This is a genomic window from Janthinobacterium sp. SUN206 (assembly GCF_030587305.1).
Classification (GTDB): Bacteria; Pseudomonadota; Gammaproteobacteria; order Burkholderiales; family Burkholderiaceae_D; genus Janthinobacterium; species Janthinobacterium kumbetense.
This window is the reverse complement of the sequence record NZ_JAPWIB010000001.1, coordinates 1,478,483-1,536,153: the sequence shown is the minus strand read 5'-3', so window position 1 is coordinate 1,536,153 and position 57,671 is coordinate 1,478,483. Positions and strand designations below refer to the sequence as shown.

At 63.8% G+C, this 57,671-nt stretch carries 48 protein-coding genes (2 of these 48 running past the window's edge); 31 read left to right on the top strand and 17 right to left on the bottom strand.

Features of this window, described 5'->3' with window-relative positions:
• Positions 1 to 220: the final stretch of a peptide chain release factor 3 gene (locus O3300_RS06860; protein WP_369811518.1), read on the top strand. The gene continues 1,469 nt to the left of window position 1, outside the view; the window shows 220 of its 1,689 coding nt (coding positions 1,470–1,689); its start codon lies beyond the left edge, outside the window; it ends in the stop codon at positions 218 to 220.
• Between the two features lie 48 nt (positions 221 to 268).
• On the opposite strand, the gene O3300_RS06855 is transcribed toward O3300_RS06860, so the two are convergent.
• Entirely contained in the window at positions 269 to 2,161 is a 1,893-nt protein-coding gene (locus tag O3300_RS06855; RefSeq protein WP_289914231.1) for a bifunctional diguanylate cyclase/phosphodiesterase, read from the bottom strand.
• 739 nt (positions 2,162 to 2,900) lie between these two features.
• Between O3300_RS06855 and rnk the strand changes: the two genes are divergently transcribed.
• Positions 2,901 to 3,308, top strand: a complete 408-nt coding sequence (rnk, locus tag O3300_RS06850) for a nucleoside diphosphate kinase regulator (RefSeq protein WP_162835757.1) — start codon at positions 2,901 to 2,903, stop codon at positions 3,306 to 3,308.
• Positions 3,309 to 3,373: 65 nt separating this feature from the next.
• On the opposite strand, the gene O3300_RS06845 is transcribed toward rnk, so the two are convergent.
• The 3 genes from O3300_RS06845 to O3300_RS06835 form a co-directional block, all read right to left on the bottom strand.
• Positions 3,374 to 4,402 carry a transporter gene (locus O3300_RS06845; RefSeq protein ID WP_251348213.1) on the bottom strand — a complete coding sequence of 343 codons (1,029 nt, stop codon included), beginning with the start codon at positions 4,400 to 4,402 and terminating at the stop codon, positions 3,374 to 3,376.
• Between the two features lie 116 nt (positions 4,403 to 4,518).
• Positions 4,519 to 5,217 (bottom strand): YXWGXW repeat-containing protein, encoded by a 699-nt coding sequence (locus O3300_RS06840; RefSeq protein ID WP_251348214.1) that lies wholly within the window; start codon positions 5,215 to 5,217, stop codon positions 4,519 to 4,521.
• Positions 5,218 to 5,416: 199 nt separating this feature from the next.
• Positions 5,417 to 5,653: a hypothetical protein gene (locus tag O3300_RS06835; RefSeq protein WP_305052534.1), complete on the bottom strand. Its 237-nt coding sequence runs from the start codon at positions 5,651 to 5,653 to the stop codon at positions 5,417 to 5,419.
• A 322-nt stretch (positions 5,654 to 5,975) separates the two neighbouring features.
• On the opposite strand from O3300_RS06835, the gene O3300_RS06830 reads away from it, so the two are divergent.
• The 5 genes from O3300_RS06830 to O3300_RS06810 all read left to right on the top strand — a co-directional run bounded on the left by O3300_RS06830 (position 5,976) and on the right by O3300_RS06810 (position 12,421).
• On the top strand, positions 5,976 to 8,297 hold the full coding sequence (locus tag O3300_RS06830; RefSeq protein ID WP_305052533.1) for a hypothetical protein: 2,322 nt from the start codon (positions 5,976 to 5,978) through the stop codon (positions 8,295 to 8,297).
• Positions 8,298 to 8,316: 19 nt separating this feature from the next.
• Complete coding sequence (locus O3300_RS06825; RefSeq protein WP_305052532.1) at positions 8,317 to 10,644, top strand: SUMF1/EgtB/PvdO family nonheme iron enzyme; 2,328 nt, start codon at positions 8,317 to 8,319, stop codon at positions 10,642 to 10,644.
• Positions 10,645 to 10,682: 38 nt separating this feature from the next.
• Positions 10,683 to 11,060, top strand: coding sequence for an SIMPL domain-containing protein (locus O3300_RS06820; RefSeq protein WP_305052531.1), 378 nt, complete (start codon positions 10,683 to 10,685; stop codon positions 11,058 to 11,060).
• Positions 11,061 to 11,138: 78 nt separating this feature from the next.
• Positions 11,139 to 11,537 (top strand): OsmC family protein, encoded by a 399-nt coding sequence (locus tag O3300_RS06815; RefSeq protein ID WP_305052530.1) that lies wholly within the window; start codon positions 11,139 to 11,141, stop codon positions 11,535 to 11,537.
• A complete protein-coding gene (locus O3300_RS06810; RefSeq protein WP_305052529.1) occupies positions 11,534 to 12,421 on the top strand; it encodes a pirin family protein in 888 nt (295 codons plus the stop codon). Before O3300_RS06815 ends, O3300_RS06810 begins: the two co-directional genes overlap by 4 nt.
• Before the next feature lie 7 nt (positions 12,422 to 12,428).
• Here the strand turns inward: O3300_RS06810 and O3300_RS06805 are convergent, their stop codons facing one another.
• From O3300_RS06805 to O3300_RS06785, 5 genes are all read right to left on the bottom strand, one after another.
• Positions 12,429 to 14,906 (bottom strand): TonB-dependent receptor, encoded by a 2,478-nt coding sequence (locus O3300_RS06805; RefSeq protein WP_305052528.1) that lies wholly within the window; start codon positions 14,904 to 14,906, stop codon positions 12,429 to 12,431.
• Between the two features lie 115 nt (positions 14,907 to 15,021).
• Positions 15,022 to 15,990: a FecR domain-containing protein gene (locus tag O3300_RS06800; RefSeq protein WP_305052527.1), complete on the bottom strand. Its 969-nt coding sequence runs from the start codon at positions 15,988 to 15,990 to the stop codon at positions 15,022 to 15,024.
• Positions 15,990 to 16,499: a sigma-70 family RNA polymerase sigma factor gene (locus O3300_RS06795; protein ID WP_305052526.1), complete on the bottom strand. Its 510-nt coding sequence runs from the start codon at positions 16,497 to 16,499 to the stop codon at positions 15,990 to 15,992. The genes O3300_RS06800 and O3300_RS06795 overlap by 1 nt, the downstream gene beginning before the upstream one ends.
• Positions 16,500 to 16,604: 105 nt before the next feature.
• The gene (locus tag O3300_RS06790; RefSeq protein WP_289904535.1) at positions 16,605 to 17,207 is read right to left on the bottom strand and encodes a metal-dependent hydrolase; all 603 of its coding nucleotides are present in this window, start codon (positions 17,205 to 17,207) and stop codon (positions 16,605 to 16,607) included.
• A gap of 486 nt (positions 17,208 to 17,693) precedes the next feature.
• Positions 17,694 to 19,292, bottom strand: coding sequence for an FHA domain-containing protein (locus O3300_RS06785; RefSeq protein ID WP_305052525.1), 1,599 nt, complete (start codon positions 19,290 to 19,292; stop codon positions 17,694 to 17,696).
• 437 nt (positions 19,293 to 19,729) lie between these two features.
• Here O3300_RS06785 and O3300_RS06780 point away from each other — a divergent pair, with 437 nt between their 5' ends.
• Positions 19,730 to 20,056 (top strand): DUF2177 family protein, encoded by a 327-nt coding sequence (locus tag O3300_RS06780; protein ID WP_305052524.1) that lies wholly within the window; start codon positions 19,730 to 19,732, stop codon positions 20,054 to 20,056.
• Here O3300_RS06780 and O3300_RS06775 read toward each other — a convergent pair.
• The 3 genes from O3300_RS06775 to O3300_RS06765 form a co-directional block, all read right to left on the bottom strand.
• Positions 20,037 to 20,987 carry a PP2C family serine/threonine-protein phosphatase gene (locus O3300_RS06775; protein ID WP_305052523.1) on the bottom strand — a complete coding sequence of 317 codons (951 nt, stop codon included), beginning with the start codon at positions 20,985 to 20,987 and terminating at the stop codon, positions 20,037 to 20,039. The genes O3300_RS06780 and O3300_RS06775 overlap by 20 nt on opposite strands.
• Before the next feature lie 149 nt (positions 20,988 to 21,136).
• The gene (locus O3300_RS06770) at positions 21,137 to 21,589 is read right to left on the bottom strand and encodes a glycine zipper domain-containing protein (RefSeq protein WP_099667421.1); all 453 of its coding nucleotides are present in this window, start codon (positions 21,587 to 21,589) and stop codon (positions 21,137 to 21,139) included.
• Between the two features lie 120 nt (positions 21,590 to 21,709).
• Complete coding sequence (locus tag O3300_RS06765) at positions 21,710 to 22,240, bottom strand: GNAT family N-acetyltransferase (protein ID WP_099378762.1); 531 nt, start codon at positions 22,238 to 22,240, stop codon at positions 21,710 to 21,712.
• Positions 22,241 to 22,413: 173 nt separating this feature from the next.
• Here O3300_RS06765 and O3300_RS06760 point away from each other — a divergent pair, with 173 nt between their 5' ends.
• On the top strand, positions 22,414 to 23,862 hold the full coding sequence (locus tag O3300_RS06760; protein ID WP_305052522.1) for a M20/M25/M40 family metallo-hydrolase: 1,449 nt from the start codon (positions 22,414 to 22,416) through the stop codon (positions 23,860 to 23,862).
• Between the two features lie 56 nt (positions 23,863 to 23,918).
• A complete protein-coding gene (locus O3300_RS06755) occupies positions 23,919 to 24,824 on the top strand; it encodes a LysR family transcriptional regulator (protein WP_305052521.1) in 906 nt (301 codons plus the stop codon).
• A gap of 110 nt (positions 24,825 to 24,934) precedes the next feature.
• Here O3300_RS06755 and O3300_RS06750 read toward each other — a convergent pair whose 3' ends face one another.
• From O3300_RS06750 to O3300_RS06735, 4 genes are all read right to left on the bottom strand, one after another.
• Positions 24,935 to 26,380, bottom strand: a complete 1,446-nt coding sequence (locus O3300_RS06750) for an MFS transporter (protein ID WP_305052520.1) — start codon at positions 26,378 to 26,380, stop codon at positions 24,935 to 24,937.
• A 161-nt stretch (positions 26,381 to 26,541) separates the two neighbouring features.
• Complete coding sequence (locus O3300_RS06745) at positions 26,542 to 27,870, bottom strand: virulence factor (RefSeq protein ID WP_305052519.1); 1,329 nt, start codon at positions 27,868 to 27,870, stop codon at positions 26,542 to 26,544.
• A gap of 147 nt (positions 27,871 to 28,017) precedes the next feature.
• On the bottom strand, positions 28,018 to 28,368 hold the full coding sequence (locus O3300_RS06740; RefSeq protein WP_305052518.1) for a hypothetical protein: 351 nt from the start codon (positions 28,366 to 28,368) through the stop codon (positions 28,018 to 28,020).
• A 139-nt stretch (positions 28,369 to 28,507) separates the two neighbouring features.
• On the bottom strand, positions 28,508 to 29,365 hold the full coding sequence (locus tag O3300_RS06735) for an MBL fold metallo-hydrolase (RefSeq protein WP_289897409.1): 858 nt from the start codon (positions 29,363 to 29,365) through the stop codon (positions 28,508 to 28,510).
• 187 nt (positions 29,366 to 29,552) lie between these two features.
• Between O3300_RS06735 and O3300_RS06730 the strand changes: the two genes are divergently transcribed.
• From O3300_RS06730 to O3300_RS06690, 9 genes are all read left to right on the top strand, one after another.
• Positions 29,553 to 29,789 (top strand): hypothetical protein, encoded by a 237-nt coding sequence (locus O3300_RS06730; protein ID WP_099667425.1) that lies wholly within the window; start codon positions 29,553 to 29,555, stop codon positions 29,787 to 29,789.
• Between the two features lie 122 nt (positions 29,790 to 29,911).
• Positions 29,912 to 30,160, top strand: coding sequence for a hypothetical protein (locus O3300_RS06725; RefSeq protein ID WP_034783948.1), 249 nt, complete (start codon positions 29,912 to 29,914; stop codon positions 30,158 to 30,160).
• A gap of 359 nt (positions 30,161 to 30,519) precedes the next feature.
• The gene (prpB, locus tag O3300_RS06720; protein WP_086136626.1) at positions 30,520 to 31,407 is read left to right on the top strand and encodes a methylisocitrate lyase; all 888 of its coding nucleotides are present in this window, start codon (positions 30,520 to 30,522) and stop codon (positions 31,405 to 31,407) included.
• A gap of 81 nt (positions 31,408 to 31,488) precedes the next feature.
• A complete protein-coding gene (prpC, locus tag O3300_RS06715; protein ID WP_251348232.1) occupies positions 31,489 to 32,643 on the top strand; it encodes a 2-methylcitrate synthase in 1,155 nt (384 codons plus the stop codon).
• Between the two features lie 11 nt (positions 32,644 to 32,654).
• The gene (acnD, locus tag O3300_RS06710) at positions 32,655 to 35,249 is read left to right on the top strand and encodes a Fe/S-dependent 2-methylisocitrate dehydratase AcnD (RefSeq protein ID WP_305052517.1); all 2,595 of its coding nucleotides are present in this window, start codon (positions 32,655 to 32,657) and stop codon (positions 35,247 to 35,249) included.
• A gap of 61 nt (positions 35,250 to 35,310) precedes the next feature.
• Positions 35,311 to 36,510: a 2-methylaconitate cis-trans isomerase PrpF gene (gene prpF, locus O3300_RS06705; protein ID WP_305052516.1), complete on the top strand. Its 1,200-nt coding sequence runs from the start codon at positions 35,311 to 35,313 to the stop codon at positions 36,508 to 36,510.
• Between the two features lie 169 nt (positions 36,511 to 36,679).
• Positions 36,680 to 38,233, top strand: coding sequence for an MBOAT family protein (locus tag O3300_RS06700; protein ID WP_305052515.1), 1,554 nt, complete (start codon positions 36,680 to 36,682; stop codon positions 38,231 to 38,233).
• Positions 38,234 to 38,245: 12 nt separating this feature from the next.
• On the top strand, positions 38,246 to 39,472 hold the full coding sequence (locus O3300_RS06695) for a hypothetical protein (protein WP_305052514.1): 1,227 nt from the start codon (positions 38,246 to 38,248) through the stop codon (positions 39,470 to 39,472).
• A 91-nt stretch (positions 39,473 to 39,563) separates the two neighbouring features.
• Positions 39,564 to 41,450, top strand: coding sequence for a propionate--CoA ligase (locus O3300_RS06690; RefSeq protein WP_305052513.1), 1,887 nt, complete (start codon positions 39,564 to 39,566; stop codon positions 41,448 to 41,450).
• Between the two features lie 44 nt (positions 41,451 to 41,494).
• Here the strand turns inward: O3300_RS06690 and O3300_RS06685 are convergent, their stop codons facing one another.
• Positions 41,495 to 42,208, bottom strand: coding sequence for a S24 family peptidase (locus O3300_RS06685; protein ID WP_099667431.1), 714 nt, complete (start codon positions 42,206 to 42,208; stop codon positions 41,495 to 41,497).
• Positions 42,209 to 42,357: 149 nt separating this feature from the next.
• Here O3300_RS06685 and O3300_RS06680 point away from each other — a divergent pair, with 149 nt between their 5' ends.
• From O3300_RS06680 to O3300_RS06625, 12 genes are all read left to right on the top strand, one after another.
• On the top strand, positions 42,358 to 42,768 hold the full coding sequence (locus O3300_RS06680; RefSeq protein ID WP_305052512.1) for a hypothetical protein: 411 nt from the start codon (positions 42,358 to 42,360) through the stop codon (positions 42,766 to 42,768).
• Positions 42,769 to 42,792: 24 nt separating this feature from the next.
• Positions 42,793 to 43,335, top strand: a complete 543-nt coding sequence (locus O3300_RS06675; protein ID WP_289897415.1) for a hypothetical protein — start codon at positions 42,793 to 42,795, stop codon at positions 43,333 to 43,335.
• Between the two features lie 336 nt (positions 43,336 to 43,671).
• Complete coding sequence (locus O3300_RS06670) at positions 43,672 to 44,877, top strand: phage tail tube protein (protein ID WP_305052511.1); 1,206 nt, start codon at positions 43,672 to 43,674, stop codon at positions 44,875 to 44,877.
• A 90-nt stretch (positions 44,878 to 44,967) separates the two neighbouring features.
• The gene (locus O3300_RS06665) at positions 44,968 to 45,405 is read left to right on the top strand and encodes a hypothetical protein (protein WP_305052510.1); all 438 of its coding nucleotides are present in this window, start codon (positions 44,968 to 44,970) and stop codon (positions 45,403 to 45,405) included.
• A gap of 8 nt (positions 45,406 to 45,413) precedes the next feature.
• Positions 45,414 to 45,749, top strand: coding sequence for a hypothetical protein (locus O3300_RS06660; RefSeq protein WP_099667436.1), 336 nt, complete (start codon positions 45,414 to 45,416; stop codon positions 45,747 to 45,749).
• A gap of 115 nt (positions 45,750 to 45,864) precedes the next feature.
• The gene (locus tag O3300_RS06655) at positions 45,865 to 50,439 is read left to right on the top strand and encodes a tape measure protein (protein ID WP_305052509.1); all 4,575 of its coding nucleotides are present in this window, start codon (positions 45,865 to 45,867) and stop codon (positions 50,437 to 50,439) included.
• Positions 50,436 to 51,905 (top strand): hypothetical protein, encoded by a 1,470-nt coding sequence (locus tag O3300_RS06650; protein ID WP_305052508.1) that lies wholly within the window; start codon positions 50,436 to 50,438, stop codon positions 51,903 to 51,905. Before O3300_RS06655 ends, O3300_RS06650 begins: the two co-directional genes overlap by 4 nt.
• The gene (locus tag O3300_RS06645) at positions 51,902 to 53,830 is read left to right on the top strand and encodes a hypothetical protein (protein ID WP_305052507.1); all 1,929 of its coding nucleotides are present in this window, start codon (positions 51,902 to 51,904) and stop codon (positions 53,828 to 53,830) included. The genes O3300_RS06650 and O3300_RS06645 overlap by 4 nt, the downstream gene beginning before the upstream one ends.
• Positions 53,830 to 54,318, top strand: a complete 489-nt coding sequence (locus O3300_RS06640) for a DUF4376 domain-containing protein (protein WP_305052506.1) — start codon at positions 53,830 to 53,832, stop codon at positions 54,316 to 54,318. Before O3300_RS06645 ends, O3300_RS06640 begins: the two co-directional genes overlap by 1 nt.
• The gene (locus tag O3300_RS06635; protein ID WP_305052505.1) at positions 54,315 to 55,145 is read left to right on the top strand and encodes a hypothetical protein; all 831 of its coding nucleotides are present in this window, start codon (positions 54,315 to 54,317) and stop codon (positions 55,143 to 55,145) included. Before O3300_RS06640 ends, O3300_RS06635 begins: the two co-directional genes overlap by 4 nt.
• Positions 55,145 to 56,977, top strand: a complete 1,833-nt coding sequence (locus O3300_RS06630; RefSeq protein ID WP_305052504.1) for a hypothetical protein — start codon at positions 55,145 to 55,147, stop codon at positions 56,975 to 56,977. Before O3300_RS06635 ends, O3300_RS06630 begins: the two co-directional genes overlap by 1 nt.
• 183 nt (positions 56,978 to 57,160) lie before the next feature.
• A protein-coding gene (locus O3300_RS06625; protein WP_305052503.1) for a hypothetical protein crosses the window boundary here: on the top strand, positions 57,161 to 57,671 show its 5' portion. 344 nt of this gene lie beyond the right edge of the window; the window shows 511 of its 855 coding nt (coding positions 1–511); the start codon lies at positions 57,161 to 57,163; its stop codon lies off the right edge, out of view.

Sequence of the window (57,671 nt, the reverse complement as noted above, 5' to 3'; positions counted from 1 at the left end):
GTTCGAGGGCACCAGCATCAGCAGCGCCCGCTGGGTCAGCTGCGACGACAAGCGCATCCTGCAGGATTTCGAAAATGCGCTGGGCCACAACGTGGCCTACGATGCGGCCGGCAACATGGCCTATCTGGCGACATCCGGCGTGAACCTGCGCCTGACGGAAGAGCGCTGGCCGAAGCTGACATTCCACGCCACGCGCGAGCATTCGGCCAAGCTGGCCTGATGACTCTGAGGTAGCGACGAGGGGCAGAACCACTGGTTCTGCCTTTTTTTACGCCGGCAGGATCGTGCGCGTACTCCAGTCGCGCCGTTCCAGCAGCAATGCCGTCAATTGCGCCGCCGTCATCGGACGCGCGAAGAAGAAGCCCTGCACGTTGTCGCAGCCCGCTTTGCGCAAGAACTCCACCTGCTGCAGCGTTTCCACCCCTTCGGCCACCACTTTCAGGTGCAGGCTGTGCGCCATGGCGATGATGGCCGTGACGATGGCTTCGCCCTCGCCGGGCAGGTCGTGCACGAAGCTGCGGTCGATCTTCAGCTGGTCGATGGGCAGGCGTTTCAAGTACGACATCGAGGAATAGCCGGTGCCGAAATCGTCGATCGACAGGTGGATGCCCGTTTCCTGCAGGCGCCGCATCAATTCCACGTTGGCGTGGACATTGTCCATCAGGACGCCTTCCGTGATTTCCAGCTCCAGCAAGCCATGCGGCAGCTGCGTTTCGTCCAGGATGGCGCGGATATCGTCCATCAGGCCCGGATCGCGCGCCTGGCAAGCCGACAGGTTGACGGCCACGTGTTCCAGTGAATCGAGCAGACCCGCCTTGCACCAGGCGGCTGCCTGGCGGCAGGCGCTTTGCAGCACCCAGCGTCCCAGGTCGACGATGATGCCGCTTTCCTCGGCCACGGGGATGAATTCGGCGGGACTCAGCTGGCCCATGTCGCGGCAATGCCAGCGTATCAGCGCTTCCACGCCGACGATGCGCCCGCTGCGCAAGTCGATCTGCGGCTGGTAGTGCAAATACAGTTCCTCGTTCTGCAGGGCGCGGCGCAGGTTCGCTTCCATGCGCAGGCGGCGCTGGGCGCGCAATTCCATTTCGGCCTTGAACACGGCGTAGCGGTTCTTGCCCTGGTGCTTGGCGTGGTACATGGCCGTATCGGCGTTGCGCGTCAGGGTGGCCACGTCCTGCGCGTCGAACGGATACAGGCTCACGCCGATGCTGGCGCTGACGTACAGCTGGTGGCCTTCGAGGGCGAACGGCGCGGCCAGCACGGCGAGGATCTTGCGCGCCACGCTGGCCATCTCCGAGGCGTCGTCGGCCGGTTCCACGATGACGACGAATTCGTCGCCGCCGATGCGGCAGATGATGTCGGTGCCGCGCAGGATGGCCACCAGGCGCTCGGACACGAGCTTGAGCAGCTGGTCGCCGCAGTGGTGGCCCAGCGTGTCGTTGACGATCTTGAAGTTGTCCAGGTCCAGCAGCAGCAGGCCCACGCTGCTGTCCTGGCGGTCGGCGCGCGCCAGCGCATAGGCCAGCGCATCGTTGAATTCATGGCGGTTCGGCAGCTGCGTGACGGGGTCGACGTGGGCCAGGTAGTGCAAATGGCGCTCCGCATGCAGGGCGGCGGTGCGCGTGCGGCGCACCATCAGGAAGGTCAGGCCGAACGCGCACAGGCAGACCAGCAGGGTGAAGGCGGCAAATTGCGCCAGGCTGGCGTACAGCGGCGCCAGGCTGGCGCGCAGGTACAGCGCGCCGCCGCCGGGCAAGGCCGTCAGGATGGCAGCGCTGCCGTCCAGGTAATCGATCTGCAGGCCGTTGCGCGGCGCCGTGGGCGCGGTATCGCTGCCGCTGCGCGCGTAGCGGGCAAACGGCGTGCCATAGGGGCTGTAAAGCAGTGCTTGCCGGATATGCGGGGCGGCGGCGAGGGGAGCGAGGAGTTGTTGCGCTGCAAGACGATTATCCTGGCGCATGGCCTGCGTGGCGGCAGGCGCCAGCATGTCGGCCTGGATGCGCAGCGTGCGCTGGAAGGATGCCTGGAGGGAAAACAACTGGAAGAGGATCAACAGCAGGCTGGCCATGGCTAGCATGGCCGCCGCGGCCAGCAAGTTCAGCCTGGCTATGCGGTCGCCGCGCAATTGCGCCGACGGCAGCATCAATGGCGCCATCATGACGCTTTCTCCTGCCGGCCCCGCTTGCCGCCGCCCCGTGTGATCCCGCCTCGCCCTGCCATACTTTACGTTCCAGTCTGATGAAAACCGAAGTGAGCCGGAACTCTCGACGTGTTGTTAAGGCCGACATATTGTCATTTTGCAGCGTGAAAGTACAGGGCGCGCGGCAATTTTGTCTGCATGCCACAGGCCGGTGGCAGCAGGCTAAGTAGGTCGTAATAAATTATTGTGATTTCTGAGTTCCATAACCGGCGCTCTGCGGCGTTACCCGCTGCTGGCAGTGCCTGCACTGCGTCGCAACGGGCGCCTTGCAGCGCATCCGGTTCTGTTCGTCATAACTTCACAATAATTTCCCGCGACCTACTTAGGCGACAAGTCAGGCGGAAAAGGTGGGGCGTGTCTTTCTAATAATAATCCAAGCTGAATTTTAATCCTTTTTTTGCCGGCTGTTTTTTTCCTTTAAAAACATGCTGACAATAAACAAAATGCCATCAAGAATAACTTCAATGGCCCCGGCATCGCGGCGCGGATTAACTTTTTGTCCGCATAAGCCATTGCAAGTCATTGATTTTAATAATTTTTAATGAAGAATGCGAGAACGCTATGGCCTTGCTCCGCGAGTTCGTCCATAATCCGCAGATGATGGACGTCCTGATGCTGTTTGTTTTGTCTGCCGCGGCCAAGCAAGCTGCCGCCAGCAAACCCGGACGTCGCCCTAATGATCAATAGTGAGGATATCTTGGAAAAAAAACCAAAAATTATTTTGTCGTCACAAGACCTGGAACGACTGGAAGCGTTGTTGTATGCCTTGGGTAATAATCTGTCGCCGGACAAGGCCGCCTTGCTCGACGAACTGGGCCGCGCCGAGGTGCTCGAACCGCAAGAGATTCCCCCGACCGTCGTGACCATGAATTCCACCGTGCGCTTCACGGTGGAAAACAAGGAGGAATTCTGCCTGACGCTCGTGTATCCGAAGGATGTGGAAGGCCAGGCCGACCGCATTTCCGTGCTGGCGCCCGTCGGCAGCGCGCTGCTGGGCCTATCCGTGGGCGACAGCATCGCCTGGCCCATGCCGGGCGGCGTGGTGAAGGTCAAGATCGAGGAAATCGTTTACCAGCCTGAACGGGCTGGCGAATACCACCGCTAAGCGTAGCCAGCAGTAATGGCGGACGGCGCCCGCCGTTCGCTTGCCAGGCCGTGCCGGGAGCGGAGCTAACTGTTCCTCTGCACGCGCACCACCAGCCATCCCGCCACCACCGTGAACGTGACGATGATGGCGACGATGATCCAGAATCCCTGCGGATGCTGGGCCAGCGGAATTCCCCCCACATTCATGCCCAGCATGCCGGCGATGATATTGATCGGCAGGGCCAGCACGGTGACGATGGTCAGCACGAACAGGCTGCGGCTGTTTTCCTCGTTGACGCTGGCGGCGATCTCTTCCTGCAGCAGCTTGATGCGTTCTTGTAGCGAAGACATATCGCTGAGGACCACCGAAAACTCCTCCGTCGACTGGCGCAATTCCAGGCTGTCCAGCTCCGACACCCACGCGGGCGGGCGTTGCAGCAGGCGGAACAGGGCAGCCGGTTCCGGCGCCAGCAGGCGCTGCAGCCGCACCAGCACGCGCCGCATGGCGCCCAGGTCTTCGCGTTTCGGCACCAGGCGCCCGGCCAGCAAGTGATCTTCGATATCGTCGACCCGCGCCACGGCGTCGCGCACGATGTTGACCAGCACGTCCGCCTGGTCGCGCAACAGGTGGATCAGCAGCTCCACCGACGAGCGGATCGGCTCGTGGTTCTTGATGACGGCCTGGCGCAGGCGTTCGATCGACTGCAGCGGCGCGCGGCGCGCCGTGATGACGAGGTTTTGCGCCACGCTGGCCCACATGGTGGAAATGTCGGACGCCTCGAACGAAAAATTGTGCACCACATCGTTGACCACGGCGATCAGGGTGTTTTCCGCCTGTTCGATACGCGTCGAGCGGGAACCCTGGTGCAGGGTTTCATAGAATTCGTCGGCCAGCTGCGTGTGCGTCATCAGCCATTTTTCGCTGGCCGCATGCGACAGGTTGAAATGCAGCCAGACGAATTCCTGCGCCGGGCGCGCCGTGCCATCGGCCAGCCAGGCCAGCGCGGCCGTCGAATCGAGCGCCAGCGGCTGCGCCTCGCGGCCAAACAGGAAGCCCCAGACCAGGCCCGAGGTGTCCGAGCCGTAGGTGAAACCGGCAGTTTCCATCGCCATCGTGAATCTTTCTCGTGCAGTGTGATTGATCGTCGCGCGATTTTAATACACGGATGTGTCGGGAAAATGACAAGGCCACCGCGAGCGGTAGCCTTGGTGCTGACTACAGCCGAGTATTAGCTGCGGTTCGGGTTGTCCGGACGCCGGTCGTCGCGGTTCGGCACGCCGTCATGGTCGCGGTCGTGGCGGTTGCCATTGTCGCGGTCATAGCGGTTGGGGATGCCGTCGCGGTCGCGGTCGCCGTTCGGGCCCCGTGGCGACCAGCGGCCTTGCTCCATCTGCCAGCGGCCGTCGCGCTGGTTCCAGGCGGGCGGCGCATACGCATAGCCGGGGCGTTCGGCGATCCATACGCCTGGCGTCCAGGCGTAGCGCTGGCTGCGCCATTCCCAGTGGCCGGGCGCCCAGATGTAGCCGTGGCGGGCGCGCGGGATGGCTTCGCGGCGCGGTGGCGGCGGGGCGATGCGGATCTCGTCGTAGCGCACGGGCTGCACTTGCGCGGCGACCCAGCCGCCACGGTCCAGGCGCCAGCGGTTGTTTTCCTGTATCCAGGCGGCGCGGCGGTACTGATTGCCGCCCCGTTCGCGCAGCCATTCGCCATTGTTCCAGACGTGGCGCTGGCCATCCCAGTTCCAGTAGCCGGGCGCCCAGACATAGCCGGCGCGTGGCGCTGGCACGCTTTCAAACCGTGGCGGAGGCGGGGCGTTGCCGACGACAATGCTGACGCCGAGCTGATTCTGGGCCATGGCCTGCGCGGGCAGGAAGGCCGCGGCGCTGATGGCAAGCATGGCTGCTGCGTAGAGTGTGATGGGTTTCATGGGGTGCTCCATTTCGGTGATTGCGTGAAATGGACTATAGGCGCTTGCCGGCGATTTTTCGCCTTTGATTCAACTTATTACAATTGACACAATGCTGTGTGTCCGTGTATCCGTGGCGGATACAAATCAGATGCCTATGGCGGCCTGGCGCGGCGACTGTCCGCAGTGCGCCAGGCGGCGTGGTGTCAGCATCGGCGGCTCACAGGGTGCTGGCGGTGGCGTTGCCCAGCAAGGCTTGCCGTTCCTCGATCAGCGAGATTTTCTTTTCCTGTTCCGTCATGCGCTTGGCACTGACCACGACGACGGGGATGGCGCCCGCTTGCGCCACGTCGGCAGCCTTGGCGGCCGATGGCTGCATGAAGCTGGCATAGCTGGCACCGCAGGCGATGGCGACGGCGACGGTGAAGATGGCTTCCATGTTTTTCAAGGCTTTCATGATGTTTCCTTTCGGGTGGCGGGTGGGTATGCATGCACTGTAGCCAGGCGCGGGCCGCTGCGCCATGCGGATGCGACCAGCCGTGGTTTTGGCGGGATGGCCTGCAAAAAAACGGCGCTGAAATGCCTGCGCACGGGGCTGGCAAGCCGACCGCTTGAATTGAGGCCTAAATTGCCCTGTATCCGGGCATATGAATGTAATTGCCGCGTGGCATTATTTGATGCTGCACACTGCCGCGCGCGGCAAGTGCAGGGCCAGCTGTCCTGCTAGAATCGGCATGGCGGTCCCGTCGCGTGGATAAAAATATCATCAGGAGTCACACATGTTCCAATTGTTTGGTTTTGGCGGCGCCCGCTGCCCGCGCTGCGAGCACAAGAACGGCGCTGCCGCCGGCTATTGCGCGCAATGCGGCTTGTCGCTGGGGGCACCCGACAGCGACGCGGTGCTGCATGCCAATCAATGGCATCTTGCTGATGGGCAACTTGCCCTGTTCTTCGGCGTGCGCGAACTGTCCTCGCTGTTCGGCAGCGCGGCGCGCCGCCTGCGGGTACCGGCCGAGTCGCGCGCCTGGATCGTGCAATCGGACGCTTTCACCTTGATACCGGCCGGCGACTACGACAGCGCCGCCTTCTTCGCGCGCCTGCCCGCGCTGCTGCCGGCGCGTCCGGCCGAAGTGCTGATCGCGCGCGCCGACGCCGTCAGCCTGGAATTCGACTTGCCCGGCCTGGCCAGCACGGAGTTGCTGAACGTCGCCGCGTCTCTGCGCGTGGATATCGCCCTGGGCCAGCCCGACGCGTTCGCGCGCCAGTTCATGCGCGCGCCGGGCGCCGTCACGCGCGCCCACCTGCACGCCTTGCTGCTGCCATCCGTGCGCCAGATCGCGCTGGAATTCATCGGCAGCCGCGCGCTGGGCGAGATGGACGCGAATGCGGACCTGCGCCCGGAATTGAACGAGCGCCTGCAATCGGCCCTGACGCAGCGCCTGGCGCCCAGCGGCTTGGCCGTGGCGCGCGTGGAAACCCTGGCGCTGCGCCACGACAAGCGCGAAGGCGACGCTGGCGCCAGCATCGGCACCCTGTGGCTGGGCGGCTTGCCGGCGCAGGAACTCGAGCAGCACAGCCTGGAGCGCATGAAGCAGCTCGACCAGCTGTATGACGAGGAAGAGTGGCAGCGCATCCGCCGCGAGGAACTGGCGGCGCGCCATGCGCACCGCCGCGCCGAACTGACGCAGGACGCGACGGTGGAAAAGGCGGAACTGAACCACCAGGAAGCGGAGCGCCTGCAAGCGCTGCGCGGCCGCCAGATCGACCTGTACGGCCGCATCCTGGAAGCGAAGTCGCGGCGCCAGGCGCTCGACCATGGCGCCGCGCTGGCGCTGGGCGAGCTGGAACAGGAACTGGCGCAGAAGGGCGCGCAGCGCGCCGACGAAACGGCCAGCTGGGAACACGTGCGGGCGCTGGCCGCCATCAAGATGCGCAGCGAGCTGGAACTGTCGCAGCTGCATGGGCGCGAACAGATCCAGCTGGCGCAGCAGCGCTTTACGCATCAGGTGCACTTGCAGTCGATTGCGCAGCAAGTGGAAAGCGCGCTGCTGATCGATGACGAGACGGGCCGCCGCACCCAGTTGGCGCGCCTGCGCCAGGCGGAAGCGGATGCGGCCCAGCGCGAGGCGCAGCTGGAGGCGGAGCAGCACCAGGCCGCCTGGCAGGGCCTGATGCTGGCGAATGCGGCGCGCAAGCGCGAGGCGGAGCGGGTGCAGGAGTGGGAAGAGCAGATGCAGCTGGCGCGCCAGCGCGAATTGCTGCGCGCCGAGGCGCACAAGGATGAAGCGGCGCAGGTGCAGGCGGCGGAAATCGCGGAAAAAGTGGCGGCGCTGCGGCGCGGCGGCGCGCGCGAAGACGCCATCGCGCAGCAGGAAAAGCTGCTGCGCACCATCGAAGCCGACGGCGTGCACGCGCGCCAGCTGCAGCAGCAAGCGCAGCTGGCCCAGCTCGACGCGCTGGCCATCGAGGAACAGCGCCAGCAACTGCGCCAGCTGGAACAGGAAGCGCAATGGCAGCGCGACTTGCTGGCCATGGCGCAGCAGCGCGAAAGCGATTACGCGCGCTGGAAGGGCGAGTACGAAGCCCTGCTGGCGCAGCAGGCGCATGCGGCCGAACTGGCGCGCATCGACATCGACCGCATCGAGAAAATCGGCTCCCTGAGCGACACGGGCAAGGTGGCCATGGCCGCGGGACAGAACGCGGCCGCGCTGGCGCAGGTGCTGAAGGTGCAGCTGCAGGCGGGCATGAGCGCCGAACAGATCCACGCGCTGGCGGCGCTGGCGGCGGCCGAGAACAGCGTTTCTCCCGCCGAGGCGCTGCGCATGGCGCAGGACAGCGCGGCGCAGGAGCGCAGCTACCTGGAAGGCCAGGCGGAACGCGAACGGCGCCAGCGGCTGGACTTGATCAACCTGCAGAACGCGGCGCACGCGCATGGCCTGTCGGCGCAGGCGCAGCTGGGCGTGGCCGTGGCGCAGGCGCTGCAGCCAGGCGCGGCGTCTGCTGCCGGCGCGCCGCTGCGCTGCAAGAACGGCCATGCGCAGCGCGCGGGCCATCCGGAAGATAAATTCTGCGCCGCCTGCGGCGTCGCCTTGCAGCCTTGATGGAAGCGTTTTACCCCAGATGATGCAAAAAGCACGAGACAAACTGCGGGAACTGCGCGCCCTCCACGACGACGGGCTGCTCAGCGAGCAGGAATTTGAACGCCGCAAGAACGCCATCCTCGACGCCGAGTACGCGCCGCCAGGCGCCGCACCCGTGGCCGCGCCGCTGCCTGTGCGGCAGGGCACGGAGCTGGGCTTCATGACGGGCCAGGAAATCGGCCCGCAAAACCGCCGCTACCGGCTCGAACGCCTGATCGGCACGGGCGGCATGGGACAGGTGTGGCAAGCCACCGACCTGGCCACGCACGCGGAGCTGGGCAGCAGCGAAATGGTGGCGCTGAAGATCTTGCCGCCGCAGCTGACGCAAAGCGCCACGCACGCAAAGCTCTTGATCGAGGAAGCCACGCAGGCGCGCAAGCTCGCGCATGAAAACATCGTGCGCGTCTACGAGTGGGCGCAGGACCCGGCCACGGCCAGCTATTTCATCATCATGGAATGCCTCGATGGCGAAGACCTCGAACACTATCTGGGCCGCCAGGGCGCGCTGCCGCTGGCCGCCGTGCAGCAACTGCTGCACCCGGTGGCCGAAGCCCTGGCGTATGCGTGGGAGAAGCACAAGCTGGTGCACCGCGATATCAAGCCGGGCAATGTCTTCCTGACGGCGAAGGGCGACGTCAAATTGCTCGATTACGGTATCGCGTCGCGCGTGCGCAATGCGGACAGCAGCCTGGCGCTGGAGATGCCGAATGCGGGCACGCACGGCTACCGGGCGCCCGAGGCCGGCGCCAACCAGCGCCAGCCCAGCCCGCGCCTGGACGTGTATGCCGTGGCCGTGATGATCTATCAGATGCTGGAAGGGCGCATGCCGTTCGACGATACGCGCAGCGCCAGCCACCTGCCGTCCGCGCCGCAGGCGCTCAACGCGCAGCAGTGGCAAGTGCTGCAGAACGGTTTTTCGCTGACGGCGGAATTGCGGCCGCTATCCGTGCAAGCCTTGCTCGAAGGGCTGGAGCGGGCAGCTGGGCCGTCGCCCGAAGAACTGGCGGAACAGGCGCGCCAGCAGCAGGCGCGCCTGGCAGAGCAACAGCAGCAGGCGGCGCTGGCTGCGGAACAGGCCCGCGAGGCGGCGCTCAAGGAGGCGCGTGCGCGCCAGGAAGAGCTGGATCAGCGCCGCAAGGCGGAAATCCAGGCGGCCGCGCTGGAAAAGCAGCGGCAGGATAAGCTGCGCCGCGAGCAGGAGGCGCAGCGCCATTTCGAAGCGGAAGAGGCGCGCAAGCTGCGCAAGGAAGCGCTGCGCGGCCAGTTGCGCGCGCGCCGCGAAGCCGATGCCGCCACGGCCTTGCAGGAACACCAGGAATTGCAGCGCAAGGCCATCGTCGCCAAGGCGGAGGCGGCGTATCGGGCCGAGCAGGAACGCGCGCGCCGCGAAGAGGCCAGCCGCGCCGCGACCGCGGCCGTCCCGGCGCCGGCATCCGCGCCGGCACCGGAACCGGAGCCGGAACACGCGGAACCGGTGGCCAATGCCGAAGGCATCTTGCGCGATGATTGGCTCGATGGCTCGGGACAGGGGCCGGAACTGGTGCTCATTCCCAGCGGCCGCTTCCAGATGGGCGCGCACGAGACGGAGCACAAGGCGGCCATCCAGGCCGGTTCGCAGCAGTCATGGCTGGACCGCGAAACGCCGCAGCACTGGGTCGGCATCGAGCGTCCGTTCGCGCTGGCCCGGCACCCCGTCAGCGTGGGCGAATGGCGCGCCTTCGTCAAGGCGACGGGATGGGCGGGCGGGTCGGAAACGGACTGGGATAATCCCGGCTTCGTGCAGAACGACCAGCACCCGGTGGTCGGCGTGAGCTGGAATGACGCGCAGCTGTACCTGGCGTGGCTGTGCGAGCGCACGGGCCGGCAGTACCGCCTGCCCAGCGAGGCGGAATGGGAATACGCGTGCCGCGCCGGCACGCGCACGGCGTTCAACGTGGGCGACACCATCAGCACCGAGCAAGCCAATTACGACGGCTTGTACGTGTACAACGGCGGCCCGCGCGGCGTGTACCGGGGCGGCACCACGCCGCTGGGCACGTTCGCGCCGAATTCCTGGGGCCTGTTCGACATGCACGGCAATGTGTGGGAATGGGTGCAGGACGTGGTGCACGACAATTACGAGGGCGCGCCCGTCGACGGCAGCGCGTGGGAAGAGGGCAGCGACAGCAGCCGGCGCATCCTGCGCGGCGGCTCCTGGCTATACCATCCGCGCTATTTGCGCTCGGCCCTGCGCAACGGTTTTTCCACCGTGCTGTCGAACGACATCGTGGGCTTCCGGGTGGCGCGCACGCTGGACCAGGCCGGGTAGGCCGGGATTGCCATATTGACCATCTTGACGGATACTTCATGCACCTTGACCGTGCCGGAGTGTCGAAATGGCCTGCCGTCATGCGTCCGCTGCTGGCCATGCCCAACCTCGATGCGTTTGCCGTCACCTTCGGCGCCACGCAGCGCATCCGCCTGGAAGAGGAACTGATGGGCGAAGCCGTCAAGGATGCGCAGCGCAAGGCCGATGCCATGGCGCGCGGCTTCGGCAAGCGCGCGGGCGCCGTGGCCGGCATCTCGTCGGACCAGCTGAAAAACCTGGGCAGTGCCGTGGGCCTGGTGCCGTCCGACCGCTACAACCGCGCGAACAGCCGCCAGCGGCAAAATCCCGACGACATGCTGATGGTCACCAGCCTCAAAATGGCGCAGACGGTCGACGCCCTGTTCCGTATCAAATGACCAGGTAGCAGGGGCACAGGCTGCGCAAAGCGGGCAAACGGTGTAAATTGTGGCTTTCCAAACGCACCAAGGAACGCCATGACCATCAAAGCCATCCGCGACCAGTCGCAACCCATGCGCCACATCGTGCACGTGCGCGACCACATCATTTCCGCCGACGCTTCGGTGGCGGAAGGGGGCGGCGATGCCGGTCCGTCGCCGCACGACCTGTACGACGCGGCCCTGTCGGCCTGCAAGGCGCTCACCGTCGTCTGGTACGCCAAACACAAGGGCATCCCGGTGGAACACGTGGAAGTGAGCACGGAGCGCGATGCCAGCGAAGAGCGCAAGGGCGTGTACCGCCTGGCCGCCACCCTGCACCTGACGGGCGAGCTGACGGATGCGCAGCGCGAGGAATTGCTGGCCGCGGCCGGCAAATGCCCGCTGCATAAATTGATGACGGCCGTGACCACCGAAGTGACGACGGTGCTGGCATGAGCGCGGCCATCCTGAAAAGCCACGAGAAGGACCTGGGCGGCGGCTTCGTCGTACGGCGCCTGCTGCCTTCGGCAGTAAAACAGGCCGTCGGCCCCTTCATTTTCTTTGATCATTTCGGCCCCATCGACGTGGCGCCCGACGCCAACCACGACGTGCGCCCCCATCCGCACATCGGCCTGGCCACCGTCACCTACCTGTTCGAGGGCGCGATCGACCACCGCGACAGCATCGGTTCGTACCAGCGCATCGAGCCGGGCGCCATCAACTGGATGACGGCCGGGCGCGGCATCGTGCATTCGGAGCGCACGCCGCACGACCTGGCGGGCCAGCCGCACCGCACGCACGGCTTGCAGCTGTGGGCTGCGCTGCCGAAGGCGCACGAGGAAGACGAACCGAGTTTCACGCACACGCCGCAGGCCGACATTCCCGTCGTGCCGCTCGATGGCGCCGTCGTGAAAGTGTTGATCGGCACGGCGTTTGACCGGACCTCGCCCGTGCGCACCTACATGCAGACGCTGTACCTGGACGTGGCGCTGGAGGCAGGCAAGGAGCTGCGGCTGGAAGGCTTGCCGGCGGAAGCGGCCATTTACCCGATCAGCGGGGAAGTGCTGGTCGATGGCGTGGCGCTGGTGCCGCACACCATGGCCTTGCTGGAAGCGGGCGCCGTGCCTGTCGTGACGGCGGGCAGCGGCCCGGTGCAGTTCGTCGTCATCGGCGGCGAGCCGCTGGACGGCCACCGCTTCCTGTTCTGGAATTTCGTCTCGTCGAGCAAGGAACGCCTGTCGCAGGCGGCCGACGACTGGAGCGCCCAGCGCATGGGGCAGGTGCCGGGCGAGACGGAATTCATCCCGTTGCCGAAGGCGCCCCTGCGCCCGGCGACCTGAGTCCCCCTTAGAAACGCGCGCGCAAGGTCAGTTGCGCCTTGCGCGGTTCGCCGTAGAAATTGCCCCACGCAGGTGCGCTCACCGTCTGGTAGTAGCGTTTGTCGAGCAAGTTCGTCACGGACAGCGACGCCGTCCAGTTGCGGTCGATCTGGTAGGCGGCGCGCGCGCTCCACAAGGCGTACGCGCCTTGCGCCACCTTCACGTCGCGCGTGGTGCGCGAACTCTCCGTCTGGAAGTTCACGCCGCCGCCCACGCTCCACTTCTGCAGGGCGCCGGGCAGGCGGTAGTCGCTCCACGCGCGCAGCATGTGGCGCGGCGAGTAGGTGCTGGCGAACATCACGCCCGCATTCGACGTCTGCTCCAGGTACTTGAAGTTGTTCAGGGTATAGCCGGCGAACAGCTGCCAGCCCGGCGCCACTTCGCCGCTGATTTCCGCATCGACGCCTTCGCTGCGCACCTTGCCCGCCGAGAAATAGCACTCCGTGCCGGACGAGCAGGTATTCACCAGGTCGAGTTCCGCGCGGTTGCGCTGCTCGATGCGGAACAGCGCCAGCGAGGTATTGACCTTGCCGTCGAACAGTTCACCTTTCACGCCCACTTCCAGGTTGCGGCCTTTCAGCGGGTCGAGCAGGGCGCCGTCGGCCGTGCGCTGGTTTTGCGGCTGGAAGATGTCGGAGACGCTGGCATAGCCTGACCAGCGCTTGTCGAACGCGTAAATGACGCCGCCATACGGCGTGACGACGCCGTTTTCGCGATACGGGTCGATATACACCTCGCCTGTGTCGCGGTACACGCTGCTCGCTTTGTAGTTCGACACGCGGGCACCCGCCACCACGGTGAGCGGGTCGCTGACGCTGAAACGCGCCACGCCATACGCGCCCGTCTGCGTCATGCTCGTCAGGCTGTGGGCACCGCCATACTTTTCCTTGCGTATCCAGGCATCGCTCGGTTCCGCCACGCCGTGATTGGGGTGCAGCGCGCTATTGGGCAGCTTCATCATGGCCAGGCTGTAATCGCTGTCGCTTTCCAGCCGGTTCGTGCTGATGCCGGCGCTGAAGCCGTGGCGGCGGCCGAAGGCGTTGAATTTGCCATCGAGCGACAGGTCGACACCCTTGTTGGTGGTGCCGTAGTCGAACACGCCGGTATACATCATCATGCCGGCCAGGGTGGCGGGATGGAGCGCACCCAGGCTGAACATGTATTTCACGTCATGCTGTTCGCGCGTGTAGTTGGCGCTGGCCTTGAGCGACCAGTCGGCATCGAAGCGGTGTTCGAATTCGGCGAAGGCGGCCGTCTGGCGGCTGTCCCAGCGATTCCAGTCCGCGCCCAGGAAGGTCGAGCGGGGCAGCTTCGGGTCGCTGCCATCGAGGTAGCGGGGCATGCCGGAGAAAAACGGCGTCGACTTCAGCTTTTCGTAGCTGGCGCCCGTCGTCAGCTTGCTGCCCGGCGCCAGGTCGAATTCCAGCACGCCGTACAGGACGTCCGTGCGGCTGTCGGCCACGTCATAAAAATAATCGCGCTGGTCATGCGCGGCCACGGCGCGGCCGCGGATGCTGCCCGACTCGTTCAAGGGGCCGGTGACGTCGACTTCGCCGCGCACGTCATTCCAGCGTCCCGCGCTGAGCGCCAGCTGCACCTGCTTTTCCGCCAGCGGGCGCTTGCGCACCATATTGATGGCGGCGCCCGGCGAACCCGTGCCCTGCAGCAGTCCCGTGGCGCCGCGCACGATTTCCACCCGGTCCAGCATGGCCGTATTGCTGGTAAAGCTGTTCGCCTGGGGGTAAAACATGGCGCGGTTGACGCCGTCGAACTGGTACGTTTCGACCATGAAGCCGCGCGAATACACATAGCGCCCGCCCATGGGGCTGTCGTACATGGTGATGCCGGTGGTATTGGCCAGCACGGCGTCGATGGTATTGAGGTTCTGGTCGTCCATCTTTTGCCGCGTGACGACGCTGACGGATTGCGGAATCTCGCGCAGGGTTTGCACGCCCTTGCCGACGGTGACGGCGCGCGCCGCGTACGAGTTGCTGTGTTCACTGACGGGATCGCGCTCCATGCTGGCGCTGACCGTCACGGGCGCCATGGTCTTTTCCGCGCCGCTCGCCGAGGCGGAAGGCACGGCCGCCAGGCGCAGCACATAGGCGCCGTTCGGCAGCTGCACGGCTTCCATGCCGCTGCCGGCCAGCACCTGGGCGAACCCCTGCGTGACGTTGAAGCTGCCGCGCACGCCGGGCGAGCGCAGGCCCCGCGTCTGCGCGGGATCCGTCGACAGGCTGACGCCGGCGGCGACGGCGAAGTCGTTCAGGGCAGTGGCCAGCGGGCCGGCCGGCACGGCGTAGGCTTGCGGCGCCGTGGCGGCGGTCTGGCCTTGCGCCAGGGCGGGCGCGGCGATGAAGGCGGCGGGGGCGGCGCAAGCCATGGCGAGGACGGCCAGGCGGATGGCGCGCGCGGCGGGATGGAGGACGGGGGTGGTCAGCTGCATGCTCGGTCTTTCTGCTCAGAGGGATAAGAAAATGGCCAATGAATCGGCTTCTTACTTGTCAAGCCGAAGCAGCGCATCGAAACACCAACCCCAAACGCAAAAAAACTGAAAATAATTATGCCGGCCGGGCCGATACCGTGGCCCAGTAGCGCGTGAAGTACGTCACTTGCAGCCCGTGCGAGGCGCACAGGCTTTCCAGCACGGCGTCGATATCGTCGAGGCGGTAGGTGCCCGTGACGGGGCGCCGCGCCACGGCGGCATCGCAGGCGAGACGCCCGCGCCGGTAGCGCGCCAGCTCCGCCACCAGCTGTTGCAGCGGCCAGTCGGCGGCCACCAGCATGCTGCGCAGCCAGCTGTCCTGGTGCGCGGGCATGCTCAATACCTCATCCGCGCCGGTGGCGCCGAAGCGCAGCTGCTGCCCCGCTTCCAGGCGGCGCACGGCGTCCGGGCGCGCCGCGCAGCGCACTTCCACGGCGTGCTCGAAGACGCTGACGGTGCTGCCATCGTCGTCGCAGCGTATGCCGAAGCGCGTACCCAGCGCGCGGATCACGCCGTGCGGCGTATCGACGAGGAAGGGGCGCGGGTCGGGCGCCGTCGTGATCATGATTTCGCCACGGTGCAGGCGGATGCGGCGGTGCGTGGCGCTGTAAGCGACATCCAGGGCGCTGGCCGTATTCATCTCCAGGCGCCCGCCATCGGCCAGCGTGACGTGGCGGCGCTGGCCCGGCGCCGTGCGCAAGGACGCCGTCAGGGCTTGCCATGGGCCGGATTGCCAGCCCGCCTGGCCCAGCGCGATGCCGCCGCCGGCCGCCACCAGCAGGGCAAGTATCTTGGCGGCCGCGCGCCGGCGCTGCTGCGCCGCCTGCAGCGCCGGCATCGCCAGTGCTGCCGGTATCGCGCCCAGCTGGCCGTCCATGCGCCGCAGCAGGTCCCAGGCCCGTTCATGCTCGGCGCTGGCGTCGCGCCATGCCTGCACGTCGGCCGGGTCGGCGCTGCCGCACTGGAGCTCCACATGCCAGTGGGCGGCGGCGGCCAGCACCTTGCGGGCGATGGGGGCGGAAGGTGAGGTCGCGGGGCCGAACATCAGGCGGCCGCCAGCATCAGGCATTCCGTGTAGGCGCGCACCAGGTGTTTTTTCACGGTCGGTAGCGAGATGCCGAGGCGCCGGCTGATGTCCACGTAGCTGAGTTCTTCGATTTGGGCCAGCAGGAAGATGGTCCGCGTGCGCGCCCCCAGGCCGTCGAGCAGGCGGTCGACGGCGAGCAGGGTTTCGATGATGATGGCGTGCGTTTCGGCGCACATCGATGCTGGCTCGGCTTGCTGCGCCAGCGCTTCCAGGTAGGCCTGCTCCAGCGCCTGGCGGCGGTAGCGGTCGATCAGCAAGCCGCGCGCGATCGTCGCCAGGTAGCCGCGCGGCTCGCGCAGCGGTGCCGCCTCGCGCTTGCCCAGCAGGCGCAAAAAGGTGTCCTGCGCCAGGTCGGCCGCCTCGGCGCGGTTGCCCAGCTTGCCGCGCAGCCAGCCATACAGCCAGCCGTGGTGCTCGCTGTACAGGGTGCTCAGGTGGCAGGTATGGACGGGACTGACGGTGCTCACTGCGTTCTCCAGGCAAGGGAAGGGCTGGGCTGACGGAACGCGCGGTGCCGGCTGGCTGGGCTGTTTGAGAATGATACTCATTATCACATTGCCACGCCGCCGGCGTCAATTGGCGTCGCCGCCCAGGCGCCAGCGTAGCTGCCATTGTTGCAGATTTGCCCAGGCTGTCTGCAGTGCCCCAGCGGACCAGTGCAGCAGGCCCTCAAGCGCCAGCACGGTGCGGCGCAGGTGGATGCCGTCAAAAAACACGTGATCCGCCACGACGGTGGCGGCCAGCCAGGCGGCGATGATGACGATGATGTCGTGGCGGCCGCTTTTCCACCAGCGCAGCGAGTGGCGTCGGAAGATCCACGGCACGCCCAGCGGATTGGGCCAGTCGGCCAGCAAATGCATGATGCCGCCGGCCGCAAAGCCGAACAGGGGCGGCGCCCACAGGTGGTGCGGCAATTGCATCCAGGTATAGACGAGCAGGGCGATCCACGCCAGTCCCCAGTGCGTCCACGTGCGGTGCGTGATCCACAGCCGGTGCGTGCGCGCCCACCAGGCCACTTCCAGCCAGTCCGGCGCCGTGCCGCCCAGCGCGCCCATGACAAAGGCGAGCATGCTCAGCACTTGATAGGGGCCGCCGGCGCCAGCGTGCGCGACCAGGGCCGCGGCGATCACGCCGGCAGCCCAACCGGTCGCGTGATGCGCTTTGTTGGAAGCCATAGGAAATGTAAAACGCCGTGCGGGCGCTGTGTGAAGTGCAGGGAAATATTAACTGGATGAATATACAGTATGCAAGGGCGGGAAGGGGTGCTATTTGCAGAATATCTGCGATTGAATTGTTAAATTGTGTGTCGGAATAGCCTGGCCAGCGAACTCGGCAACTCATGCCGGCCGGTCAAGTGTGTTGTGTAGAGGATAATGCAATCGGCGCCGGGCGCGCTATGCTGAAAGCAGTGCTGCGTTTTGAAGAGGTTTCGCCATGAAAATCCCACGCGAATTACAGATTCCCGCCATCGTGTTCACGCTGGAAGCGGTATTTATACTCGGCCTGTCGATGATTTTTCTCGTGCTCGTGCCGCGCTAGCGTCCGAAAAAAGGCCATAGCTGCGTTGCACTGCCTTGCCGTACATTCGTACTGTCTTCGGCAGCGCGCCTTGCTCTGACCATTTTTCAGACGCTAGCGGTCAGGTGGCGGGAGGCGTTGTATCAGGCAGTTTGCATGGTGCTATCGCACAGGGCTGCGCCTTCGGTGCGGATGATCCAGCATTCCGGATACGGTTCGCTGGCGAAGCGGTTGTGCCGCGCGAAGCCGCTGAGCTTGTCGAGCGCGGTGGCGGGCGCCAGCGCGGTTTCCTTGCCGCTGGCCGTGTCCAGGTGCCAGAAACCGCCATTGCGGTGGAATAGCACGGGCAGGCAGCTGGCTTGCGGCGTGGCAAGGTGGCTGGCCGGCGCAGGCTGGGCTTCCGGCAGCAGCAGGTAAAAACACTCGGCACGGGCGCCGTGGTCGATGCGGTGCAGGATCACGCCGTGCGCGAGCAGGGCCGTGACGCTGAGTACGACGATGCCCTTGATGCTGGCAGATAATTCGATGCGCATGCCCAGGCGCAGGGCCACGGGCTTGTGCTTGCCGGGCCACACGCCATCGAGCAGCACGCCGTAACGCGACACGTCCTCGATTTCAAAGCCTTGCTGGCCGCGCCGGATGATGGCGTGGCGGCCCGACAGGCGGCGCGTCAAGCCATTGTTGTCCTGGCCGTCGGGGCTGAAATGGCTGAGCAGCACATCGGCTTCCGGGTCCACCAGCTCAAAACGCCCCAGCATGCACTCCTCCAGCGCGAACAGGCGGATCTGGCGCTGTTCGCCCGCTTCCGGCGCCGCATTGACGAGGCAGGCGGCCTGGCTCGGGTGCGGATGGCAGTGGCTGGCGGCGGGCAGGTCGACTTCGATCAATTCCTCGTCCCAGGCGATGGTGGTAAAACCCATGTCGATCTTGCCCTGCGGCGCAGACAGATCCACATGGGCGATGCCGGCATTGCGCGCCGTCACGTCGAGGTTGCAGCCGTCGCCGCCCGTCACGCGGGCGATCGAGGCGTCGTCGGCCATCACGCGCACATTCTTGTGCGTGCTGAGGAAGATCTGGTGGATTTCCGTCAGGGTCGCGTCGCGTCGCGGCACGAGGATGACGAAGGTGCACACCCATTTCTGCGCCACGGCGCCATCGACGTGGCTGTGCACTTCGACTTCGATCTGGTATTGCCCGTGTTCCTTGTTGCGTGAGGAAAACTCGACAAACACGGGACGCCAGTCGCCGCGCGTGGTGCGCACGAAATCATGCTGGACGGCACCACGCGGGATCAGGTCCGAGCGCAGGCGCAAGGTCAGCTGCGGCGCGCAGGCGGCGCTCATGCCGCGCAATTCCATTTTCAGGGTTTGCCGTCCGCCTGCCGCGCGGGGATCGAAGCCGCTGATGTGCAGGTGGGCTTGCACGGGCTGGTAGGCGGCGTGGGCGGCGGCGGTAACGACGGCAGGCGAGGCCGCTGGCGTGGAAGCCGGCATAGTCGCAGGAATGCGGGTGGGCAGCGCTGGCGCGGTTGTGCCCGTCAGCGGTGCGGTAACAGCGTCAGCAGCAGGGGCGTGCGGAAGCGCCGTTGCCGATGGCTCGGAACGGGCGCTGCGCAGTGCGGTCAACAGGTCGTAGCTGCTGGAGGCGGTCGTCGCTTGCGGGTGGTTGCCCGCGCAGACTGTTTCCCCAGGCAAGACCCAGAACGTACAGTGCGGGTGCTCCGGGTTGCTGCATTTTTTCATGACATTCTGACTCGAATCGAGCGGGGACATTTTGCCCTCTGTTATACATGAGAGCTTACGCGCTTTTGCGCTTGCTTGGCAACTTTCACGGCAGCGGAATGCGCTCTTTTTGTCCAAATTCATGTCCCTGGTCACACCTCGCAATACATGTCATGGAAACTATTGCTCAAAAACATATTTTATGTCTTTCTGGATATGTTATTTTGATATTGTATGAAACAGGTTTTCAGCCATGCGCGTGGACGCCGGTCGCGCATGGTGATGCCCGCGGCAAGAGCTGGAAGGCGTTTTGTATTATGCTGGCACAGCCGTTCCCCCGATGCCGCCCGACTTCGAAAGACGACCATGCCTGCCCAACGCCCGCTCCAGCTTGCCATAGCCTATGGCGCCACCTTGTGCGTATTCCTGGCCATCGATGCGCTGTGGCGGCGGTGCTGATGAAACCGGTGTACGCCGCGGCGCTGGGGCCGCTGCTGGCGGAGTCTCCCCGCTGGGCGCCGGCGACGCTGTTTTATCTGCTGTATGTGGCGGGATTGCTGGTTTTCGCCATTTTGCCGGGCTTGCGCGCGCGCCGCGGGCGCACGGCGGCAGTGCTGGGCGCGCTGCTGGGCCTGCTTGCCTATGGCACCTATGATTTGAGCAACTATGCGACCTTGCGCGACTGGCCGCTGGCCTTGACGGTGATCGACATGGCCTGGGGCGCCGTGCTGTCGTCCGTGTCGGCGACGGCCGGCTACCTGGCAGCTAGCCGGCTGGGGCGGTGAATTCCGCATCGAAGCGCAGCGCCAGCACGGTAATGTTGTCGCTATGCAAGCCTTTGGGCGGATGCGAGAGGAAGTCGTCGAACAGGGCGCTGACGGCCTGTGCCGCAGTCTTGCCGGCGCACAAGGCGGGCCAGCGGGCCGTGAGGGCCAGCGGGTCCTCGCAGGCCCAGAAGCCGTCACTGGCCAGCAGATAGTGGGCGCCGGGGCGCACGCGCAGCACGCGGCGGTCGCCCAGGTGCGCGAGGAAGGGCGGCAAGATGGCCGCATCGAGGCCGCGCAAGGGCTTGTCGAGCTGCAAGCTGTCGCCGATGGCATTGCCTAAAATGAATGCCTGCGAGATTTGCGGGTGGTGTTCGCCGTGCACGGCGGCCCGCCAGCGCGCCTCGTCGAGCGCGCCGCGCATGGCGTATACGGTGGCCGGCACGTGGTCCACGGTGAGGATGCTGGCTGTCCCGTCGGCAATTTCGTACAGGCGCGAATCGCCCACGTGATACAGCAGCGGCGCTTCGCCGGGCGGCACCTCCAGCAGGGTCAGGGTGGTGCCGGGCGGACGCGCCTGGGCTGGCGCGGCCTCGGCAAAACTGTCCTGCAGCCGCGTGTGCAGCGCGTCGAGCCTGGCCGCCAGGCTGGCCGTGTCAAGGCAGGCGGGCATGGCCAGCAAGCCTTGCACGGCCGCTTCCGCCGCTTCGCGCCCGTGGCCGTGGCCGCCCATGCCGTCGAGCACGGCAGCGCGCACATGGCCGCGCGGCCAGCCTGGCACCTGGCAGTGGAACGGCGCCTGCCGCGACAGGCAGACGGCGTGGCCGCCGGCATCGATCAGCAGGAAATTGTCCTGGTTTTCGCGGCGCGGCAGGGGGCCGGCGCCCACGCTGGTGCCGGCGGCGGCGTCGAGCCAGGGGCCGAAATCGAGCTCGTCTTTGATTAAATGCATCGGTTGGTGCGGTCCAGGCGGCCAGCAATGTTGATCATAGGACACAGCTTAGCCGATATTGTGCAGGGGCGATACCTTGCCTTTCACGCAAAAAAACCTGCGTCAGCAGGCTGGCGCAGGTTTTTCATGGAGCAAGTACAGGGCGCTGCTTAACGGCGATGGCCCCAGCCACGGCCATGGTCATGGTAGTCTCCGCGGTCATAGTAGTCGCGGCGGCCATGGTCGCGGTAGTAGCCGCGGCCCGGTTGCACGTAGACGACAGCCGGCGGGCCGTAGTAGCGTGGTGGCGGCGCGTAATACACGGGTTGCGGGGCGGGGGCGTAGTACACGGGCTGCGGCGCCGGCGCATAATAGGTTTCGCGGTAACCGCCGCGATAGCCGCCACGGTCGTAATAACGGTCATTCGTGCTGATGCTGTTGCCGACGGCCGCGCCCAGCACGCCACCGACGATCGCGCCATTGCGGCCGCCGGTGCTGTTGCCAATGGCCGCTCCGACAACGGCGCCTGCAACGGTATTGAAGTCGCGGTCACCGGCGACTGCGGCCGAAGACACAGCCACTGCCGCTACCATTACCGCACCCAGGAGTTTCTTGTTCAACATGGCATTTCCTTCCATTCCGGCGAGATCACAATGATCTGCATGGACTGGACTATATCTGCTGTCGCAACCGTGTTCCATGTCTAATACAACTTATTACAATCCTGCCCCGGCCGTAACAAGTCAGCGCAGGCGCGCCTGCCATTCCGGACGCAGCAGGCTGTACATTTTGACATCGCGCATCACGCCATTGATAAAGAAGGCCTGGCGCAGCAAGCCTTCCTGGGTAAAGCCGTTCTTTTGCGCGATGCGCTCGGAACCGATGTTCAGCGGGTCCATCAGCAGCTCCAGCCGGTGATACGGATAGGCGTTGAACAGGTAGTCGACCAGCAGGCGCGTCGCTTCGCTGATGTAGCCGCGTCCATCCCGCTGCCGGTCGAACAGGCGGTAGCCGATCTCGCGCGAGGCTGGCGTGCGGCTCTTGAAGTGCGTGATCGTGCCGATGATGTGCTGGGCGTGATCTTCGATGAGGAACAATTCGCTGTCCTCGGTCACGAAGCCCGATTGCAGGAAGTCGCGCCGCATGGCTTCGGGCGACTTGAATTGCATCGAGAAAAACTCGCCGCGCGAGGGCAGGTCGTTGACGAGGGAAATATAGGTATTCAGGTCGGCGGCCTGCAGATGCCGGACGGTACAGAGTGTTCCCTTGAGCATGGCGGTTTCCGGTAGCGATCACGATTCTGATGGTAATCGACTCTGGGGGGCGAGGCAATCGATCCCGTAAAAGTTGCTGCAATGACAGAATAAATACGCTATCGTAGAAAAAGTCGCGCCTTGCCCATGGCCACGGCGTACCCGCTTCGACCTCGTAGACTGGATTTGAACACATGCATAGCATCCTGACTGGCGCGCCACTGCGCCGTTCCGCCGTATCCCTTGCCCTCGGCTGCATCATCAGCGCCGGCGCCTTTGCCGCCGCGCCGGGCAATGCGCCGCAAGCGCTGGCGCAGGTGCGCGACACCGCGCTGCAAAGCGACTGGGCGTACGCCCGCCTGGCCGACATGACGGATCTGATCGGCCCGCGCCTGTCCGGTTCCGCCGGCGCGGCGGCCGCCGTGCAGCAGGTGGCCGACACCATGCGCCGGCTGGGCGCCACCGTCACCTTGCAGCCCGTGAAAGTGCCGCACTGGGTGCGCGGCGTGGAAACGGCGGAAATCGTCGATTACGCGGGCCGTCCGCAGGGCGTGTCGCAGCGCGTGGTGCTCACCGCCCTGGGCGGCTCCGGCGCCACGCCGGCCGCCGGCCTGACGGCGCCCGTGATCATCGTCAAGAGCCTGGATGAACTCAAGGCGCGCGCGTCGGAAGTGAAGGGCGCCATCGTGCTGATCGACACGCCGTTCGACCAGGAGATGGCCGAGCGCGGACTGGCCGGCGTCACCTATGGCCAGGGTTCGCGCGCGCGCTTCCTCGGGCCGAAGGCGGCGGCCGACCTGGGCGCGGCCGCCGCGCTGGTGCGCTCGGTGGGCGGCGCCGATTTCCGCATCCCGCACGCGGGCGCCACGGGCCTGGACGAGAATAAACGCATTCCCGCCGCCGCCGTCACCGTGGAAGACGCCTTGCTGATGGGCCGCCTGGCCGCGCGCGGCCCCCTGAAAATGCACCTGACCCTGACGCCGCAAAACCTGCCGGAAGCGGACAGCTACAACGTCATCGCCGACTGGCCGGGCACGGACAAGGCCGACGAAGTGGTGGTGGTTTCGGGCCACCTCGATTCCTGGGACCTGGCGACGGGCGCGCACGACGACGGCGCCGGCGTCGTGGCAGCCATGGGCGTGGTGGAAACCCTGAAAAAGCTCGACTACCGTCCGCGCCGCACCATCCGCGTAATCGCCTGGATGAACGAGGAAAACGGCGGGCGCGGCGGCCAGGCCTATTTCGAGGCCCACAAGCAGGCGCTCGGCAAGCAGTACGCGGCCATCGAGATGGATAGCGGCGCCGGCCGCCCGTTCGGCATCCTCGCCAGCGTGGGGCCGAAGTCGGAAAAACTGTTCGCGCCCCTGCGCGCGGCCCTGCTGCCGATGGGCGCGCATGCCTTCACGCGCCGCGACGCGCTGGGTACGGGCGACTTGCACCGCCTGGAAACGGGCGGCGTACCGAGTTTCGAGCCGCTGGTGGACAGCCACAGTTACTTCCACTACCACCACACGGCGGCCGACACGCTGGACAAGGTCGACCCGGAAAACCTGAAGCGCAACGTGGCGCTGATGTCGTCGCTGGCCTGGTTCCTGGCCAATATCGACGGCGAGATCGGCCGCGCGCCGGAGCAGGCCGAGTAAGCGCCAGTGCTGGCGCCGGCAACTTGGCGCCAGCAATGCATGCCAAGGTAAACACCATGTCGCTACCCGATCTGAATCTGTTGATCACCCTCGATGTCCTGCTGGCCGAAGGCAGCGTCACGCGCGCGGCGCGGCGCTTGCGTTTGAGTCCATCGGCCATGAGCCGCGCCCTGGCGCGCCTGCGCGAGACGACGGGCGATCCGCTGCTGGTGCGCGCCGGGCGTGAACTGGTGCCCACGCCGCGCGCGCTGGAGCTGCGCGCAAGAGTCGCCCCCCTGCTGGGCGAAGTGCTGGCCGTGCTGGGGCCGGCGCAGCAGCTGGATCCGCGCCAGCTGGCGCAAACGTTTACGCTGCGTTCGAGCGACGGTTTCGTGGAAAATTTCGGCCCGGCGCTGCTCGCGCATATCGGCGCGCAAGCGCCAGGCGTGCGTCTGCGCTTCGTGCAAAAGCTCGACCGCGAAAGCGTGCAGCTGCGCGAGGGCAGCATCGACCTGGAAACGGGCGTGATCGGCAGCCTCACCAGCCCGGAAGTGCGCACGCGCAGGCTGTTCGGCGACCGTTTCGTGGGCGTGGTGCGCAGCGGCCATCCGCTGGCGCAGGGCGACATCAGCGCCGAGCGCTATGCGGCCGGCCGGCACGTGCTGGTGGCGCGGCGCGACCAGGAGACGGGGCCGATGGACGACGCGCTGGCGGCGCTGGGATTGCAGCGCACGATCGCCAGCATCGTCGGCGGCTTCACGGCGGCGCTGGCGCTGGCCGCCGGCTCCGACCTGATCGCCACCGTGCCTGAACGGCATACGGGCAATCTGCGCGCCGGTATGTTCAGTTTTGCGCTGCCGCTGCGCATGCCCGACCTGACCGTGTCGCTGATGTGGCATCCGCGCATGGATGCCGACCCTGCCCACCGCTGGCTGCGCGGCTGCGTGGTCGACGCTTGCGCGGCCCGGATCAATGCCGGCTGACGCCGCCGGCGCGCCAGCTCAGGGCCAGCAGCAGCCGGACAGGGTGGCGCCGCAGGCCAGGGCCAGCAGCAACAGAGGGACAGGCAGGGATGGGATTGCACGGGTGCGTATCATGCGGAGTCTCCAGTTTTGCTCAGGGTGCGGCCAAGCACGAAAATGACCAGCGCGGCGAGTATCAGCGCGCTGGCCACGCCAAAGGTGGCGTGCATGCCGCCGATCATGGCGGCTGGCCGGGCGCTGGCGATATCGCCGGCGCCGGCAGCGAAGACGGCGCCCATCACGGAGGCGCCCGTGACGAGTCCCAGATTGCGCGACAGATTGAGCATGCCGGAAATGACGCCGCGCTGCTCGGCAACGATATCGCCCATGACGGCCGTATTGTTGGCTGCCTGGAACAGCGCATAGCTGGCCGTGAGCAGCATGATGGGCGCGACGTAGCCGGGAATGCCCAGGCTGGCGGGCAGCAGGGCCAGCGCCAGGCAGGCGGCGGCCGCGCCGCACAGGCCCGCGCCGCCCATGCGCTGCGCGCCGTAGCGGTCCACCAGCCAGCCGGACGGCACGCCGCAGAACGCCGCCACCAGCGGCCCCGCCGCCAGCACCATGCCGGTAACGGCTGTGCCCAGGCCCAGGCCGCGCGCCAGGTAGAAGGGGCCGACCACCAGCGTGGACATCATCACCGTCGCGACCAGCATGCTGGTCGCCAGGCCGGCGCCGAGCGCGGGCGCGCGCAGCATGGCCAGGCGTATCAGCGGCGCCGGCGCCTTCAGCTCGACCCGGACGAACAGGATGGCGCCGACGCAGGCGGCCAGCAGCAGCGCCGCGTTGCGCACGCCGAAATGGCCGCGGCCCAGGGTCATGGCCAGCGCATAGGCACCCAGGGTCAGCGCCAGCAGCGCAGTGCCGCGGTGGTCGAAGACGGGCCGTTTGGCGTGCGCGTCGCGCTGATCCGCCGGCAGGCAGCGCCAGGCCAGCAGCAGCGCCAGGCCAGCCAGCGGCACGTTGACGAGGAAAATGGCTTGCCAGCCGAAGCGCGCGATCAGCAGGCCGCCCAGCGCGGGGCCCAGCGTGGTGCCGACTGCGGACATGGTGCCGAGCAGGCCCATGGCGCTGCCCGTCCTGGCCTTGGGGACGGTGCTGCCGACCATGGCCATGGTCAGCGCCATCATGACGGACGCGCCCAGGCCTTGTAGGGCGCGCGCGGCAACCAGCAGCCACAAGGTGGGCGCCAGCGCGCACAGGATGGAAGCTAGGGCAAACAGCGCGATGCCGGCCAGCAGCAGGCGGCGCCGGCCGACCATGTCGCCGAGGCGGCCCACGCTGACGATCAGCGCAGTGATGGCCAGCAGATAGGCGAGCACGATCCATTGCACATCCTGGAACGGTGCCTGCAGGGCCCTGGCCATGTCGGGCAGGCCGACGTTGGCGATGCTGGTGCCCAGCGCGGGCAGCAGCATCGCCAGGGACAGGCTGGCAAGCGCGCCGCGCACGGGCATCGTGGCGCTGCCGGCCTGGGACGCCTGCTGGTTGGGTGGAGCGGGTTTTGACGGTGCATGCATGGCGTGGCTGATCCTCGAATGGGGTCATTACATGGTATCGAGGGATCTGGCATGGCGGAAGGCGCATCATTTGCATTGTGTTATTGCGTTTGACGCCATATGTGCGGCGCGGCCGGGCCGCCTGGAAGCTCGCTGCGCGCCGGCGGCCAGTACTTCGGACCTTATTTCGAGTAACCCTGCAAATTGTCCGCCGTGTCATGCCGGATGCCCCACCACGGCAAATACGCATTGTTTTCGCCGCGCGCGCGGAACCACGGTTTGTCGTGGGCGATGGGCCGTACCGTGGCGGGCGGCAAGACCAGCACGCCCGTGACGCCGTCAGGATCGCTGGTGCCCGCCACCAGCACGGGCTGGCCCACATGGTTCGCATGGGCGATACCCAGGGCGACATTGGTCAGCGCCGTGCCGGCGCCCATTTCGTCCAGCAGGGCCGGCGTATTGAAAGTCTGCGGCAGGAAGTCGAATCCTGGGACTTCCAGACTCAAGGCCTGCGCCAGCCGTGCCAGCCGGTCGGATGACGTGGGCAGGGTTTTATTGGCATCGTGGATGACGTAGCCGATGTCTTCCGCCGTCTTGCCGCCATGGCGCGCCGCCTCGGCAAATACCGCCTGCCACGCCTGGACGGTGCGCGGCGGCTTGTCCTTGCCCGCTTCAAAATCGGCTACCTTGCGCGTGGCCGGATAAGCTATCCACGCCAGCGCCGCGCGCTCCGTCTTGCAATCGGGGCCGGCCAGCACCAGCAGCACCAGGTTTTCATTGATCTGCATGGTCTTCGGCCGGCTCGGCGCATCCCAGTTCATCACCCACACGGTTTCCTTCGGATGCGTTTCCAGGTAGGCCAGCGCGGCTTGCAGGGAGGTAAAACCCGCGTTGTTGCCGCCCAGGGTGATGCGCACGTCGGGTGGGGTGGCGCGGGTCCAGAGGGTCGGGAAATTGACATTGCCGATGCTGAAGGTGTCGATAATGCGTTCGCGTGTAGTGTTTCTTGCCTCTTCTGGGTCCAACTTGCCCGCAGGCAGGGCATATTCGACGCGGATGCCTGCCAGTTCGCGCCAGTTCTGTTTTTGATCTTTGGGATAGACTCGATAAAAGTAGGTGGGGCTGGAGTAGTAAATGTCATGAAATGGGCTGGTTAATTTCCGCACATATTTATAGTGATAGCCCTTGAACGTTTCCGTGCCATCGATATCGTGGGCAATGGGGGCGACTGGCTGCAAGGTGCTGAAACCCCTGTGATACGTCCTGACCATATCGTCATTCTTGTTGGGTTTGGCCAGGCCGAGCGTCCAGAGCAGCTGCCACTCGGTGGGATAGTCGAGCCGCTGCAGCGGATTGAGCCACTGCAGACCCACCACTTGTGCCCGGAAGGGAACGTGAGCCGTGGTTTTTGGGAGGCCTTCTTCTTTCTGCGCCGGCTTCACGGCGCAGGCTGTCAATAGCGCAAACATGGAGCTGGCGGCCAGCATGGGCAGCGCGAGGAACTGTTTCATGAAGTCTCCAGGTGAATGGACATGCTGGTGATCGGCATAGCCCGACCAGATGGACCAACATGCCAGGAAAATGACGCAGAGAAACGTGGCGATGGCCCAGGTCAGTCGCTGGCGCGGCGTGGCAATGAATTTATGCACCGTCAGTCCTCAGCGCAAAGTTGGTGGATGCCGGAAGGTAGTGGCGTTGCGCTTGGGATTGAGGAAGCCGTCATCCGTCAATTCGCGCGCGTAGGTGGCGGACTGCATCTGTCCGGCTGCCGGGCCCGGGATCGCCAGATCTTCGTCGCGGCGTCTCAGGCGCGCATTCAGGCCGGCGCACAGCCCTTGTTCGGCTTGCTCATACCATTCGCCATCGGAATTGACGCCATGCACGAAGATGACGATGCCGGGACGGGGCAGGCGCGTGACGGCCTGGAGCAGCGCATGGCTGAACAAGGTCGTGCCTTCGGCTTCGGCGAGCAGGATGCAATTGCCAGCTAGCGTAGGGTCGGGCGACATGCGGGCGCTCCGTCAACGTTAAAGATGAAAAGCGGCGCCCAAGCGAACTCAGGCAATCTGCACTGTATGCGGATTGCCTGAGGTGGGACTTGCTTGGTGTCAAGAAAGGAAGCGCGGCGGGCGGGGAATGCCGGGGGAATCAGATCGCGTTCAGCGGTATTTTGAGGTAGCGCACGCCATTGTCTTCCGGCTCGGGCAGCTTGCCCGCGTTGATGTTGACCTGGATGGCGGGCAGGATCAATGTCGGCATGTCCAGGGTGGCGTCGCGGCTGGTGCGCATGGCCACGAATTGTTCTTCCGTGATGCCGTCGCGCAAGTGGATGTTGCCGGCGCGCTGTTCGGCCACCGTCACTTCCCAGCGCGGCGCGCGGCCGTTGGGCGGGTAGTCGTGGCACATGAACAGCCGCGTCTGCGGCGGCAGCGACAGCAGGCGCTGCGCGGAGCGGTACAGCAGCGCAGCGGAGCCGCCGGGAAAGTCGCAGCGGGCCGAGCCCACGTCCGGCATGAACAGGGTGTCGCCGACAAACACGGCGTCGCCGATCTGGTACGCCAGGTCGGCCGGCGTGTGGCCGGGCACATGCAGCGCGCGCACTTCCAATGCGCCGATATGGAATACCTGGTCGGGCGCGAACAGCTGGTCGAACTGCGAGCCGTCGGCCTTGGCCGCACCCTGGTGGTAGACGGCGGCGAAGGCCTGCTGCACCGTCTGGATGGCGGCGCCGATGGCCACGTCGCCGCCCAGCTGCTGCTGCAGGTAGGGCGCGGCGGACAGGTGATCCGCATGCGCATGGGTTTCCAGCAGCCAGCGGCACTGCAAGCCGTGCTCGCGCACGAAGGCGATCACCTTGTCGGCCGAGGCGGTGGATGTGCGGCCCGCCTTGGGATCGTAGTCGAGCACGGAATCGATGATGGCGCAGTCCCGCCCATCGGCCTCATACACGATATAGGTGACGGTGGCGGTGGCGGGATCGAAGAAAGCTTGGATTTGTGGAGTCATCACGGCGGCAAGGGAGGGCAATGGGCGGACAGGGAATGGCATTATATCGCCAGAGTTCGCTAAAAAAATGTTGCAAATTAACATTTAACATGCGAAAAACAGATAAGGAAGCAGGCATGCGGCCGTCACAGCCGTGCGCACCCCGGCGCTTGCAGCATGGTAACCTCATTCTTCCAAGGAGGAATTCATGAACGATATCACTGCACGCAGCGAACAGTACCGCGGTTTTACGATTTCCGTGACCCCGCAAAAGGATAACGACGATTTATGGGATTTTACCTACCGCCTGCAGCGCGAAGGCGAGCCGGAAGCGCAGGCGATCACGCGCAGCCGCACCCTGGGCGGCTACGCGGCCCCCGAAACGGCTTGCACGGCGGGCCTGCAAGTGGCCAGGACGGAAGTCGATAATCTGCTGCGCCCTTGAGCCAGCGTAAATCGTTTAGCCCGAAAGTGAGCCTGACCACGGCTGGCGCGTGAAACACGTCGCTGCCAGCCGCGCTTCATGCTACGATTTCCACTATTGAGTCAGTCACGAAGGAGGCACCCATGGATAGCAGTTCTAAAATTCACTATAAAGGCTGGGAAATCGTTCCCTTGGCCGTGCCCACCACCGACGGCAAATGGTCGGCCAGTTGCGACATCGAGCGCGCCACGGCCGAAGGCCTGGAAGTATTCGAAGGCTCGACCATGCAATTCGTGCGCGACGACGAGGAGGGCGCCATTGCCGCCGCCTGCGAAGAAGCCGTGCGCCAGATCGACAACATCATCGCCAACCCGCTGGTGCGGCTGGCCTAGTTCTTTACTCTTTCAGTGTTCCCGCAGCCGGCATCCGCCGGCTGTTTTTTTTGCGCGCGACCGGCGGCGCCTGTGCCTGCCCCCATCTTTTCAGTCAGCGGTGTTGCATGTTTCAATGCTATGTTTCAAAATGAAATTATGAAGCGATAATGAAACATCGCACAGGACAAACGTGACATCGTTGTTCCCTGGCGTGACAGTCCCGGAGCAGCGCTGGCTGGCCCCTTGTCGCCTGTTTTCACTCTGCCGTCACGTGTTTTTCGCCAGGCCGCGTCGGCCTGGCACGGCATTTGCAATACTGATGTTCATAGCCACTCCGTGAAACATTCGGGACCATCCGAAACCCATAAGGTGAACACATGACTCAATACTCCGCAGGTGCCGCATTCCGCAAGGCCGTCCAGGAAGAATCCCCGTTGCAAGTCGTCGGCGCCATCAACGCCAACCACGCCTTGCTGGCCAAGCGCGCCGGCTATAAAGCCATCTACCTGTCCGGCGGCGGCGTCGCGGCCGGCTCGCTGGGCTTGCCCGACCTGGGTATTTCCAGCCTGGACGACGTGCTGACCGACATCCGCCGCATCACCGACGTGTGCGACCTGCCGCTGCTGGTCGACGCCGACACGGGCTTCGGTTCTTCCGCCTTCAACGTGGCGCGCACGGTGAAATCGATGATCAAGTTCGGCGCGGCCGGCCTGCACATCGAAGACCAGGTGGGTGCCAAGCGCTGCGGCCACCGTCCGGGCAAGGAAATCGTGAGCAAGGAAGAAATGGTCGACCGCATCAAGGCGGCTGTCGATGCGCGCACGGACCCGAACTTCGTCATCATGGCGCGCACCGATGCGCTGGCCGTCGATGGCCTGGAAGCGGCGCTGGAACGCGCCGTCGCCTGCGTCGAAGCGGGCGCCGACATGATCTTCCCGGAAGCCATCACGGACCTGGACATGTACGCCACGTTCGCCAAGGCCGTCAACGTACCGATTTTGGCCAATATCACGGAATTCGGTGCCACGCCGCTGTTCACCCTGGACGAACTGCGCAGCGCCCACGTGGGCCTGGCCCTGTATCCGCTGTCGGCCTTCCGCGCCATGAACAAGGCGGCGGAAAACGTCTACCAGGCGCTGCGCCGCGACGGCACGCAAAAGAACGTCGTCGACACCATGCAGACGCGCATGGAGCTGTATGAATCGATCAATTATCACGATTTCGAGCAAAAGCTCGATGCGCTGTTCGCCGCGCAAAAGAAATAAGTAAAGAAAAGTAAAGAAGCAGGGGCCGCATGCCGGCCCCGCAGTGATGCAACCGAGACTAGTCAATTTTTGGAGAAATCAATGAACGCACCGCAAGCCGCCACTTTCAAGCCTAAAAAATCCGTCGCCCTGTCCGGCGTCACCGCCGGCAATACGGCGCTGTGCTCGGTCGGCAAGACCGGCAACGATTTGCATTACCGCGGCTATGACATCCTGGACGTGGCCGACAGCTGCGAGTTCGAGGAAATCGCCTACCTGCTGGTGCACGGCAAGCTGCCGACAGCCGCTGAACTGAAAGGCTACAAGGCCAAGTTGAAATCGCTGCGCGGCTTGCCGTCGGCAGTGAAACTGGCGCTGGAAGCGCTGCCGGCCGCCGCCCACCCGATGGACGTGATGCGCACGGGCGTGTCCGTGCTGGGCTGCACCCTGCCGGAAAAAGACGACCATAACGCCCCGGGCGCGCGCGACATCGCCGACCGTCTGATGGCGTCGTTCGGCTCCATGCTGCTGTACTGGTACCACTACAGCCATAACGGCAAGCGCATCGAAGTGGAAACGGACGACGACTCGATCGGCGGCCACTTCCTGCACCTGCTGCACGGCGAAAAACCATCGGCGTCGTGGGAAAAAGCCATGCACACCTCGCTGATCCTGTACGCGGAACACGAATTCAACGCCTCGACCTTCACCAGCCGGGTCATCGCCGGCACGGGCTCGGACATCCACTCGGCCATCACGGGCGCCATCGGCGCGCTGCGCGGCCCGAAACACGGCGGCGCGAACGAAGTGGCGCTGGATATCCAGAAACGCTACGACAACGCCGATGAAGCGGAAGCGGACATTCGCGAACGCGTGGCCAACAAGGAAGTGGTGATCGGCTTCGGTCACCCCGTCTACACGATTTCCGATCCGCGCAATAAAGTCATCAAGGAAGTGGCCCGTTCGCTGTCGCAGGAAGCCGGTTCCACGAAAATGTTCGACATCGCCGAGCGCCTGGAGACGGTCATGTGGGAAATCAAGAACATGTTCCCGAACCTGGACTGGTTCTCGGCCGTGTCGTACCACATGATGGGCGTGCCGACGGCGATGTTTACGCCGCTGTTCGTCATCTCGCGCACGTCGGGCTGGGCTGCCCACATCATCGAGCAGCGCATCGACAACAAGATCATCCGCCCGAGCGCCAACTACGTGGGTCCGGAAGACCTGGAATTCGTGCCGATCAAGGACCGCAAATAATGAGCACCAACATGAACACCTTGCACCGCAAATCCTTGCCGGGCACCCAGCTAGACTACTTCGACACGCGTGCCGCCGTCGATGCGATCCAGCCAGGCGCCTACGCCACCTTGCCCTACACCTCGCGCGTGCTGGCGGAAAACCTCGTGCGCCGCTGCGACCCGGCGACCCTGAACGCTTCGCTGAGCCAATTTATCGAACGCCGCCGCGACCTGGACTTCCCGTGGTTCCCCGCGCGCGTCGTCTGCCATGACATCCTGGGCCAGACGGCCCTGGTCGACCTGGCCGGCTTGCGCGACGCCATCGCGGCCCAGGGCGGCGACCCGGCCCTCGTCAACCCCGTCGTGCCGACGCAGCTGGTGGTGGACCACTCGCTGGCCGTCGAATGCGGCGGTTTCGACCCCGACGCCTTCGCCAAGAACCGCGCCATCGAAGACCGCCGCAACGAAGACCGTTTCGACTTCATCGACTGGACCAAGAAGGCTTTTAAAAACGTCGATGTGATTCCGCCGGGCAACGGCATCTTGCACCAGATCAATCTTGAGCGCATGTCGCCCGTGATCCAGGTACAAAATGGTGTAGCCTATCCCGATACGCTGGTGGGCACGGATTCGCACACGCCGATGGTCGATGCGCTGGGCGTGATCGCCATCGGCGTGGGCGGCCTGGAAGCGGAAAGCGTGATGCTGGGCCGCGCCTCGTGGATGCGCCTGCCGGACATCATCGGCGTCAAGCTGACGGGTAAACCGCAGCCGGGCATCACGGCCACCGACACGGTGCTGGCGCTGACGGAATTCTTGCGCAAGCAGAAGGTCGTCTCGTCCTATCTGGAATTCTTTGGCGAAGGCGCTGCGCACCTGACCCTGGGCGACCGCGCCACGATTTCCAATATGGCGCCGGAGTTCGGCGCCACGGCCGCCATGTTCTACATCGACGCGCAAACCATCAAGTATTTGAAACTGACGGGCCGCGACGACGAACTGGTGAAACTGGTGGAGCTGTACGCCAAAGAGACGGGCCTGTGGGCCGACAGCCTGGTGGACGCGCAGTATGAGCGCGTCTTGAGCTTCGACCTGTCGTCCGTCGTGCGCAATATCGCCGGCCCGTCGAATCCGCACAACCGCGTGCCGACGTCGGAACTGGCCGCGCGCGGGATTTCCGGCGTGGTGGAAAACGAACCGGGCAAGATGCCGGACGGCGCCGTCATCATCGCGGCCATCACCAGCTGCACCAACACGAACAACCCGCGCAACATGATCGCCGCCGGTTTGATCGCGCGCAATGCGAACCGCCTCGGTTTGACCCGCAAGCCATGGGTGAAATCGTCGCTGGCGCCCGGCTCGAAAACCGTGGAGCTGTACCTGCAGGAAGCGGGCCTGATGCCGGAGCTTGAAAACTTGGGCTTTGGCGTCGTGGCGTTTGCCTGCACCTCGTGCAACGGCATGTCGGGCGCGCTCGACCCCGTGATCCAGGATGAAGTGGTGTCGCGCGACCTGTACGCCACGGCCGTCTTGTCGGGCAACCGCAACTTCGACGGCCGCATCCACCCGTACGCGAAACAGGCGTTCCTCGCCTCGCCGCCGCTGGTGGTGGCTTACGCGATCGCCGGCACCATCCGCTTCGATATCGAGAAGGATGTGCTGGGCCATGATGCGGATGGCAAGCCGATTCTGCTCAAGGATATCTGGCCGTCGGACGAGGAAATCGACGCCATCGTCGCTTCCAGCGTCAAGCCGGAGCAGTTCCGCAAGGTGTACATTCCGATGTTCGCCGCGCAGGCGGACGACGGCATCAAGGTCAGCCCCCTGTACGACTGGCGTCCGCAGACGACATACATCCGCCGTCCGCCGTACTGGGAAGGCGCGCTGGCTGGCGCGCGCCCCTTGAAAGGCATGCGTCCGCTGGCCGTCCTGGGCGACAACATCACCACCGACCACCTGTCGCCGTCGAACGCCATCATGCTCGATAGCGCGGCCGGCGAATACCTGGCGAAAATGGGCTTGCCCGAGGAAGACTTCAATTCCTACGCCACGCACCGGGGCGACCATCTGACGGCGCAGCGCGCCACGTTTGCCAACCCGACCCTGAAGAACGAGATGGTCATCGAGGACGGCAAAGTGAAAGCCGGTTCGCTCACGCGCATCGAGCCGGAAGGCAAAATCTCGCGCATGTGGGAAGCCATCGAGGTGTATATGGAGCGCAAGCAGCCATTGATCATCATCGCCGGCGCCGACTATGGCCAGGGCTCCTCGCGCGACTGGGCAGCCAAGGGCGTGCGCCTGGCCGGCGTGGAAGCCATCGTGGCCGAAGGTTTCGAACGCATCCACCGCACCAATCTGGTGGGCATGGGCGTGTTGCCGCTGGAATTTTTGGCTGGCGTGAACCGCAAGACCCTGGGCCTGGACGGCAGCGAAACCTATGACGTCGTCGGCGAGCGCACGCCGCGTTCCACCTTGACCTTGCTGATCCACCGCAAGAACGGCGAAACGGTCGAAGTGCCCGTCACCTGCCGTCTCGATACGGCGGAAGAGGTGTCGATCTACGAGGCGGGCGGCGTTCTTCAGCGCTTCGCGCAGGATTTCCTCGAGTCGTCGAAGGCAGCGTAAGCAGTTCGTCATTCACCGGGTGGCGCGCAGGCGCGCGCTGCCCGGCTTTCCAGGAAACCCTATGACCCACGTACCCCAAATCAAAATCCCCGCCACCTACATGCGCGGCGGCACCAGCAAGGGCGTGTTCTTCCGCCTGCAGGATTTGCCGGCCAGTGCGCAAGTGCCGGGCGCCGCGCGCGATGCGCTGCTGCTGCGCGTGATCGGCAGCCCCGACCCCTACGGCAAGCAGATCGACGGCATGGGCGGCGCCACCTCCAGCACCAGCAAGACGGTGATCCTGGCAAAAAGCGCCAAGCTTGACCACGACGTCGACTACCTGTTCGGCCAGGTCTCCATCGACAAGCCATTCGTCGACTGGAGCGGCAATTGCGGCAACCTGTCGGCCGCCGTCGGCTCGTTTGCCATCGCCAGCGGCCTGGTGGACGCCGCCCGCGTGCCGCAAAACGGCATCGCCACGGTGCGCATCTGGCAAGCCAATATCGGCAAGACCATCATTGCCCACGTGCCCATGACGCATGGCGAAGTGCAGGAAACGGGCGACTTCGAACTCGATGGCGTGACTTTCCCGGCCGCCGAAGTGAAACTGGAATTCCTCGATCCGGCGGCAGACGAGGAGGGCGGCGATGGGGCCAGCTCGGCTATGTTCCCTACCGGCAACCTCGTCGACGACCTGGAAGTACCCGGCATCGGTGTTTTAAAGGTCACGATGATCAACGCCGGCATCCCGACGATTTTTTTCGATGCGGACGCCATCGGCTACACGGGCACGGAACTGCAGGACGCCATCAATGGCGATCCGGTGGCGCTGGCCCGCTTCGAAACCATCCGCGCGTATGGCGCCTTGCGCATGGGACTCATCGCGCATGTCGATGAAGCGGCGAAACGCCAGCACACGCCGAAAGTGGCATTTGTCGCCAGGCCTGCCGGCTATGTCTCATCCAGCGGCAAGCAGGTGGCAGCGGGCGAGATCGACTTGCTGGTGCGCGCCATGTCGATGGGTAAATTACATCATGCCATGATGGGCACGGCCGCTGTCGCCATCGGCACGGCGGCAGCCATTCCCGGCACCCTGGTCAACCTGGCGGCCGGTGGCGGTCCCCGCAACTCGGTGCGCTTCGGCCACCCGTCCGGCACCCTGATGGTGGGGGCGGAAGCGGCGCTCGTCGATGGCGTGTGGAGCGTCACCAAGGCCATCATGAGCCGCAGCGCGCGCGTGCTGATGGAAGGGGCCGTGCGCGTTCCCGGCGACGCATTCTAGTCTGCGCAGCACGCACCTGGACTCGGCCTGTCCGTGCACCTGCCGATAGATAGATACTTTTGCTGGTAAAAAAACTGAGCGGCAAGGAAAATGGCAGGGCGCCAGCCGCGATGCGCGTTAGCGTGTCGCGGATGTTGGCGGCCTCCCATGCTTCCTGACCGGTGAACAGATGTTATTTAACTCCTACGTCTTCCTTTTTGCTTTTCTACCCATCACGGTGGCGGGATTCTTCATCCTGGGCAGACGCAGCCAACTGGGGGCCGCCGCGTGGCTGGCGGGAGCATCGCTGTTCTTCTACGGCTATTGGGATTACCGCTACCTGCCGCTGCTGCTGGGCTCCATCCTCTTCAACTACGGTTGTGCGGCCTTGCTCGGCGCCAGTCCGCCATCGGGCCGAAAATGGCTCGTCACCGCCGCCATCGGCGCCAACCTGGGCTTGCTCGCTTATTACAAGTACGCGGGATTCTTTGTCTCCAGCCTGGCGGAATTGACGGCGCAACCGATGCCCGTCCTGCACGTGGTGCTGCCTATCGGGATATCGTTTTTCACGTTTACCCAGATCGCTTTTCTGGTCGACACCTATCAGGGCAAGGCGCAGGAAAACCGCTTTGTCCACTATCTGCTGTTTGTCACGTATTTCCCCCATCTGATCGCCGGCCCCGTATTGCACCACAAGGAGATGATGCCGCAGTTTGCGGACAAGCGAATTTTCCGTCTCTCGGCCAGGAACGTCGCTATCGGCTCGACGATTTTCTTCATCGGCCTGGCCAAGAAAGTACTGATCGCCGACAGCATCGCCCCGTATGCGGCGCCGTTGTTCGACAACCCGGCCGCGCCCTCGCTGCTGGTCGCCTGGGGCGGGGTATTGGCGTATGCCTTCCAACTGTACTTCGATTTTTCCGGCTATTCCGACATGGCCATTGGCTTGTCGCGCCTGTTCGGCGTGCGCCTTCCCCTGAATTTCGACTCGCCCTATAAATCGCGCAATATCGCGCAATTCTGGCGCCGCTGGCACATGACGCTATCGCGCTTCCTGCGCGATTACCTGTATATCCCGCTGGGCGGCAACCGCTGCGGGCCCGCGCGGCGCTACCTGAACCTGATGATCACGATGGTGCTGGGCGGCTTGTGGCATGGCGCTGGCTGGAATTTTATCGTCTGGGGCTTTTTGCACGGCGCCTACCTGGCCATCCACAAGGCCTGGAGCGCGGTGGCGCAGCGCTTGCGCCTGCCGCTCGATAGCCGCGTCTGGAAAGTCGTGGCCACCCTCGTCACTTTTGCCTCCGTCTGCATTGCCTGGGTCTTTTTTCGCGCGTCGGACATGGCAACGTCGTGGCAGATACTGCAGGGCATGGCGGGCGCCCATGGCGTCGCGGCACCCGACGTGCTGGCCAGCCGTGTGCCGCCGCTGCAGCACCTGCTGGAGGCGACGGGGATGACGTTTTATCTGGGCGGTGGACGCCTGTTCGTCGAAACCTGGACGTGGATCGCCATCGCGGCGCTGCTGGCCTTTGCTTTCCCGAATACGCAGCAGATCATGCGTCGCTGTGGGCCTGCGCTGGACTTCCAGCGTGCCCACCCTGCAGGAATAACAGGCCCTGGCATGACGAGGCTGCTGACCTGGCGCGCTTCACCGGCGTGGGCTGCCGCCATCGCGCTGCTGGCACTGGCGAGCATCCTGGCCCTGAACCGGCCCGCCGAATTCTTGTATTTTCAGTTCTAGTGGAGAAGGAAAATGACAAGAGCATCCTATAGGCGCTATCTGTCCACCCTGGTGCTGGTGCTGCTTTCCTGCGCATGCCTGGTCTGCGCCTTCGTGTACATTGTCGACCCCTATAATCTGTATGGCGCGGTCAGGCGCGAAAACTTTAACGCCGTCAAGCCTGGCCTGAGCCGCTACCAGAGCCAGATCAAGCACGCACACGCGCTGCGTCTGCAGCCAAGCTTCATCATCCTGGGTAACTCGCGCGCCGAGATGGGTTTCGATCCGCGTGCCGCCGCATTTGGCGCAATGCAGGGTGATGGCTATAACATGGGGATACCAGGCACTGCGATGGCCATGGCCATCAGCCAGTTCGCCCAACTGACCCAGGCCGGTATCAAGCCGGGGACGGTGATCGTGGGAATTGAGTTCATTGATTTTCTGAAGCCGGCTGTCGCACCTCCGGTGCGCACAGAGGCGTCATCAGGCCATGTTCCGGGATTCTGGCGTTTCGATGCCTTGTTTTCTCTGGCTTCGGTGAAAGACGCCGTGAAGACTCCGTTCATCCAACATGACAGGGCGGCATTCACTATCGCGCCGAGCGGCCTCAATCCCGCGCTCGACTATGGCGCCCATGCGGTCCGCGATGGGTATTACAAGGTATTCAAGCATCGGGCGCAGAAAAGTGCCGCCAGATTTGTGAAAATGTCGAAGGCCGATTTTGCTGACGGCGATTTTCAGGCGATGCATGATTTTTTGGTGGCGATGTCGGCCACGCAAGCCGATATCAAGCTGGTGATCTATCCGTATCACGCACAGATGCTTACCCTGTTCGAAGGGGCTGGCCTGTGGCCCCTGTTCGAGGAGTGGAAACAGCAGGTCGTGCTGGAAGTGGCCTCCGTCAAGAAACAATATCCATCGGCCCGCATCAGCGTGACCGATTTCAGCGGCTTTGGCCCTTACAACTGCGAGCCGATTCCTACCCAACAACAACGCCATGCCAGTACGCGCTGGTACTGGGAAGCAGGACACTTCAAGAGGGCACTGGGCGACATCGTCATGCAGCGTGTGATGACGCAAAAGGATGGGGCGCCGGTGGACGGCCAGTTCGGCATGCTCCTGACCGGTGCCACGCTGGCGGCGAACCGCGACAGGATCGCAGCCGAGCGCAGCGCCTGCGTGGCAGCGCAGCCGGACATGTTCCTTTTCTCCCAAAAACTGTTCGCAAGACCTTTGGAGGATGCACCAACAGATAACTAATAGTCAGCAGTACGCAAGCAGATAGTCCACATATCACGGCCGGGCCAGTTCGCCCAAGCCGGAGACAGATTGCACGCACACCGGAGGAGACATGAATTTCGCAGCATTTTATCAACGCTCGATCGACACGCCTGACGCTTTCTGGCGCGAGGAAGCTGGCAAGATAGCCTGGCATACCCCGTTTTCGCAAGTGCTCGATTATTCCCGCCCGCCGTTCGCCAAGTGGTTTGTCGGCGGCACCACCAATTTGTGCCACAACGCCGTTGACCGCTGGGTGGAAAGCCAGGGCGATGCCGCTGCGCTGATCGCTATTTCCACCGAAACGAATACCGAGCGCAGCTACAGCTTTCGCGAGCTGCAGCGCGAAGTGGAACGCTGCGCCGCGATCCTGCTGTCGCTGGGCGTCGTCAAGGGAGACCGCGTCCTGATCTACATGCCGATGATCGCCGAGGCGGTGTTCGCCATGCTCGCGTGCGCGCGCATCGGCGCCGTGCATTCCGTGGTGTTCGGCGGCTTTGCCGCCAACAGCCTGGCCAGCCGCATCGACGATGCGCAGCCAAAACTGGTGTTTTCCGCCGATGCCGGTTCGCGCAACGGCAAGGCGATTGCCTACAAGCCGCTGCTCGACGAAGCCATCCGCATCGCCGCGCACAAGCCGCAGCGGGTGCTGCTGGTCGACCGCCAGCTGGTGCCGATGGAACTGACGCCGGGCCGCGACGTCGATTACGCTGTCCTGCGCGAGCAGCACCTGGATGCGCAGGTGCCCGTCACCTGGCTCGAGTCGAACGAACCTTCGTACGTGCTGTACACCTCGGGTACGACGGGCAAGCCGAAGGGCGTGCAGCGCGACGTGGGCGGCTATGCGGTGGCGCTGGCGTCGTCGATGCAGTACACATTTTGCGGCAAGCCTGGCGAAACCTTCTTTGCCACCTCGGATATCGGCTGGGTGGTGGGCCATTCCTACATCGTGTATGGCCCGCTGATCGCCGGCATGGCCACCATCCTGTACGAGGGCTTGCCCATCTGTCCCGATGCGGGCATCTGGTGGAGCATCGTTGAAAAATACAAGGTCACGCGCATGTTCTCGGCGCCGACGGCCATCCGCGTGCTGCGCAAGCACCCGGTGGAACTGATGCGCAAATACGACCTGTCGTCACTGAAGGCGCTGTACCTGGCGGGCGAGCCGCTCGATGAAACCACCTCGCAATGGATCGCCGATGAACTGAAGGTCGACATCATCGACAATTACTGGCAGACGGAGACGGGCTGGCCTATCCTCTCGGTGGCCAAGGGCGTGGCCGACACGCCGACGCGCCTGGGCAGCCCCGGCCTGGCCATGTACGGTTACCAGGTCAAGCTGCTCAACGAGGCGACGGGCGAGGAGTGCGGCGCCAACGAGAAGGGCGTGCTGGTACTGGAAGGCCCGCTGCCGCCCGGCTGCATGCAGACGGTCTACGGCGACGATGCGCGCTTCGTCGACACCTACTGGTCCACCTTCAGCGAACGGCAAGTGTATTCCACCTTCGACTGGGGCGTGCGCGACGCGGATGGCTATTACTTTATCCTGGGCCGCACCGACGACGTGATCAACGTGGCCGGCCACCGCCTCGGCACGCGCGAAATCGAGGAAAGCATCACCAGTCACCCGAACGTGTCGGAAGTGGCGGTGGTGGGCGTGGAAGACAAGCTCAAAGGCCAGGTGGCGATGGCTTTCGTGATCCTGAAGGACCCGCGGGGCTTCGACAGCGTCGAGGCGAAAGCGGTGCTGGAGCGCGAAGTGATGGCCGTCGTCGACCGCCAGCTGGGCGCCGTGGCGCGACCGGCGCGCGTGCTGTTCGTGCAGCAGTTGCCGAAGACGCGCTCGGGCAAGCTGCTGCGCCGCTCGATCCAGGCCATCTGCGAAGGCCGCAGCCCGGGCGACCTGACGTCGATGGACGATCCGGCATCGCTGCAGCAGATCCAGGCGGCGCTGGCGTAAGCGCCATGAGGTGAACGAAGTTTATCAATCGATAAACTTCGTTTTCAGATACGGTCGCTTTCCTTGCGCACGACCCTGCCCACGATCAGGCATTCATTGCCGCGGCACAGCTTGCGGTGGTATTTGCGCTGGTCCGGGTTGTCCGACGTCAGCCACCATTCGCCGATATCGCGCGCCATGCGCTTGACCACCGGTTCGCCTTCGTAATTGATGGCAAACACGATGCCATCGGCCGGCCGGTTGTCGGCCGTATTGATGATCACCACGTCGTCCTCGTATAGGGCCGGTTCCATGCTCTCGCCCTTGACCTTGATCGCCACCAGTTTTTCCGGGTGGTAGCCATTGCGCTCGACCCAGCTGCGCGGCACGCTGATGGTGCTGCCGTCGTGCGTTTCCGGTTCGATGGCGAAGCCCGTGATGCCCGCCGACAGGCGCAGTTTCACCTTGCGGATCGGATAAAAGCGTTCATCTTCGCCATCTTCCACGACCACCGGCTGCACGCCGGCCAGCGCGCGTGCCGTCAGTGCCGCCTGATCGGGCGCCGCGCCCTGGTCGAAATACATGCCGTCCAGTTGCAGATCCGCTTCCAGCTTGCGCGCGATCTTTTCGCTGAAAGCGCGCCCCTCGCGGTAGGTGGGCGAGAGGATTTGCGAGATGCGCGCCTCGCTCCAGCCGCTGACGTCGGAAATTTTCTTGCGCGTGTTGTCGTAGTGCTCGCGGATCAGGGCCAGCAGGCGGTCGCGTCTGTATTGATACATATTCATCTCCACATTAAACCTGAAATTTACCGTTTGATAAATTACCAAATGCTTGACTTTAACATTAGCGATTGATAAAGTCCACTCGTTGCCTGTCGCAAACGCACTACAGCGTTTGCCGGCGGGCAGCACCACGGGAGGTCAGGCAGATGTTGAACAGCAGTCAATTGGTGGAAAGCAGGGTGGCGCCACGGCAGGGGCGCCAGTTACAGGGACGCAGCAAGAAGTCGCAGCTGCATATTGCCCGCATCGCGCAGTACATCCGCGAGCAGGGTCAGGCCAGCGCGGCGCAGTTGTCCGCCTTGCTGGGACTCGATGCGGGCACCATGAGCCGCTATCTGCGCCATATGTGCGGCCTGGGACAGATCCACCTGGCGCAGCGCCATTGCACGGAACCGGGGCGCCAGCGGCCCGCCCTGTACGCGCTGGGGGAGCAGGACGACGACGTCGATGGCTGGGCCGAATTGCCACCGCAAGTGCGCCGCACGGCCAGCTGGGCGCGCGGCGCGGCGCGCCGCGATCCGCTGGTGGCGGCTCTGTTTGGCCCGGCGGGTAACTGAAACAAGAATCAACGAGGAGAAATCATGGGGTTTGCAGAAAAATTCATCGCATCGCTGTCATCGCAGAACCTGCGCGACGATGCCGTCCACCACGACTTGGACGTGATCGCGGCCGCCGCGCTGGCCGGCGACATGGGTGCCTTGCTGTGCCGCGTCAAATACGCGGACGGCACCGTCAGCCGTCTGTTCGAGGGCAATGCGGGCAACCTGGCCCAATTGTTACGCGCCTGGACGGCGGCCGTGACGCAGAAGGGCCGCGCGCGGCGCTGGGTCAAGGCGCAGACGGCCTGGGATGCGCAGGCGGCCAACACCTTGTATCGCCGCGTGGCCGAAGCGTCGCTCGCGCATTGGCTCGACAGCAAATGCAAGGTCTGCCACGGCACTGGCGTCGTCGCTGCCATGCAGGCTGGCGCGCCGCTCGTCTGCCAGGCGTGCCGCGGTGCCGGCGAAGCGGCCATCAGCTGCTCCGGCGGCTTCGAGCTCGAACGCATCAAGGATATGGTCAGCGAACTGGAAGCCATCTTCCAGTCGCACGGCGCCCGCGCCATGCGCCGCCTCGGCCACTGAAATTTTTTTTGCAATATGCCTGGCGCTGAAAAAAATGCCCCTACAATAGAGTCTCGATCACGCAGCAACGGCAACACAGCTAACACCCGCAGTACACCACATGCTTCTCCACTCGTAATAGACGCGCTTTCGGCGCGACACCGATAGGGGAAATCAGCGCAGCGAACGGCCTTCATGGCCCCTTCGCCCACCTTCCGTCCGGCATGGCCCCGCGCCATCCGGACGCCAGCCCGCCGCCTCACCGCGTGCGGGCCTTTTCGTTTCCTGGTTATCGGCAGTTCCCCCCTCAAGACCGCAGATGCGGTCTTTTTTTTCATCCCACGAAAGGTATTACTTATGGCATCGACAGCAAACGGCATCGACAGCTTGATCGTTATCAGCAAACAAAGCGCCGAAGGCAGCAAGGCTGCCGCCGGCGGCGGCCAGATTTATCCCCGCGTCACGGCCACTTTCGACACGGAAGCAGACAAGTACGCAAGCGCCGAAATCGACGCCAGCCAGCAGCAGGGCGATACCCGCCTGGGCAACTTCCGCACCACGGGCGCCATCAAGGCCGAAGCGGCGTGCGGCACGTATGCGCCGCTGATGGCTGCGCTGCTGCGCCGCGACTTCACGGCAGGCGGTGTGGCTGCCGCGCAAACGACCATCGCCGCCGTCGCCACCGGCCTGACGCGCAGCGCCGGCTCCTGGCTGGCGGAAGGTTTCCGTGCCGGCAGCGTGGTGCGCATCACGGGCATGACGGCGCCGGCAGCTGCCAACAACGCGAAGAATTTCTTCGTCACGTCGGTGACGGCCACCAACCTGAATGGCCAGTTCATGGACGGCTCGGCGATGATCGTCAAGGCGGCCGGCGACTCGGTCGGCGTGGCGGCGGTCGGCAAGCGCAGTTTCACCCCGTTGACGGGCCACACCACCGACTGGTTCACGGCCGAAGTGCAGGACCCGAAGATCGGCGTGCACCGCAGCTTCGTCGACCAGCTGGTGAGCAAGATGGATATCGCCGTGCAGCCGAATGGCATCACCAGCCTGGACTTCACCCTGATGGGCAAGGCGGAAGGCCCGACCACGGCCGTGCCGTACTTCCCCACGCCGCTGGCCGCGCCGGGCACCGGTAAATTCTCGGGCGCCACGGCGATGCTGTCCGTGAACGGCATCCCGTCGCAGATCTGCACCGGCATGTCCGTCTCGCTGGACGGCCAGGTCAAGGTCGACCCGGTGATCGGCTCGAAGTACGCCACGGCCGCCTCGCGCGGCAAGGTGATGGGTTCGGGCCAGTTCACGGTGCTGCTGCAGGACGCCACCTACCTCGACTACTTCAAGTCCGAGACGGAAATCCCGCTGGCCTACGCCATGGCGTCGGGCACGGCGCCGACCGCCGACGTGCTGGCGCTGGCCATGGGCCGCATCAAGATCACCTCGGCCAAGATCGACGACGGCGAGAAGAACAAGATCGTCACCTGCGCCTTCGACGTCCTGCGCTACAAGGGCGCCGACGCGCAGCACGAAGCGACCACCTTGAGCATCCAGGACAGCGCGCTGTAAGCGGCTGACGCCTGCACCGGGGCCGCCATCGTGGCGGCCCTTTTACTTTTACCCCAATCAAGAAAGCAAATACATATGAACAACGCACAAATGATCGCCTCGGCTGGTTTCGATATCTCCCTGTTGAATGATGGCAACAAGGCTGTGGACCAGGTTCACCTGGTGTCGGTGTTGTTTGACGAAGACGGCGCGCACAAGGCGGGCTTTGACATCGTCAGCAAAAATTCTGACCAGTATCGTGCCGTGATTCGCGAAACGTCGGTGGTGGCGATCAAGCGCTCGGTGCAAAAAAGCAAGCAGATCGATGCGAAGACCGATGAAGGCGCGGCGGAACTGTATGACCTGGCGGAAAACCGCAACATGAAGATCGCCATCGCGGTGGTGGTGGGCATGCCTGGTTTCGTCGACAAAGGCGTCCCGGTACAGCCTTCCCCGGCTTTGCTGAAGGCGATTTTTGAAAAAATGCCGTCCTGGCAGGAAAAAGTGCTGGCTGCACTCGAGGCGGACGGCAATTTTTTGACGGTCTAGCCGCCGCCTTGCTGCTCTTTGCCGACGAACAGTTCGAGCGTTCGGCAAAGGCGGCCGATGGCAATGCGAAAGGCGAGCACCTGGATGCCGCGAAGCGCCATCCACTCTACCGGGAGCCGCAGGCTCCCGTTCGCGCGCAACTGCCGTTTGAACTGGCGCATGTGTGGCAGTTTTTCGTGCAGATGAGTCGCAAGCGGCAAAACGGCATGGCGGTCAATCCCTTGAGCAGCCTGGATATCCTGGCATGGCAACTGCGGCATCGTGTCCGTCTGACGGCATGGGAAGAGGAGCTGGTCGATCAGCTCGACGCTGCCTATATCTCCCATCAAAACAGTTCGCTTTAGCCCTGGTTTTGCCCTGATTTTTACAGCAGAGGTGACACGGAAAACACAACAGCCGTCGCGAAGGTGGCCTCGATTGCATGGTCACCTTTGCGGTGGCTTTTTTTATGGGTAAATTATGACCGTTGAAATTGAAACATTACAGATACGCATCGATACGCTCAATGTGCGTATCGCGGCAGATGACCTGGAACGCATGCGCGAGGCCAGCGAGCGGGCTGCCAAGTCGACTTTCAAACTCGAAGATGTCACGAAAAAATACACGGAGATACTCTCCAACCTGGGTATTTCCAACAATATCGGCCAGATCGTCAAACTGTCTGATGAATATACGAAACTGACAGCGCAACTGCGCATGTCGACCAGCACCACACAGGAATATGGCGAGGCGTACGACAATGTCAAGCGCATTGCCGCCTCGGGGCAGACGGACCTTGCCGCCACGGCAGGGTTGTATGCCCAAATGAACGATGCGACCAAGAAACTGGGTATCAACCAGGCCGAAGTGGCCGGCATCACCGAGGCGCTCAATCTTGGCGTCAAGATCAGCGGCGCCTCGGCGGCCGATTCCGCCACCGCCTTCAAGGGGCTGTCCAGCGCCTTCGCCGATGGCGCATTGAGCAGCCAGCAATTTAACGATATCAGCCAGGCTGCCCCCGAAGTCATGGCGGCCATGGCCGCCGGCCTGGGCGTGTCGAAGGAAGCGCTCGCCGGGCTTGCCGGCGCAGGATTGATCACTGCCGACGTGATGGCCGTCGCACTGCCGAACGCGCTGGGCGAGTTGCGCAAGGAAGCTGTGCAGTTCGAAACCATCGGTGGCAGCTTTACAGTCCTGAGCAATAACGTGATGGAGTTCACGGCGAGACAGGCGGAGTCGACCGGCGCCGTGCGCCTGATGACGAGCGGCCTCGAATTTCTGTCGAATAACCTGACCCTGGTCGTTGGCGTGCTCGAAACGCTGACCACCGCGAAATTTGGTTCCTGGGCTGCCGGCGTCGTCATGGCTACGTATAGCAAGGTCACGGCCAACCGGGCCTTGCTGGCATCCACCCTGGCGGCGGCGAATGCCGACGTGACGGCGACCGCCGCCACCTCCGCACTGGCGACCGCACGTGTTGCTGAATTACAAGCGACGATACGCGCCAGCCAGGCCGACGTGGCGCTGGCGCTGACCACCAATGGTCTGATCCCAGCCCAGGCCCGTGCCACAGTTGCCGCCGAAGCCCATGCCGCTGCATTGGTGGCGCAAACGGCAGCAACGCGCGCCGCATCGGTCGCTGCAGGGGTACTGAAAGGGGCCCTGGCATTCATGGGTGGGTATATCGGTTTGCTGGTGACTGTCGTAGGGTTAGGTGTTACTGCCTGGAATATGTGGGGGAGTTCGTCGAAGGACAATGCGGAGAAAGCCGTAGAACCCATGCGCAAGAGCACCAAGGAAATCGTTGCTGAACTCGACAAGCAGATGGTCCAGCTTGCAAAGCGCAATGAGCTGGCAAAGCTGGGCGTTTCGGAGAAAGGACTGAATACCCCGGCTGGCGAACGCATGCTGGAGATTTCGACGGAAATGGATGCCGTGCGCAATCGCACGGGAAAATACCAGTCCCTGGACAAGGCCGGGGTGGACAGCAACCTGGCAAGGCTGCAGGGCGAACTGGATATGGTGCACGGCAAGCTCAAGCAGCTTGAGCAGCAAGAAGCGCCCGGCAAACCGAAGAACGGGTCCGCTACAGGCATGCCGGCGCTTCCCGCTCCGCCCACGCCTTTCGAATCCATGATGAAAGAGATGCACGGCAAGGCCCGCGACCTGAAGCGCGAAGCTGCCGGTTATGCCGAGATGAACGAGGCGCAAAAGTTCGATTTTCAGTTGAAGGAACTCCGCGAGAGTCAGACGAAAAAACTGACTGCGTCGGAGCAGGCGGGATTCGAGGTTGCGCGTAAGGTGCTTCAGGCCCGCGTCGATGAGATCGAGGTGGGCAAGCAAGCCAAGGCTGTGACCGAGCAGGCGCTGGCAGACGCGAAAGCGCTGTCCGATACACGGACGCAGGCCGTCGCCGATGCCGTCAAGGAAGCCGAGGCTGGCGAAAAGCTGGTGGCGGTGTATGGCATGAGCAAGACCGCCATCGCGCAAAACGAAATGGCGCTGCTGAAGGAACAGCGCGCCGCGCTGGCGGTGGGCAAGGAAAATGCGGCGCAGATCGAGTATTTGAATGCCTTGATCGATGCCAAGCAGCGCAGCATGACGGCGACGGAAGAATTGGCCGCCAAGGAGGCGTCTGCCGCGGCGGCCAAGAAGGCTTCCGATGACTGGGCCGCCAGCGCCAAGGACATCGAAAAGTCGCTGACTGACGCCTTCATGAACGGCTTCGAAGGCGGCAAGAACCTGGCGACCATGTTCAGGGACAAGTTGAAGAGCATGTTCAACAACCTCGTGCTGCAACCGATCATGTCGCCCATCGCAGCCGGCTTTGCCTCGTTCCTGAATCCGGGCGCGGCGCAGGCGCAGGGCAGTTTGGCCAACGGTGGCGGCATCCAGTCGCTCCTGAGTTCGGCGAAGGGCATCTACGATTCGCTGTCCAGCGGACTTTCCGGTATTGGGAACTCGGTGGCCGATGGCGTGCAGCGCGGTATCAACATGCTGCAAGGTAATTCTTATTCTCCGTTTGTCAGTGCCAATGGGTCTCTCGCCACCGGTGTGGGCGCGGCGGCAAGCGTCGCCGCCGGCGTCATGGGCGGAGTATATGGCGGCAAGATGATTTCGGGCGAATATGGCCGCAATGGTGTGGTCAATACCGGTACGGCCGTTGGCGCAGCACTGGGAACCGTCGTCTTTCCCTTGGTGGGTACGGCGATGGGCGCGCTGGTGGGCGGCTTGCTGGGCGGAGCAGCGAACCGCCTGTTCGGCATGGGCGAGAAAAAGGTCAGCAGTGCCGGTATTTCGGGCAACCTCGGTGCCGATGGCTTTACGGGCGAGAGCTATTCGAACTGGACCCAGAAAGGCGGCCTTTTCCGCAAGAATAAGAAAGGTACGGACCGCTCTGAAGTCGATGCCGAGCTGGCGGCATCGCTAGGCGATACGTATGCGCAGATGAAGGCGGTGACGGGCGCCTTCGCCAGCACCTTGGGCGTCAACACGGATAGCCTGGCCACGCGCACGCAGTCGCTCAATATCGTCATGACCAAGGACGACGCGGCGAACCAGAAAGCGATTGCCGATTTCTTTACGGGCGTCGGTGATGCCATGGCAAAGGAACTGGTGCCATCGCTGTCGCAACTGAGCATGAAGGGCGAGTCGGCGAGCGCTGCGCTGCAGCGCCTGGCAGGCCACTACGCTGTCGTTGATGGCGTGCTGGCTACCCTGGGCAGCACCTCGCAGCAGGCATTCGGCGCCGTTGGCGTGGCCTCCCTGGCGGCACGTGAACAGTTGGTCAAGGCTGCCGGTGGCGTTGAAGCACTGGGCAATCGGTCTGCATTCTTTGCCGAAAACTACCTGACCGAAGCCGAGCGCCTGGCGCCCGTGCAAAAACACGTGACGGAACAGATGGCGGCCCTTGGCTATGCGAGCGTGACCACGCGCGCGCAGTTCAAGGATACGGTATTGCAACTGGTCAATTCCGGCGCATTGGCCACCAAGACGGGGGCCGACCAGTATGCGGGCCTGATGGCATTGGCCGATGCGTTTGCGAAGACGCATGCGGCGACGGAAGACTTGACCAAATCGGAGCAGGGCATTGCCGACGAGCGCAAGGGCATCCAGGAAAAGCTCGACCAGATGACGATGACTTCGGCGCAATTGCGTGCCAAGGAGCGTACTGCCGTCGATGCCACCAACCTGGCCTTGTATGACCAGTTGCAGGCGCGGCAGGACATTGCCAGTGCCTATGAAACGGAGTCTTCGGCCCTCAAGTCCACCATCGATCGCCTGAAATCGTTTGGCGACGGCATCCGCTCGTTCAAGGATTCTCTGTTGTTGGGCAGCCTGTCGACCTTGACGCCGATGCAGAAGATGGCCGAGGCGCAGCGTCAGTATGAAGAGACGCTGGCGAAGGCGAAGACGGGCGATGCTGCGGCACAGTCGGCGCTGACAGGTACGGCCACTGCGTATTTGACGGCGAGCCAGGTCGTGAACGCTGCAAGCGCGAGCTATGCGGCCGATGCGGCCAGGGTCCAGGCCGAACTGGCTGCGCTGGCGGCGATCACGGGCACGCAGTTGAATGACGCGCAAAAGCAGCTGACGGCACTCGATACGCAGGTGGGGCAGTTGATTAACCTGAACAAGACGGCGGTCGGTATCGAGCAAGCGGTCGCTGCGCTGGGTGCGGCGTTGCGGGCAGGCGGGCAGACCGATATCACGGGCGGCATGCGGTTTGCGCCTGCTGCCGGCATGTCTGTCGCCACCTCTTTCGGAGAAGCCGCGGTGGAAGCGCCGGCCGTCTTCGACCCCGTGCGCTACTCGTCGGCCGCGAACGTCGGTTCCGACGTCCTGGTCGCCGAAATCCGCGGCCTGCGCGAAGACAACCAGGCCATGCGAGCCGAATTGGAAGGCTTGCGCGCCGACCAGCGGGCGCAGACGGGCGCCACCATCCAGGCTACCTTTGAATCGAACGCCAACGCCGCCAGGACGGTGGTCGATGGCGTGGATAAATCGTCCAGGGCATCCGCCTGGGCCAATGCAGTGAAAGGAGAATACGCATGACCGATGCGCAATTTCAGGAATGGCTGCAAAGCTCGTCGGCCATCCGCATGGTGCTGATCGAGGCGCAGGTGAATGTGGACGGCAGCGAGGTGACGCGGTATATCTCCTCCCGGCCCTACGTCACCGGGCCGGTTGAGGTGCCGGCAAATACTGCGTACCAGCCGCTGGCCAAGGGCGGTCTGGCCTTCACGGAACAGGTCAGCCTGTCCGGCGAGGCGGGCCTGTCGGGCGGCGACATCGAACTCGATAACGCCGACGGGACTCTCGATGGCTGGCTGGATGACGTCTGGATGAACCGGCCGATCAAGGCCTGGGCCGGCGATGCATCGTGGCCGCGCGCCGATTTCCAGCTGGTCTTCGACGGCATCATCGCCGACGTGGCCAGTGCGGGGCGCGAGTCGGTCAACCTGGTACTGCGCGATAAGCTGCAGCGCCTGAATACGCCGATCTCCGAAGCCAAGCTGGGGGGGGCGACGTCGAACAAGGACAGCATCCTGCCGATACCGTTTGGCGAGTGCCACAACGTGGCGCCCTTGCTGACCAATCCGGCCACCCTGGAGTACGGTTTTCTCGGCGCGGTCGAATCGACTTTCGAGGTGCGCACCAACGGCAAGCCGATCGCCGTGGCCTTGAATGACCAGGCGGGCCGCTTCAACCTGACCACCGATCCGTTTTCCACGACGATCACGGCCAGCGTGCAGGGTGACAAGGGCGGCGGCTACGCGCCGCGCATCGCCCCGCTGGTGCAGCGCATCGCCACCGCCTATGGCAAGGCGGCCGACCGTTTTACCCTGGCCGACCTGGACCTGGACAACCTGGCCGCCTTCGACGCGGCCCACCCGCAACCGGTGGGACTGTATGTTGCGGACCGCACGAACCAGGCGCAGGCCATCCAGCAACTGGCTGCCAGCGTGGGCGCCCAGGCGATCATGTCGCGCACCGGCCAGCTGCGCCTGGTGCAGATCGCGCTGCCGGCCGCCGGCGTGCCGGTGGAAATCGCTCCGGAACAGATGCGCGAGCGCTCACTGCGTCCCGCGCAGCGTGTGCCCGTGACGGCGGCCGTGAAGATCGGCTTCGACCGCAACTACACGCTGCAGGCCGCCCTGACGACCAGCATTCCGCCCGCGCATGCGGATTTGTACGCCACGGAATGGCTGACGGAGACGGTGGTTGACGAGGCGGTGCGCGCACGCTATCGCCTGAGCGACGACCCGGTGCAGATCGATACGTGCCTCAAGACTCGGGCCGACGCCCGCGCGGAAGCGCAGCGGCGCCTGGCCTTGAACAAGGTGCCGCGCACCATTTATGAATTCGATGGAGAACCCGAGATGATGATGCTGGAACTGGGACAGCCCGTACAACTGCGCGCTGAACGCTTTGGCTTGCAGGGTGGCGTACCGGGCGTGGTGGTGATGCTGTCGCGCTTCTGGCTGACGGGCAGAGTGACGGTGGGGGTGCTCGTATGAGCGCCATAGTGGGGGAGCGCGACAGGCTGCTGCAGGCAACGGCAGAGCGTTTCAGTACCGTTGCCGATGGCAAGGCGATCCTGATGTCCGCCAGCACGCCCGTCTTTCGCGTCAATAGCGCCGGCGAGGGAGCACCCGGCTCGATCGCCATTACCGCCAAGCCGGTCAATGTGGTGGGCGATATCGTGTTTTCCGTATCCGCCGGCACAGCCTTGCAGGTGAACGGCAACGTGGCCACGGTCGATTTTGCCAACATGACTACCGATACGGCGCTGGTGCAGGCACGTATCCGTGAATTCGGCGTCGATTACCTCGCCAATTACATGGTCAGCAAGGTCTTCGACGGCGCCGCCGGCGAGACGGGCCTGGCGGGATTGAACACGGGCCAGGCCTTCGCTTACAAGCGTGCTGCCGCTGCGCCAGCCGATACGCCGGGCGACGTGATCTTTACCTTTGCCACGGCGGCCATCACGACGCCGGCCGGCAACGACCTGGCCAATGGCTGGTCGAAGAATATCCCGGCCGGCACGGCGCCGCTGTACGTGCGCGTGGCAGCCGCCAGTTCGCGCAATACGACGGACAAGATCGCCGCCAATGAGTGGGCGGCGGCGGTGCAACTGGCCAAGGATGGCGTCGACGGTTTGAACGTGATTTCCGTGCCCATCTATCAGCGTGGCGCGACCAATATTGCGCCGCCGCTGCCCACGGCCGTCTGCACATTTACGTTTGCCACGGGCAAATTGGCGGGACTGAACAACGGCTGGTCGACCCAGGTGCCGTCGGCGGGCGGCGCCTATCTGTTCATGTCCGGCGCCACGGCCGTTTCAAGCACGGCGACCGATGACATCGCTCCCGGCGAATGGGCCGCTGCTGCGCGCCTGGCCGCCGATGGCGCCCCCGGCCAGCGCGGCACGGTGACGGTGACGGCACCTGGCTACTCGGCCTGGTCGGATGCGTCGGCCGTGTACGAGCTGGGGCGTGCAGGCTATGGCGCACCGATCAACCGCGACGTGGTCACCTTGTACGACGCGACGCATGCGGTGACGAAGTTCTACGTTGATGGCGCCTGGATGGTGCTGGGCACGGTGTTGAACGGCAGCTTGCTGGTCGATGGGACTGTGGCGGCGAAGGCGATTGTGGGCGACACGCTTGGCGCCATCAGGGCGAACCTGGGGAGTGTGGTTGCTGGCGATTTGTACGGCACGACGCTGCACGGCGGGCCCGGCTATCCGACCAATTCTTACGCCTGGCCCAGCAATGGAGGTATGGGTTTTCACCTGAGCGAGCAGGGGCTTTTGATTGGAAACCTGCATACCGGTCGCTATGTCCAGATCGCCAGTAGTGGGTATGTGGAAATGCCTGGTCTGGTCGTCAATGAAGGAAAAGCCGAGTTTTCAGGCGAACTTATGTCGGTGAAGGGTACGTTTTCCGGCGACCTCTCGTCGGCGCGCGTATCAGTCGGCACAACAGACAAAGCAACTGCGTTTTTCGAGCCGGAGTTTCCATCTGTTTCGCTACAGTCGTCCGCATCCGGGGTATACATCGAGGCTTCGTCGCTCAATTCCGCGGCTGTATTTAGCACGCCGGAAGTACTGTTCAAGCACAACGCGCCAGGGTGGCCTGCCGCGCGCCGTATTCGCTCCGGTCCGGTGTTTTTCTCGATCATTTGTACAGCGGTGGTCGACGATCAGCTGAGCATCTGGTACCGCGTCAATGACGGGGAGTGGATGTGGATGAGTGGTGTTGAGGAACGGCAGGGAGGCGATGCTCCTGCTGCGACTGGCTACGGGCTTACGTTGAATATTGGAGTCGGTGGCACGGTCCAGTTCGGCGTTTCCGCTACCAATGCATCGCTCAGAGCTGCGGACATGAGGAAGCTTTATCTTAAACAATGTCAGGCGACTGTGATCGCAAGGAACTTTTAATGGAAACCATCATCGTTAACAGTGACGGCACTCACACAAACGAGCGCACAGGAAACACGATACCGCCCCAACCCAGCGAGCATCACGAATACGATGCGGTGGCAGACATGTGGATAGATGCAAGAACGCTCGATGGCGTCAAAGTGCGCACTTGGGAGCGCATCAAGGCGGCACGCAGCTTGGCTGAAACCGCAGATTTCATGTGCGATGGCGTCTTGTACCAGGCGGACAAGGACCGTATCGTGGGGGCCACGCAACTGGCTTTGATGGCGCAGGCTGCCGGCCAGCCATACAGCATCGACTGGACCCTGTCGGATAACACCCATTTGACGCTCGATGCTGCCGGCATGATTGGCGTCGGCGCCGCGCTGGGGGCACACGTTGCCGAGGCATTCGCTATCGCCCTTCACTTGCGGGGGCAGATCGCCGCCGCCACCTCGTTTGACGCGCTTGACGCCATCGTTTGGCCAGCGCAGGGGGATGCATGAGCAACTTGCGCATTATCTATGACAACGCCGCCGACCGTGCAGTGTTGACGGCATCGAGCCAGGCCGGCACCTTGGGGCCGGCCAATCTGCAGCGCGAGGGAAAGTCTCTGGTAGTGCGCTCAACCGGCGCTGCGCTGACTATCACGGCAACGTGGCCGTCACCGGAAATTGTCGGCGGCGTGGCCCTGCCGTTTTGCAACCTGACTCCAGGGGCGACCATCCGCGCACGCGGCTATATCGAGCCCGGCGATGTTGCGCCTGCCATCGATAGTGGCCTCATGCCAGCGTGCGAGTATGCGCGGCTGGGCATGTGGGACTGGGGCGCATTGCCGCTGGGCTTGAATGCCTACAGTTACGGCGGCGGTACGTACGCCCGCTGCTGGTTCCAGATGCGCAGCATCAGGAAGCTGGTAATCGACCTGGCCGACCCCGACAATCCTGCTGGCTACATCGAGGCCGCGCGCCTGGTAGCTGGCCCTTACTGGAGCCCCGAGCAGAACGCGTCGTATGGCGCCGGTATCACGCCAATCGATACCAGCAGCCAGTACCGCAACGGCGCAGGCGAACAGAAGGTGGAGCGGGGCGTGATGTACCGCAAGCTGTCGCTGGCGCTTGATCACATGACGCCGCTGGACCGCGCCGAGTTGTGGCGCATCGTGCGCGGCAACGGCCTGTCGCGCCCGCTTTTTGTCAGCCTGTATCCGGATAGCGACGATGTCGAGCTGGAGCAGGCGCACCAGGTGTATGGGCGACTGGCCAACCTGGCCGCCATCACCGCGCCATCTTTCCAGGCATATGCCACCAACATTGAAATTGAGGAGTTGTAATGAGCGATTTTTTTTACTATGGCCAGAAAGACACGATCCAGCGCTTGAATGAACTGGCTGGACGGGGCGCCGTGGTGGCGTCGTATGCGCCAAAGGTGGGCATGTCGCCTCTCGCTGGGCCGAATGGCTATATGAATCCGGCATGGCTTGATCCTGCGATTCCTATCAGATCAGGCGCACCTATCGGTGCTGGAACGACTGCCAAGTATGGCTTTAACTTTTTATCGCAAGGAACTGCGACCACTCGCTGGCTCCTTATCGCCACAATTAACGAAGAAGGTGAAGGGGCATATGCGAATCTTCTTATTCGCGGCGTATTCAATAATCTCTGGGTGGCGTCTACCTCAACCCCATTTACCATATTTATGGGCGTGCGAGGCGGTTTCTACGTGGACTGGCATATTGAAGGTCCGGTAATTTGGCAATCTCGGATTATGGTTGTGCGACGCGCCGATGGAAAACATGATGTTTATGCCTTTTTTGATGGTGGTGTATTTTCAACTATTTCATTCGATTTGACTGGGATAAATACAACAACGTATGCAGTACCTGTTGAGACTAACTCGACGCCAATTGGAACAATAGTATTCGATTCAGCAACACAGCCAGGAAACCCGGTTTACATTGCACCACGGTGGAAGGGCGCAACTAACGGCAAGGGGCTGCAAGTTAGTGAGCAGATTGCGGTAGGTGACGGGTCGATTACTACATCGTTCTTATCTCCGGGTGGCGTTGGTATGGCGGCCGCACAGGCTCGCGATAGCTTACGAATTGGAGTTGGTGGAGTAGCAGGAACTACTTACCCTGGCTGTTTCAGCTGGTTTACATCCGCTGGTAATAACAATGGAACACCAAACAACCTGTACAAAACCAGTTACAGGATGGCTCTAAAGGCATATGACACTGAGTCAAATTACTGGAGTAATGATCTAATATCGGTACTTGGGACAGGTGCAGTATACATTCCATTACTTAAGGCAGGATCGGCTGATACTGGCGGTACACATGTCATTGATCTTGGTGGTGTTCAAAATTCTGATATTTTTACTATCAATACTTCGGTTGGGTTTAGAAAGTGTTCCGGTGATTGGGGCAATACATCTGGTGCGGCGATGATCGTAATGGCTAATACTATTACTGGGCGTAGTAGTAATAACAAGGGCACTGTCAATACAATGGGCAATGACTATGCCGAATACATTTTCAAAAGCTCAATTTGTGGCATCATCGCCCCTGGTCAAATAGTCGGCATCACCGCCGACAATAAAGTCACCGACCAATGGTCCGATGCCGTCATGTTCTCGATCAAATCGACAGCGCCCTCGTTCGTCGGTGGTGATTCCTGGGCCAACGACGTAGGGTCGCGCCCATCGCCCCAGGCAGGGCCAGCACCAAGCCAACCGCTGCGCCGCGAAGACGTGATCACGCAGCAGCCCGTGCCCGGCACCAACCCACCGGAATATGAGGACGTGGTAACCGAACCAGGCGACACCGACGACGAGTGGGCCCAAAAGCAGGCCACCTACACCGCCGCACTGGCCGCCTACAACATCGCCGTGCAGCAGGACGCCGAGGCCATGGCCACCTTCGACGCGGCGCTGGAAGTCGAGCGTCAGAAGGTCGACCGCATCGCCATCGCCGGCCGCGTGCCGGTGAACGTGTTGGGCACGCTGCCGGGCGACTACATCGTGCCGGTGCAGGACGGCGCCGGCATCAAGGGCATCGCCGTGCACGAGGACGATCTCAGCATGAAGCAGTACCTGCATGCAGTCGGCCGCGTGATCTCGATCGAGCCGGACGGCCGGGCTTATGTGATGGTCAAGGCCGTGTGACCAGGCAGTAATCCCTCTCAAACCCGCTTCGGCGGGTTTTTTTATTTCCTTCACCAGTACCGAGATAGTCGAGGCGATGCTGTCGAAGCGGCGCTGGGAATTTGCCGACACCGAGCCTATCGGCGTTGCCACTGGGTTTATTTCACCAATCACTTACCTCATTCTGGAAGGGGCATTGCTGCCATGAGCAATCTTCGCATCATCTACGACAACGCCGCTGACCGCGCGGTGCTGACTGCATCGAGCCAAACCGGCGAACTGGGTCCGGCCAACCTGCAGCGCGACAGCAAGAATGCCGTGCTGCGCGCCAGCGGCACTGCACAGACCATCACCGCCACCTGGCCGACGCAGGAGTCCATCGCCTGCGTAGCGCTGATCTCCACCAACATGACCAGCAGCGCGCGCATGCGCGTGCGCGGCTATGCCCAGCCAGGCGACGCCGTGCCGGTATTCGACACAGGCAGCATCTTCCCGTGCCCGGCTGCCGTGCATGGCTCCTATCCCTGGGGCGTTCTGCCGCTCGGCTGGAACGCCTATCAGTGGGGCGGTGTAAACACCTGGCCGTGCGGCGGCGGCTCCGACGGCGTGACATGGTTTGCCCCTGTGCGCGTGCGCCGGATAGTGATCGACGTGTCTGCGCCACAAAGCCCGGAAGGCTACCTGGAAATTTCGCGGCTGGTGGTGGGCAATTACT

Bases quoted from the DNA above. Each gene is read 5' to 3' on its own strand.
- O3300_RS06630 (WP_305052504.1), top strand. From the start codon at position 55,145: ATGAGCGATTTTTTTTACTATGGCCAGAAAGACACGATCCAGCGCTTG.
- O3300_RS06790 (WP_289904535.1), bottom strand. From the start codon at position 17,207: ATGGCTTCCAACAAAGCGCATCACGCGACCGGTTGGGCTGCCGGCGTG.
- O3300_RS06725 (WP_034783948.1), top strand. From the start codon at position 29,912: ATGGATAGCAGTTCTAAAATTCACTATAAAGGCTGGGAAATCGTTCCC.
- O3300_RS06810 (WP_305052529.1), top strand. From the start codon at position 11,534: ATGAGCGCGGCCATCCTGAAAAGCCACGAGAAGGACCTGGGCGGCGGC.
- O3300_RS06755 (WP_305052521.1), top strand. From the start codon at position 23,919: ATGTCGCTACCCGATCTGAATCTGTTGATCACCCTCGATGTCCTGCTG.
- O3300_RS06780 (WP_305052524.1), top strand. From the start codon at position 19,730: ATGAAACCGGTGTACGCCGCGGCGCTGGGGCCGCTGCTGGCGGAGTCT.
- prpB (WP_086136626.1), top strand. From the start codon at position 30,520: ATGACTCAATACTCCGCAGGTGCCGCATTCCGCAAGGCCGTCCAGGAA.
- prpF (WP_305052516.1), top strand. From the start codon at position 35,311: ATGACCCACGTACCCCAAATCAAAATCCCCGCCACCTACATGCGCGGC.
- O3300_RS06650 (WP_305052508.1), top strand. From the start codon at position 50,436: ATGACCGATGCGCAATTTCAGGAATGGCTGCAAAGCTCGTCGGCCATC.
- O3300_RS06805 (WP_305052528.1), bottom strand. From the start codon at position 14,906: ATGCAGCTGACCACCCCCGTCCTCCATCCCGCCGCGCGCGCCATCCGC.
- O3300_RS06840 (WP_251348214.1), bottom strand. From the start codon at position 5,217: ATGAAACCCATCACACTCTACGCAGCAGCCATGCTTGCCATCAGCGCC.
- O3300_RS06820 (WP_305052531.1), top strand. From the start codon at position 10,683: ATGCACCTTGACCGTGCCGGAGTGTCGAAATGGCCTGCCGTCATGCGT.
- O3300_RS06655 (WP_305052509.1), top strand. From the start codon at position 45,865: ATGACCGTTGAAATTGAAACATTACAGATACGCATCGATACGCTCAAT.
- O3300_RS06635 (WP_305052505.1), top strand. From the start codon at position 54,315: ATGAGCAACTTGCGCATTATCTATGACAACGCCGCCGACCGTGCAGTG.
- O3300_RS06765 (WP_099378762.1), bottom strand. From the start codon at position 22,240: ATGCTCAAGGGAACACTCTGTACCGTCCGGCATCTGCAGGCCGCCGAC.
- O3300_RS06825 (WP_305052532.1), top strand. From the start codon at position 8,317: ATGATGCAAAAAGCACGAGACAAACTGCGGGAACTGCGCGCCCTCCAC.
- O3300_RS06695 (WP_305052514.1), top strand. From the start codon at position 38,246: ATGACAAGAGCATCCTATAGGCGCTATCTGTCCACCCTGGTGCTGGTG.
- O3300_RS06665 (WP_305052510.1), top strand. From the start codon at position 44,968: ATGATCGCCTCGGCTGGTTTCGATATCTCCCTGTTGAATGATGGCAAC.
- O3300_RS06785 (WP_305052525.1), bottom strand. From the start codon at position 19,292: ATGAAAAAATGCAGCAACCCGGAGCACCCGCACTGTACGTTCTGGGTC.
- O3300_RS06750 (WP_305052520.1), bottom strand. From the start codon at position 26,380: ATGCATGCACCGTCAAAACCCGCTCCACCCAACCAGCAGGCGTCCCAG.
- O3300_RS06745 (WP_305052519.1), bottom strand. From the start codon at position 27,870: ATGAAACAGTTCCTCGCGCTGCCCATGCTGGCCGCCAGCTCCATGTTT.
- acnD (WP_305052517.1), top strand. From the start codon at position 32,655: ATGAACACCTTGCACCGCAAATCCTTGCCGGGCACCCAGCTAGACTAC.
- O3300_RS06640 (WP_305052506.1), top strand. From the start codon at position 53,830: ATGGAAACCATCATCGTTAACAGTGACGGCACTCACACAAACGAGCGC.
- O3300_RS06775 (WP_305052523.1), bottom strand. From the start codon at position 20,987: ATGCATTTAATCAAAGACGAGCTCGATTTCGGCCCCTGGCTCGACGCC.
- prpC (WP_251348232.1), top strand. From the start codon at position 31,489: ATGAACGCACCGCAAGCCGCCACTTTCAAGCCTAAAAAATCCGTCGCC.
- O3300_RS06740 (WP_305052518.1), bottom strand. From the start codon at position 28,368: ATGTCGCCCGACCCTACGCTAGCTGGCAATTGCATCCTGCTCGCCGAA.
- O3300_RS06800 (WP_305052527.1), bottom strand. From the start codon at position 15,990: ATGTTCGGCCCCGCGACCTCACCTTCCGCCCCCATCGCCCGCAAGGTG.
- O3300_RS06855 (WP_289914231.1), bottom strand. From the start codon at position 2,161: ATGATGGCGCCATTGATGCTGCCGTCGGCGCAATTGCGCGGCGACCGC.
- O3300_RS06815 (WP_305052530.1), top strand. From the start codon at position 11,139: ATGACCATCAAAGCCATCCGCGACCAGTCGCAACCCATGCGCCACATC.
- O3300_RS06680 (WP_305052512.1), top strand. From the start codon at position 42,358: ATGTTGAACAGCAGTCAATTGGTGGAAAGCAGGGTGGCGCCACGGCAG.
- O3300_RS06730 (WP_099667425.1), top strand. From the start codon at position 29,553: ATGAACGATATCACTGCACGCAGCGAACAGTACCGCGGTTTTACGATT.
- O3300_RS06735 (WP_289897409.1), bottom strand. From the start codon at position 29,365: ATGACTCCACAAATCCAAGCTTTCTTCGATCCCGCCACCGCCACCGTC.
- O3300_RS06760 (WP_305052522.1), top strand. From the start codon at position 22,414: ATGCATAGCATCCTGACTGGCGCGCCACTGCGCCGTTCCGCCGTATCC.
- O3300_RS06670 (WP_305052511.1), top strand. From the start codon at position 43,672: ATGGCATCGACAGCAAACGGCATCGACAGCTTGATCGTTATCAGCAAA.
- O3300_RS06835 (WP_305052534.1), bottom strand. From the start codon at position 5,653: ATGAAAGCCTTGAAAAACATGGAAGCCATCTTCACCGTCGCCGTCGCC.
- O3300_RS06770 (WP_099667421.1), bottom strand. From the start codon at position 21,589: ATGTTGAACAAGAAACTCCTGGGTGCGGTAATGGTAGCGGCAGTGGCT.
- O3300_RS06830 (WP_305052533.1), top strand. From the start codon at position 5,976: ATGTTCCAATTGTTTGGTTTTGGCGGCGCCCGCTGCCCGCGCTGCGAG.
- O3300_RS06700 (WP_305052515.1), top strand. From the start codon at position 36,680: ATGTTATTTAACTCCTACGTCTTCCTTTTTGCTTTTCTACCCATCACG.
- O3300_RS06685 (WP_099667431.1), bottom strand. From the start codon at position 42,208: ATGTATCAATACAGACGCGACCGCCTGCTGGCCCTGATCCGCGAGCAC.
- O3300_RS06845 (WP_251348213.1), bottom strand. From the start codon at position 4,402: ATGGCGATGGAAACTGCCGGTTTCACCTACGGCTCGGACACCTCGGGC.
- O3300_RS06690 (WP_305052513.1), top strand. From the start codon at position 39,564: ATGAATTTCGCAGCATTTTATCAACGCTCGATCGACACGCCTGACGCT.
- O3300_RS06645 (WP_305052507.1), top strand. From the start codon at position 51,902: ATGAGCGCCATAGTGGGGGAGCGCGACAGGCTGCTGCAGGCAACGGCA.
- O3300_RS06675 (WP_289897415.1), top strand. From the start codon at position 42,793: ATGGGGTTTGCAGAAAAATTCATCGCATCGCTGTCATCGCAGAACCTG.